Below are 55,103 nucleotides of genomic sequence, written 5' to 3'. Positions count from 1 at the left end.
GGGTGTGGGTCTCTGCCGGGGGGGCCCCCCGCCCCCCGGGGGGGCGGGGGGCGCGGGCCCCCCCCCGGGCCCCCCCCCGGGGGGCCCCCCCCTGCCGGTCGGCCGGTTTGCTGGCGGAGCGGCCCGGGAACCCGGTAGGGTCACCGAGCGTTGCGAACAGTGACCGGACGGCGACACGCTGCTGAGCGTGCGCCGGAGCACCGGCTGTGCGCCGCTCCGGATCGGGTCCCGACGGAGCGATGTGCCGGGCGAGGGGGTGCGGCTAGCATGACCGGGGTAGCGGTGGGCAGTACGCGAGTGCCCGCACCGGGCGGCAGGCAGGCGACAGGAGGGCGAGCCCCGATGCAGAAGGCGAAGATCCTCCTGGTCGACGACCGGCCGGAGAACCTGCTGGCGCTGGAGGCGATCCTCTCCGCCCTGGACCAGACGCTGGTCCGCGCCGCCTCCGGCGAGGAGGCGCTCAAGGCGCTGCTGACGGACGACTTCGCGGTGATCCTGCTGGACGTCCAGATGCCCGGGATGGACGGCTTCGAGACGGCCGCCCACATCAAGCGCCGCGAGCGCACCCGGGACATCCCGATCATCTTCCTGACCGCGATCAACCACGGTCCGCACCACACCTTCCGCGGCTACGCGGCCGGCGCGGTGGACTACATCTCCAAGCCCTTCGACCCGTGGGTGCTGCGCGCCAAGGTCTCGGTCTTCGTCGACCTGTACGTCAAGAACTGCCAGTTGAAGGAGCAGGCCGCGCTGCTGCGGCTGCAGCTGGAGGCGGGCGGCGGCGAGCCGTCCCTGGGCGGGGCGCTGCTCGGCGAGCTGTCCGCGCGGCTGGCGGCGGTCGAGGAGCAGGCGGAGGCGCTGGGCAAGCAGCTGGACGGGGCCGAGGACGCCGGGGTGGCCGCCACCGCGGCGCACCTGGAGCGCAAGCTCGCCGGACTGCGCCGGGCCCTCGACGCGATGCGCCCCGGTACGCCGTAGGTCGGCCGTCGGACGTTCACCCGTCCGGGTGGTTTGCTGCTGCACCCGGGTGAAACCGGGTCAGCGTGACGGTGTGTCTGCGACACGTCCCGGTGCCCGGGCTCGGCCGCGTGGGCGCTGGTCCCCCTCCCCGGTAGGCTGCTGACCCATGGCCACTCGTACGCCCGGAAACGCCGCACGCAAACCGAGTCCGGGACCGTCCAAGAAGGCCGCGGCCAAGGCCCCGGGCAAGCCGCCCGCCAAGAAGGCGGCCGCCCGCCGGGCCCCCGCGAAGAGGACGGCGGCCAAGTCGGCCCCGCCGCCCCCGCCGCGCCGGGGGTTCGTGATGGGCGCCCTCAACGCCCTCGCCAGCCCGATCGCCGCGATCTTCCGCGGCTTCGGCGACGGCGCCAAGAACCTCCACCCGGACCACCGCAAGGACGGCATCGGCCTGCTGCTGTTCGGCCTGGCGCTGGTGGTCGCGGCCGGTACCTGGTTCAGCTCGGAGGGCTGGCTGAACGGGGCGGCCACCGCCGTGGTGTCCGGGCTGTTCGGGCGGCTCGACGTGCTGGTGCCGTTCCTGCTGGCCGGGATCGCCATCCGGCTCTGGCGCCACCCGGAGCTGCCGGAGGCCAACGGCCGGATCGTGATCGGGCTGAGCACCCTGCTGATCGGCGTCCTCGGCCTGGTCCACATCGGCTGCGGCGCGCCCACCATGGGCAGCGGCGCCTCCCGGATAAGGGCGGCCGGCGGGATCATCGGCTGGGCCGCCTCGACCCCGATGATGGCCGCCGCCGGCGCGGTCCTGGCCGTGCCGCTGCTCCTGCTGCTGGCCTTCTTCGGCCTGCTGGTGGTCACCGCCACCCCGGTCAACCGGATCGGCGAGCGGGTGCGCGGGCTCGGGATACGGCTCGGCGTGGTCGAGCCGGGACCCGAGGACGAGCTGCGCTGGGGGCGCACGCCGGAGTACGAGCCGTCCACCGATCCGCCGGAGGACGCCGACCCCGAGGCGCTGCCCTACACCGTCGACACCGACGGTGACGGCCCCCACGACGAGGTGGCCGCCCGGCGGCGCCGCCGTCGGCGCAAGCAGTCCCCCGAGGACGACGAGGGGCAGCCGGAGGCCGTCGGCCGCATCTCCCTGGACAAGGAAGCGCCGGACCAGGAGCCGCTGGACCCGTACGCCACCCGCGACCTGGCCGCCGGCGCCGCCGCCGACCTGGACGGCGCCCTGGTCTACGGGGTGCCCGCCTCCTCCGCCGTGGCGGACATGATGCACCAGGTCAAGGACCTCACCGCGGCGCCGGAGGAGCCCGCCGTCCCGGCCGCCCGCAGCGGCGGCCCGGGGGCGCCCGCGGAGCACGGCCCGGCGCCGGTGCGGATGGAGCAGCTCCAGCTCGGCGAGGGGATCACCTACGCGCTGCCCTCGCTCGACCTGCTGGAGCGCGGCGGCCCGGCCAAGGCCCGTAGCGCCCTCAACGACGAGGTGGTGGCCCAGCTCACCGGCACCTTCGCCGAGTTCAAGGTCGACGCGAAGGTCACCGGCTTCACCCGCGGCCCGACGGTCACCCGCTACGAGGTCGAGCTCGGCCCGGCCGTCAAGGTGGAGCGGATCACCGCGCTCGCCAAGAACATCGCGTACGCGGTGGCCAGCCCGGACGTGCGGATCATCAGCCCGATCCCGGGCAAGTCCGCGGTCGGCATCGAGATTCCCAACCGGGACCGCGAGATGGTCAACCTCGGCGACCTGCTGCGCTCGCGCACGGCCGCCGAGGACACCCACCCGATGGTCGTCGGCATGGGCAAGGACGTCGAGGGCCACACCGTGATGGCCAACCTCGCCAAGATGCCGCACATCCTGGTGGCCGGCGCGACCGGTGCGGGCAAGTCCTCCTGCATCAACTGCCTGATCACCTCGATCCTCGCCCGGGCCACCCCGGACGAGGTGCGGATGGTGCTGGTCGACCCCAAGCGGGTCGAGCTGACCGCGTACGAGGGCATCCCGCACCTGATCACGCCGATCATCACCAACCCCAAGAAGGCCGCCGAGGCCCTCCAGTGGGTGGTGCGCGAGATGGACCTGCGCTACGACGACCTGGCGGCCTTCGGCTTCCGGCACGTGGACGACTTCAACGCGGCGGTGAAGGCCGGCAAGGTCACCCCGCCGCTGGGCAGCGAGCGGGAGCTGCGGCCGTACCCGTACCTGCTGGTGATCGTCGACGAGCTGGCCGACCTGATGATGGTCGCGCCGCGCGACGTCGAGGACTCGGTGGTCCGGATCACCCAGCTGGCCCGGGCGGCCGGCATCCACCTGGTGCTCGCCACCCAGCGGCCCTCGGTGGACGTGGTGACCGGCCTGATCAAGGCCAACGTGCCGTCCCGGCTGGCCTTCGCGACCTCCGCGATGGCCGACTCCCGGGTCATCCTGGACCAGCCCGGCGCGGAGAAGCTGATCGGCAAGGGCGACGCGCTGTTCCTCCCGATGGGCGCGAGCAAGCCGGTCCGCATGCAGGGCGCGTTCGTCACCGAGGCGGAGATCGCCCGGGTGGTGCAGCACTGCAAGGACCAGCTGACCGCCGTCTACCGGGACGACGTGACGGTCGGGGGCGGGCCCAGGAAGGAGATCGACGAGGAGATCGGCGACGACCTGGACCTGCTGATCCAGGCGGCCGAGCTGGTGGTCTCCACCCAGTTCGGCTCGACCTCGATGCTCCAGCGCAAGCTCCGGGTCGGCTTCGCCAAGGCGGGCCGGCTGATGGACCTGATGGAGTCGCGCGGGATCGTCGGCCCGAGCGAGGGCTCCAAGGCCCGCGACGTGCTGGTGAAGCCGGACGAGCTGGACGGCGTGCTGGTGATCCTGCGGGGCTGAGCGGGGCCGTGGGGCCGGGCGTGCCCGCGGGGCCGGGCACCCGCCCCGCAGGGCTGACGGGTCGTGCCCTCCGGGTGGATTCACTCGTTCGGAGGAGGGTAGGCGCCGTGCGGGGAACCGAATGTGCGTACGCGGCGTCACTGGCCGGAAAGCGCACTCCGGCCTCTCCGGCGCGCCCTCGCTGACGACCGTTCAGCGGGGGGTCGGCGCCCGGCCGGGGCGGGTACGCGCATTCGGGCCCGTTCCGCTTGAGAAACGATCCACCCACGCCCCTAGACTGTTCTCCAGCAGGTGGCCATCCGCTCGAAAGGCGTGCCCCGTGACCATCGGCAAGTCCTCCGACCGCGAGAACGCCCCGTCGTCCGTCGAGCCGACCGACGACGTGGTGCAGGCGGCCGATGCCCCGAGCATCGGCCGGGTGCTGTCCGCCGCCCGGATCGAGGCGGGACTCACGGTGGACCAGGTGAGTACCGCCACCCGTGTCAGGGTGCCGATCGTCCATGCCATCGAGGAGGACGACTTCGACCGCTGCGGCGGCGACTTCTACGCCCGCGGGCACATCCGCGCGATCGCCCAGGCGGTCGGCGCGGACGGCGAGGCCCTGGTCGCCCGCTACGACGCCGCGCACGGCGGCTCACCGGCCTCCAAGCGCCCCGCCGGCCAGCTGATGGACAGCGGCCCGATCAAAGTCCCCGGCCGCAGCCGGCCGAACTGGGCGGCCGCCATGGTCGCCGCGATCGTCGCGGTGGTCGCGCTGATCGGCTTCAACCTGGTCAGCGGCAAGAGCGGCCACGGCACCACGGGCTCGGCCAGCGCGCCGCTGCCCAGTGGCTCCGGCACCGGCTCGGTCGCCCCGGTCACGCCGACCGTCCAGCCGCCGGCGCCCGCGCCGAGCGCCGCCGCGATCGCCGCCGTCCCGGCCGACAAGGTCACCGTGAAGCTGGTCGCCGAGGGCACCAGCTGGGTCTCCGCGACGGACGGCAGTGGCAAGTCGCTGTTCCAGAACAACATCAGCGACGGCCAGGACCAGACCTTCACCGACCCCAAGCAGATCAAGCTGGTGCTCGGCAACGGCGGGGCCGTGCACGCGTACGTCAACGGCAAGGACCTCGGTGTCCTCGGCAAGGACGGCCAGGTGGTGCACGTCACGTACACCCCCGGCGACCCGCAGGCGGGCTGACCACAGGGCCCGTCGAGGGCCGTCGATGATCAGCTGATTCGTGGCACGCGGCCTCCGGGGCGAACGGCACCGGAGGCCGCGCGTTAATCTTGGCCCTATGCCTGAACGCCGCACTGTCGCCCTTGTCACGCTCGGATGCGCCCGCAACGAGGTGGACTCCGAGGAACTCGCCGGGCGACTGGAAGCCGACGGCTGGTTGCTCGTCGACGACGCCGCCGAGGCCGATGTCGCCGTCGTCAACACCTGCGGCTTCGTCGAGGCCGCCAAGAAGGACTCCGTCGACGCCCTGCTGGAGGCCAACGACCTCAAGGGGCACGGCCGCACCCAGGCCGTCGTCGCGGTCGGCTGCATGGCCGAGCGGTACGGCAAGGAGCTCGCCGACGCGCTGCCGGAGGCCGACGGGGTGCTCGGCTTCGACGACTACTCCGACATCTCCGACCGCCTGCAGACCATCCTCTCCGGCGGCCACCACGCCCCGCACATCCCGCGCGACCGCCGCAAGCTGCTGCCGATCAGCCCGGCCGAGCGGCAGTCCGCCGCCGAGGCCGTCGCGCTGCCCGGCCACGGCGCCGAGGCCGCCGCCGAGCCGATCACCGACCTGCCCGACGGCCTCGCCCCGGCCTCCGGCCCGCGCACCCTGCGCAAGCGGCTGGACGACAGCCCGGTCGCCTCGGTCAAGCTCGCCTCCGGCTGCGACCGGCGCTGCTCCTTCTGCGCCATCCCCGCCTTCCGCGGCTCCTTCATCTCCCGCCGCCCCTCCGACGTGCTGCAGGAGGCCCAGTGGCTGGCCGGGCAGGGCGTCCGCGAGATCGTCCTGGTCAGCGAGAACAACACCTCGTACGGCAAGGACCTCGGCGACATCCGGCTGCTGGAGACCCTGCTCGGCGAGATCTCCGCGATCGAGGGCGTCGAGCGGGTGCGGGTCTCCTACCTCCAGCCGGCCGAGATGCGCCCCGGCCTGATCGACGCGATGACCGGCACCGCCGACGTGCTGCCCTACTTCGACCTGTCCTTCCAGCACTCGGCGCCCGCCGTGCTGCGCCGGATGCGCCGCTTCGGCTCCACCGACCAGTTCCTCCAGCTGCTCGGGACCATCCGGGACAAGGCCCCGCAGGCCGGCGCCCGGTCCAACTTCATCGTCGGCTTCCCCGGTGAGACCGAGGAGGACTTCGCCGAGCTGGAGCGCTTCGTCACCGAGGCCGGGCTGGACGCGATCGGCGTCTTCGGCTACTCCGACGAGGACGGCACCGAGGCGGCGACCTACGACGGCAAGCTGCCCGAGGACGTCGTCGCCGACCGGCTGGCCCGGCTCAGCCGGCTCGCCGAGGAGATGACCGCCCAGCGGGCCGAGCAGCGGATCGGCACCGAGGTCGAGGTGCTGATCGAGTCGATCGAGGACGGCGTGGTCGAGGGCCGCTCCGCCCACCAGGCCCCGGAGACCGACGGCCTGACCACCCTGCACGGCGTCGAGGACCCGCGGATCGGGCAGTTCTGGCGGGCCACCGTGGTGGCCAGCGAGGGCGTCGACCTGATCGCCGAGGCGCTGGAACAGGTGCGCCGGCCCGCGACGTCGGGGGCCGAGGCTCCGGGAGCCGGGGAATGACCAAGGGGCCCGGGGCCCCGGCCGCGGCCCACCCGGGCAGACCGGCGGCCGCGGTTCCGCCGGCGCCGGGGGTCTGGAACATCGCCAACGTGCTCACCATGGTCCGGGTGCTGCTCGTCCCGGTCTTCGTGGCCCTGCTGTTCGCCGACGACGGGCACAACCCCAAGTGGCGCGCGGTCGCCTGGGCGGCGTTCGCGATCGCGATGATCACCGACCTCTTCGACGGCGAGATCGCCCGCCGCAAGGGCCTGGTCACCGACTTCGGCAAGATCGCCGACCCGATCGCCGACAAGGCGATCATGGGTTCGGCGCTGATCGGCCTCTCCGTCCTCGGCGACCTGCCCTGGTGGGTCACCGTGGTGATCCTGGCCCGCGAGCTCGGCATCACCCTGATGCGCTTCTGGGTGATCCGCTACGGCGTCATCCCGGCCAGCCGCGGCGGAAAGCTCAAGACGCTGACCCAGGGCACGGCGGTCGGCATGTACGTGCTGCCGCTGACCGGCTGGCTGGCCACCGGGCGGGCGGTCCTGATGGCCGCGGCGGTGCTGCTGACCGTCGCCACCGCGCTGGACTACATCGGCCAGGCGGTGCGCCTGCGCCGCGAGGGCACGGCCGCGGAGCGCGCGGACCGCTGACGGACGGAGGGGGCCGGGGTGACGGACCACGAGCTGTACGGGCTGGCCGAGCGGGCGCACGCGGCGCTGCGGGCCGAGGGCGGCACGCTGGCCGTCGCCGAGTCGCTGACCGGCGGGCTGCTGGCCGCCGCCCTGGTGGACGTCCCGGGGGCGTCCGCGACCTTCCGCGGGTCGGTCACCGCGTACGCGACCGAGGTGAAGGCCTCGGTACTCGGTGTGGACGAGGGCCTGTTGGACGTGTACGGTCCCGTGCACCCGGTGGTGGCCCGACAGATGGCCGAAGGCGTGCGCGGGTTGCTGGGGGCCACGTACGGGCTCGCGACGACCGGCGTGGCCGGTCCGGAGCCGCAGGACGGGCAGCCGGTGGGCACGGTACACCTGGCGGTCGCCGGTCCGGGGGGAACTCTGGTCAGTTCGCCCCTGCTGTCGGGCGCCCGTGCCACAATCCGTCACGGAGCGGTGACCGCCGCACTGGAGCTGCTCGTCGGCCGGCTCGCTCGATGACGGGCCCGCGGGCGGATCTCCACCGAACCGAGATCTGCCGAACCCGCGCACGGGGTATGACACAGCTGGAGGATCGTGTTACATCCAACGGCCTGGTTGGGCAGAAACCAGGTGGCGAACGAGTTGCGTGACGGTGGCGGGGCGGGCCGAGTCGGGTACCACGAGGGGCCCGCGAACCCGGGTACGACACCGGCACGAGGAGGGGGACGGCCTTGCAGCCCACAGTGAACACGACCAGGGTCCCCGCACGCGAAGCGGGCAAGGCGGTACGGTGGGGGCGTGACATCTCGATCCGCAGTCCGAGGAGGGAGGCACCGATGATCCTGCTCCGTCGCCTACTGGGCGATGTACTGCGTCGGCAGCGCCAGCGCCAGGGCCGCACACTCCGCGAGGTGTCGGCGGCCGCCAGGGTTTCGCTCGGGTACCTCTCCGAGGTCGAGCGGGGACAGAAGGAGGCCTCTTCGGAGCTGCTCTCCGCCATCTGCGACGCACTCGACGTCCGGATGTCCGAGGTCATGCGCGAGGTCAGCGACGAACTGTCGCTCGCCGAACTTGCGGCGATGGCCACCCTCTCCGAAGGTGATCTGCTGAGGCCGGTGCTCGAACCGGTTCCGCTGCCCGCCCCCGGCGCCGACCGGGCGAACATGTCGCCCAAGGCCGCCGCGATGGACGTGGTCGCTGCCTGACCCGGCCTCGCACCTCCCGGGTGCCCGTCCCACGACGGGCCCGAGGAACCCCGGGGCGAGCGGAGGAGGGCGGTCGTGCGGAGACTCGCGACGGTGTGCGCGGTGGCCCGAATACGGCTGCGGCGTCTGATGCCCTGGCCGGCCCGTTGGGTCCTGGTGGCACTCGCGGGCGGGCTCGCCTGGTGGCTGGTGGCCGTCCGGGGACAGCTCGCCGACGGCGCGGTGCTCGGCCTGCTGGCGGCCGGCGGCTGGGGACTCGGTCTGATCCCGGTCCATGCCGACCGGAACGCGACCGGACCGGCCCGGCGCCCGCAGGGGCACGAGGAGGCCGTGGGCCGGGTGGAGGCGCAGCCCCCGCCGATCGGGTGAATCGACGTGGCCGGAGGCCGCGGGGTCGTTGACTCCGCGGCCTCCGGCGCTGTTCCGGCACTCCTCAGGGGCGCAGCCGGAGCCCGCGGGGGGTGGCGTGGAAGCCGGCCTCCTCCAGGGCGCGGCCGAGCTCGGAGCCCAGGGCCGGCCCGCCGTTCGCCCGCTCGACCGTGACGCTGCCGAGCGCGCCCGCGCGGACCGCCCCCGCGAGCGCCCCGGTGGCCAGGGCCAGGGTCGCGTCGTCCTCCGGCCAGGCCAGCAGGGATTTGCCGCCCCGCTCCACGTACAGCGCGAGCTCACCGTCCACCAGGACCACCAGGGCGCCCGCCTTGCGGCCCGGGCGGTGCGCCTTGGCGTCCGCGGCCCCCGCGGCGGCGGGCGGTTCGGGCCAGGGCAGCGCGGCACCGTAGGCGTTCGCCGGATCGGCGGCGGCCAGCACCAGCAGCCGCGGCGGCTCGCCGGCCGGGGCGGCCGGCCACTCGGTGGCCCTGGCCCGCTCCAGCCGGCCGTTGACCGAGCGCAGCCGGTCGGCGGCGCCCTCCATGGCGAACTGGGCACCGCCCAGGCCCTCGACGAAGTAGCCCCGGCGGGCCCGGCCGCGCTCCTCCATCGCGGCGAGCACCCGGTACACCCCGGCGAAGCCGCCGGGCACCCGTTCGGCGGCCACCGTGCCGCGGGTCAGCAGACCGTGCCGGTCCAGCAGGCTCTGCGCCCTGGCCGTCGCCCGGACGGTCGGATCGGTGGCGAAGGCGGGCAGCAGCGACCAGCGCCCGGCCACCGTCGGCGGGCCGCTGCGCAGCGCCCCGCCCTCCCGGCCGAAGGCGCGGCCCGCGCCGCCGTACCGGCCGCGCGGGGTCGCCCGGGGGGCGCGGTGGGCGGTGGCGCCCGCCGTCCGGCCGGAGCCGAGCAGGGCGCGCAGCGGGGCCAGGGTGTCGTTGCTGACGTAACCGGCCCAGACCAGGTCCCAGAGGGCCGTCACGACCTCGGGCTCCGGGGTCTCCTCCGGGAGCTGCTGGACGAGCTGGCGGAAGAACAGGCCGTAGCCGCCCGCCAGGGCCTGGAGGAGGGCGCTGTGCAGCGGGGTGAGTGCGGGCGGGACGGGCTCCGGGCGCAGCAGGTGGGCGTTCTCGGCCAGGTGCAGGCTGAGCCAGCCGTCCTTGCCGGGCAGCGCGCCGGCGCCGCACCAGCCGATCTCGCCGGCCGCCGTCAGCTCGTCCAGCAGGCCGGGGGAGTAGTCGGCGAGCCGGGCCGGGAGGATCAGCTTCTCCAGGGCGGAGGCGGGCAGGGCGGTGCCCTGGAGCTGTTCGACCACCCGGAGCAGGCCGTCCGGGCCGCGCAGCCGGTGGCCGGCCAGGTGCTGCCACTGCGGGAGGAAGGCGGCCAGGGCGCGCGGCGGGACGGGCTCCACCTCCTGGCGCAGCGCGGCCAGTGAACGGCGGCGCAGCCGGCGCAGCACCTCGGCGTCGCACCACTCGGCGGTGGCGGTGTGCCACTCGGGGGAGATCTGGCTCTCGGCGGGCCGGAAGGAGCCCTGGACCAGGCGGCCGGCGGCGGTCAGCCGTTGCAGGGTGCCGGTGACGACGGCGGTGCCGAGGCCGTAGCGGGCGCCGGCCTCGGCGGCGGTGAACGGGCCGTGGGTGCGGGCGTGCCGGGCCAGCAGGTCGCCCAGCGGGTCCTTGACCGGCTCGGTGAAGGCCTCGGGGACGCCCACCGGCAGCGGGGTGCCCAGGGCGTCGCGCAGCCGCCCGGCGTCCTCGACCGCGGCCCAGCGCTGCTCGCCGGCGATCCGGACCTGGATCACCCGGCGGGCGGCCTCCAGCTCCAGGGGCCAGAGCGGCTCGGCGCCGCGCGCCGTCAACTCGGCCTCGGAGAGCGGGCCGAGCAGGCGCAGCGCGTCGGCGACGCCCTCGGCGTCCCTGATCCGGCGCTCGGGGGTGAGGCGTTGGAGCTCGGCCTCCAGCTCGGCGAGCACCTGCGGGTCGAGCAGCTCGCTCAGCTCGGCCTGGCCGAGCAGCTCCGACAGCAGCCGGGAGTCCAACGACAGGGCGGCGGCCCGGCGTTCGGCGAGCGGGGAGTCGCCCTCGTAGAGGAACTGGGCGACGTAGCCGAACAGCAGGGAGCGGGCGAAGGGGGAGGGCTCGGCGGTGGTGACCTCGACCAGGCGGACGGCGCGGGATTCGAGGTCCGCCATCAGCTCGACCAGCCCGGGGACGTCGAAGACGTCCTGTAGGCACTCCCGGACGGCTTCCAGGACGATCGGGAACGAGCCGTACTCGGAGGCGACTTCGAGCAGTTGGGCGGCGCGTTGGCGCTGCTGCCACAGCGGGGTGCGGCGGCCCGGGCTGCGGCGGGGGAGCAGCAGGGCGCGGCCGGCGCACTCGCGGAAGCGGGAGGCGAACAGGGCGGAGCCGCCGACCTGCTCGGTGACCAGCTGCTCGATCTCGTCGGGCTCGAACAGGGCGGCGTCGGCGCCGACCGGGGCCTCGTCGGTGGCGGCCTGGTCCGGGGGGCTGCTGAAATCGAAGTCGGGGGCGAGGAGGTCCGCGTCGGGCAGGCGGAGCACGATGCCGTCGTCGGCGTGCATGACCTGCGGGTCCAGGCCGTGCTTCTCGCGCAGCCGGGCGCCGAGGGCGAGCGCCCAGGGGGCGTGCACCTGGGCGCCGAAGGGGGAGTGGATGACGATCCGCCAGTCGCCCAGTTCGTCCCGGAAGCGCTCGACCACGATGGTGCGGTCGTCGGGGAGGTGGCCGCAGGCCTTCCGCTGCTCGGCGAGGTAGTCCAGCAGGTTGGCGGCCGCCCAGTCGTCCAGGCCGGCCCGCAGGAGGCGCGCGGTGGCGGCCTCAGGCGCGAGGGCGCCCAGCTCGCGGGTGAACGCGCCCAGGGCGCGGCCGAGTTCGAGCGGGCGGCCGAGGGTGTCGCCCTTCCAGAACGGGAGCCGGCCGGGGACGCCGGGGGCGGGGGTGACCAGCACCTTGTCGTGGGTGATCTCCTCGATCCGCCACGAGGTGGTGCCGAGGGTGAAGACGTCGCCGACCCGGGACTCGTAGACCATCTCCTCGTCGAGTTCCCCGACCCGACCGCCGCCGCCCTTCTTCTTCTCCGCCGTCGAACCGGACGCCGCCGAGCCGGCGATGAAGACGCCGAACAGGCCGCGGTCGGGGATGGTGCCGCCGGAGGTGACGGCCAGGCGTTGGGCGCCGGGGCGGCCGGTGACGGTGCCGGCGACGCGGTCCCAGACCAGGCGGGGGCGCAACTCGGCGAAGGCGTCCGAGGGGTAGCGGCCGGCCAGCATGTCCAGCACGGCGTCGAAGGCGGACTGCGGGAGGGTGGCGAAGGGCGCGGCGCGGCGGACCACCGTGAGCAGCTCGTCCACCGGCCAGGTGTCCAGGGCCGTCATCGCGACCACCTGCTGGGCCAGCACGTCCAGCGGGTTGCGGGGGATCCGCAGCGCCTCGATCCGGCCCTCCCGCATCCGCTCGGTGACCACGGCGGACTGCACCAGGTCGCCCCGGTACTTGGGGAAGAAGACGCCGGTGGAGACGGCGCCGACCTGGTGCCCGGCCCGGCCGACGCGTTGCAGGCCGGAGGCGACCGAGGGCGGGGACTCGACCTGGACGACGAGTTCCACCGCGCCCATGTCGATGCCCAGCTCCAGGCTGGAGGTGGCGACCACGGCCGGCAGCCGGCCGGCCTTCAACTCCTCCTCGACCAGGGAGCGCTGCTCCTTGGAGACCGAGCCGTGGTGGGCCCGGGCGATGACCGGGGGCACGCCCCTGGCGGCGCCCGAGCCGCCCATCAGCGCGGCCGGGGCGTGCGCCTCGGGGGCGGCGGCGCCGGTGGCGCGCTCGTACGCGATCTCGTTCAGCCGGTTGCACAGGCGCTCGGCCAGGCGGCGGGAGTTGGCGAAGACGATGGTCGAGCGGTGCGCCTCGACCAGGTCGACGATCCGCTCCTCGACGTGCGGCCAGATCGAGGCCTGGCGCTGCGGGTCGGAGTCGGCGGCGCCGCCGGTGGCCGGGGCGGCGGGCAGGTCGTCCAGGTCGGGGACCGGGACGACCACCGAGAGGGCGAACTCCTTGGTGGAGGGCGGCTGGACCACGACGGCGCCGCGCTGCGGGCTCAGGAAGCGGGCCACCTCCTCGACCGGGCGCACGGTCGCGGACAGGCCGATCCGGCGGGCCGGGCGGTCCAGCAGCTCGTCCAGCCGCTCCAGGGTGAGGGCCAGGTGGGCGCCGCGCTTGGTGCCGGCGACCGCGTGCACCTCGTCCAGGATCACCGTGTCCACCCCGCGCAGGGCCTCCCGGGAGGCCGAGGTGAGCAGCAGGAACAGCGACTCGGGGGTGGTGATCAGGATGTCCGGCGGGTGGGTGGCGAAGCGGCGGCGGTCGGCGGCCGGGGTGTCGCCGGAGCGGATCGCGACCTGGACCTCGGGCTCGGGCAGGCCCAGCCGGACGGCGGCCTGGCGCAGGCCGGTCAGCGGGGCGCGCAGGTTCCGCTCGACGTCCACCGCGAGGGCCTTGAGCGGGGAGACGTAGAGCACCCGGCAGCGGCGCTTGGGCTCGGCGGGGGGCGGGGTGCTGCTCAGGCGGTCGAGGGCGGCGAGGAAGGCGGCGAGCGTCTTGCCGGAGCCGGTGGGGGCGACCACCAGGACGTCGGTCTGCTGCTGGATGGCCTGCCAGGCCTGGGACTGGGCGGCGGTGGGGGCGGAGAAGGCGCCGGTGAACCAGGCCCGGGTGGCGGGGGCGAAGCCGGCCAGCGGGTCGGTGGGGTCGCCGGGGTCGGTGGGGTCGCCGGGGTCGCCGGGCGGGGTCGGGTGCGGGGGCGCCATGCCCCCATGGTGCCGGGTGGGACTGACACGTGGGGTGGTGGTGGGGCGTGACGGGGTGAGCGGTCGGGGGCGGGGGTGGCTGCGGGGGCGGGTGCACTTGCGGGAGCGGGAATGATGATCCGCTCATATCGTGATGAATCGGGCGCGTGATCCATCCGTGACCGAGACCGAGACCGAGACCGGAGCGAGAAGCGGAGGGCGTGGGATGGCGCAGGCGCACCGGTCCGGGGCCGTTCACGGGGGTCGGTGCCCGGGAGGCCGTCGGCGCAGGGTCTGCGGGCCCACCTGGGTGCTGCTCGCGATGCTGCTCACGGCGCTGGTGCTCGGCGGCGCCGTGCCGTACGCCTCCGGGCCCGGGCGTGCGTACCTCAGCTATCTGGTGCTGGCCCGGCAGGACGACGCGGCGGGTGCCGCCCTGGCCGGGGTGCAGAGCCGGGCGGCGGGCGGGCAGGTGGTGCAGGAGTACCCGCAGATCGGGGCGGTGCTGGCGTACGCGACCGGCGGCTTCGCGGACCGGGTGCGGGCCCGGCCCGGGATCGCGGCGGTCGGGGCCACCCGGACGGCGCCGGTGGTGGGGCCGCCGCGGGCGGTCGACGGGGCGGGGGACTTCGCGGCGGGGGACGCCGTGGCCGGGAGTGGCGGGGCCGTCGGGAGCGGGAGCGCCGGAGGCGGCGGGTGGGGTGTCCGGGGGTCGGAGGGACGGGACGGCGGGACCGCGACCCTTCCGGACCCGGGAGAGGGCGGGGCGTGGAACCTGGGCATGGTGCACGCGGAGCCGGGACGGACCGGGGACGCCGCCGGAGGCGGTGCGCCGGGGGCCGAGGCGATGCGCAAGGTGCTGGTCGCCGTCCTGGACTCGGGCGTCGACGACACCCACCCGGACCTGCGGGCCGCCGTCGACCCCAAGGCCTCGGCCTCCTGCGCCGACGGACGCCCCGACGCCCGCACCGGCGCCTGGCGGCCCGACCCCGGAGTGACGGAGAGCGGGCACGGCACCCACGTCGCCGGGATCATCGGCGCGGCCCGCGACGGGCAGGGCGTCACCGGGGTCGCCCCCGGGGTGCGGATCGCCGCCGTGCGGCTGCTCGGGCCGCTCGGGCAGTACTACGCGGAGAACATCGTCTGCGGGATGCTCTGGGCGGCCGACCACGGGGCCAAGGCCGTCAACGACAGCTACTTCGCCGACCCGTGGAAGTACAACTGCCCCGAGGACCGGGACCAGGCGGCCCTGATCGCGGCCGTCGGGCGGGCCGTCGCGTACGCCCAGCGCAAGGGGGCCGTGGTGGTGGCCTCGGCGGGCAACGACGGACAGGACCTCGGCGCCGCCCGGACCGACGGGCGCAGCCCCAACGACCGGGTCTCCGGGCCGCCCCTCACCCGCCACCTGGGCACCGAGTGCATCCGCCTTCCCGGCGAGCTGCCCGGGGTCCTGACCGTCACGGCCGTCAACCGGGACGGGCGGCCGTCCTCCTACACCAACTACGGGCGGGGCAGGGTCTCGCTGGCGGCCCCGGGGGGCGACCCGGACGGGGGGCCGCAGGGGGCGATCGTCTCGGACTGGCCGGGCGGGCAGTACGCGGCGCTGGCCGGGACCTCGATGGCGGCGGCGCACGTGACGGGGGCGGTGGCGGTGGCGGCGGCGCTGCACCCGGGGGCCGGGTCGGGGGAGTTGGCGGGCGTGGTGGTGGGGGCGGCGGCGGCCGGTGCGGCGGCCGGAGGGTGTCCGGTGGGGGCCCGGGGGTGCGGGGACCGGCAGTACGTCGGGGTGGGGGTGGTGGTCGTGCCGCGGTGAGGGCCGGTGCGCGGGGCCGTGCGTGGGGGTGGTGCGTGGGGTGGGTGGGGGCGTGGGGGGTTCGGGATACTTGGGGGCATGAGGCTGACCGAGTTCTGGCGACGGATGTACGCGCACTTCGGGGAGGGGTACGCGGAGTCGTTCGCGTCCGATCACGTGATGAGTGAGTTGGGCGGGCGGACGGTGCACCAGGCGTTGGAGGCGGGGTGGGAGGCCAAGGACGTGTGGCGGGTGGTGTGTGAGACCCAGGGGGTTTCGGCGCAGTTGCGCTGAGGGGCGGTGGGACAGACTGTCCGGGTGACTACGAGCGGAGAGCAGAAGCGCCGGGGCGAGCCGGTGCGGGGTGTCGAGGGGGAGCGGTCGTGGGGCGGGATGCCGCCCTGGTTGCCGCGCGCGATGGTGCTGTTCCTGGTGCTGGTGGGGCTGTTCCAGCTCGCGGACTGGGCGTTCCGGCAGTTGATCGACCTGTTCGTGATGCTGCTGGTGGCGTTCTTCCTGTCGCTGGCGCTGGAGCCGGCGGTGGACCGGATGGCGGCGCGGGGGGTGCGCCGGGGGGTGGGGACCTTCCTGGTGTTCGTCGCGGTCGGGGTCGCGGTGGTGGGCTTCCTGGCGGCGCTGGGCACCTTGTTGGTGGATCAGGTGGCGAAGATCGCGGGGGACCTGCCGCACCTGGTGGACAACCTGATCGGCTGGGTCAACCGGACGTTCCACCAGGAGCTGTCGCTGGGGGAGCTGCAGAAACGGCTGTTGAAGGACTCGGGGACGCTGGAGAACTACGTCCAGCAGGCCGCCGACAACGTCTGGGGGGTGTCCTCCACCCTGCTCGGGGGGCTGTTCCAGACCTTCACGGTGGGGCTGTTCACGTTCTACTTCACCGCCGAGGGGCCGCGGGTGCGCCGGACGGTCTGTTCGCTGCTGCCGCCGGCCAAGCAGGGCGAGGTGCTGCGGGCCTGGGAGATCGCGCTGGCCAAGACCGGCGGCTACCTGTACTCGCGGGCGGTGCTGGCGGTGGTGTCGGCGGCCGGGCACTGGGTGATGTTCGCGCTGATCGACCTGCCGTACTCGGCGGCGCTGGCGATCTGGGTGGGCGTCATGTCGCAGTTCGTGCCGACCATCGGGACGTACCTGGCGGGTGCGCTGCCGGTGCTGGTGGCACTCACCCTGGAGCCGGTGGACGCGCTGTGGGTGCTGGTCTTCACGGTGGTCTACCAGCAGGTCGAGAACTACGTGCTGCACCCGAGGATCACCGCCCGGACGGTGGACGTGCACCCGGCGGTGGCCTTCGGGGCGGTGATCGCGGGGGCGGCGCTGCTGGGTGCGGTGGGCGCGCTGATCGCGATCCCGGCGGCGGCGACCCTGCAGGGCTTCGTCGGGACGTACGTGCGGCGGTACGAGGTGGCCACCGACCCGCGGATCGACCGGGGGGAGCAGCGGCGGGCCCGGCGGGAGCTGCGCCGGGAGGCGGCGCGGCGGCTGCGGCGGATGGTCGGCGGCGACGGGGGATGACGGTCGGCGGGGAGTGACGCTCGGCAGGGTGGCGGTCGGCGGGGTGGCGGTCGGCGGGGCGGGTGGTCGGGAGGGATCCGGCCGCCCGCCCCGCGGCGTGTTCGGGTCAGTGCGGGGCTTGAATCGAACAGATGTTCTTTTGTACTCTCCGGCGTGGAGTTTTCCACAGGGCGAGCCGGGTGGGGCTCGTTTGTCAGTGGGACGCGCTAGCGTCGAGGACGATGAAGCGCACAGCACAGAACCCGAGGGAAAAAGCCATGGCAGGTACGGACAAGGAGAAGGCCCTCGAGGCCGCGCTCGCCCAGATCGAGCGACAGTTCGGCAAGGGCTCGGTGATGCGCCTCGGCGAGAAGGCGAACGAGCCGATCGAGGTGATCTCCACCGGGTCGACCGCCCTGGACGTCGCCCTCGGGGTCGGCGGCATCCCGCGCGGCCGGGTGGTCGAGATCTACGGCCCCGAGTCCTCCGGTAAGACCACCCTGACGCTGCACCTGGCCGCCAACGCCCAGCGGGCCGGCGGCACGGTCGCCTTCGTCGACGCGGAGCACGCGCTCGACCCCGAGTACGCCAAGAAGCTCGGCGTGGACACCGACGCCCTGCTGGTCAGCCAGCCGGACACCGGTGAGCAGGCCCTGGAGATCACCGACATGCTGATCCGCTCCGGCGCGGTCGACCTGGTGATCATCGACTCGGTCGCGGCGCTCGTCCCGCGCGCCGAGATCGAGGGCGAGATGGGTGACTCGCACGTCGGTCTGCAGGCCCGACTGATGAGCCAGGCGCTGCGCAAGATCGCAGGTGCGCTGAACCAGTCGAACACCACCGCCGTCTTCATCAACCAGCTGCGCGAGAAGATCGGCGTCATGTTCGGCTCGCCGGAGACCACGACCGGTGGCCGGGCGCTGAAGTTCTACGCCTCGGTCCGGCTGGACATCCGCCGCATCGAGACCCTCAAGGACGGCACCGAGGCGGTCGGCAACCGCACCCGCGTCAAGGTCGTCAAGAACAAGGTCGCCGCGCCGTTCAAGCAGGCCGAGTTCGACATCCTCTACGGCATCGGCATCAGCCGCGAGGGCGGCCTGATCGACATGGGCGTCGAGCACGGCTTCATCCGCAAGTCCGGCGCCTGGTACACCTACGAGGGCGACCAGCTCGGCCAGGGCAAGGAGAACGCCCGCAACTTCCTGCGGGACAACCCGCAGCTCGCCGACGAGATCGAGCGGAAGATCAAGGGCAAGCTCGGCATCGGCCCGAAGACCGAGGAGCCGGCCGAGGGCGAGCCGGAGGCCGCCGCTGCCGACGGCGCGGCCAAGCCGGTCACCGCGACCGCCGCGACCGCCGCCAAGACGGCCGCGGCGAAGAAGACGGCGGCTGCCAAGGCCTGAGCCGTTGATGCAGTACGACACGGTGGGCGGCGGCCCGGCGGGCCCCGAGGACGACGACTACGGTCCGCCGGACTGGTTCGCCGCGGTCGCCGAGGAGCCGGAGCCCGAACCGGCGCCGGAGCCCGAGCAGCGACCGTCGGCGGCCCGGTCGCGGGCGCGTGCGGCCACCGAACAGTGGACATCCGGCCCCGAGCCGGAGTTCGACCGGGCTCCGGTCCGGGCGGTGCGCGGCGCGGCGTCCGGCCCGGAGCCGGCGGAGCCCTCGGTCGAGGCGCTCGGCCTGGTCGCCGCCTCCGAGCTGCCCACCGGTCGGCGCCGGCGCCGCTCGGCGCTGGCGGCCGAGGAGCCGGATGCCGTCGGCCGGCGGCGCGAGGCCGGGGCGGCCGGTCACGGGGGTGCGGCCGCCCCGCCCGCCCGCCCGCGCCGGGCCCGGCGCGGCGAACGCTCCGACGAGGGCCTGCCGGCGGAGGAGAAGGGCACCGCCCGCGGCTCCCGCAAGCGGGCCGAGGAGCAGACCGACCCGGAGACCCGGGCCCGGGACATCTGTCTGCGGCTGCTCACCGGCACCGCCAAGAGCCGCAAGCAACTCGCCGACGCGCTGCGCAAGCGGGAGGTCCCGGAGGACGTCGCCGAGCAGGTGCTCACCCGGCTGGAAGAGGTCGGGCTGATCGACGACGCGGCCTTCGCCGCGGCCTGGGTGGAGTCCCGGCACGCCGTCCGGGGCCTGTCCCGGCGGGCGCTGGCCCAGGAGCTGCGCACCAAGGGCGTCGCCGCCGACCTGGTCGAGCAGGCCCTCGTCCAGGTCGACCACGACGACGAGACGGACGCGGCCCGGGCGCTGGTCGAGCGCAAGCTGCGGTCCACCCGCGGCTTGGACCCGCAGGTCCGCACCCGGCGGCTGGTCGGCGTGCTGGCCCGGCGCGGCTACTCCGAGGGCCTGGCCTTCCGGGTGGTGCGCGCCGCACTGGAGGAGGAAGCGGCCGCGGAGCCGTCGGGACACGCGGGGGAGTAGTGGCAGTTCGATGGCTTTCTTGGTCCGGACCAGGCCGAGTCTTGACCCTTTCGTGACCCGCACCTAGCCTCGCACGCATGAGGATCTCGGCGGGCACCGCTACCGGTGGCTCCCTGGTGCCGATCGTCGGGTCGGCCGTCGCCGTCCTGCTGGTGATCGCGGTGCTGGTCGTGCTGGTGTTCAGGCGCTCACGGGCCGCCCGGCGGCAGGCGCTGGCCGAGGCCGGCCTTCGGCAGGCCGAACTCGCCCGGCGCGAGGAGGGCTTGGCCGAGGAGCTCCGCCGGCTGCGCCAGCGCGAGGACGAACTGGCCGCGCGCTCGGCCGAGTTGGAGCACTCCCGGGGCGAGGTCGAGGCGCTCGCGGCCCGCCGGGCGGCGGCCCTGGAGCACGCCGCCGGGCTCTCCGCCGAGCAGGCGCACGCCCAACTGCTGCGCGAGGCCGAGGAGTCGGCCCGGCGGGAGGCGGCCGTCACGGTCCGGGAGATCGAGCGCGGGGCCAAGGAGGAGGGCGAGAGCCGGGCCCGGTCCATCCTGGCCGGGGCGATCCAGCGGCTGGCCTCGGAGCAGACCGCGGAGACCGCCGTCACCGTCTTCCGGCTGCCGGGCGAGGAGATGAAGGGCCGGATCATCGGCCGTGAGGGTCGCAACATCCGCGCCTTCGAGGCGGTCACCGGCGTCAACCTGATCATCGACGACACCCCGGCCTCGGTGCAGCTCTCCTGCTTCGACCCGGTCCGCCGGGAGGCCGCCCGGCTCACCCTGGAGCACCTGGTCGAGGACGGCCGGATCCAGCCGAGCCGGATCGAACAGGTCCACGAGCGCAGCCGGGCGGAGGTCGAGCAGCGCTGCGTCCGGGCCGGCGAGGACGCCCTGCTGGACGCCCGGATCGGCGGACTGCACCCCGAACTCGTCCGTACCCTGGGCTCCCTGCGCTACCGCGCCTCCTACGGGCAGAACGTGCTCGGCCACCTGCTGGAGTCCGCGCACCTGGCCGGGATGATGGCCGCCGAACTGGGGGTGGACCCGGAGCAGGTGCGCCGGGCGGCGCTGCTGCACGACATCGGCAAGGCGCTCACCCACGAGGTCGAGGGCAGCCATGCGGCGGTCGGCGCGGACTTCGCCCGGCGGCACGGGGAGCCCCCCGAGGTGGTGCACGCGATCGCCGCCCACCACGGCGAGGTGGAGCCCCGTACGGTGACCGCCGTGCTGACCCAGGCCGCGGACGCCTGCTCGGGCGGGCGGCCGGGGGCGCGCAAGGAGTCGCTGGAGCTGTACGTGCGGCGGCTGGCCCGGTTGGAGGAGATCGCCCGTTCGCACGCCGGGGTGGCCGAGGTGTACGCGATGCAGGCCGGGCGCGAGGTGCGGGTGATGGTCCGGCCGGACACGGTGGACGACCTCGGGGCGGAGCTGATCGCCCGGGAGGTGGCCCGGCAGGTCTCGGCGGAGCTGACCTACCCGGGCCAGATCCGGGTGACGGTGGTGCGGGAGAGCCGGGCCACGGCGGTGGCGGGTTAGGCCTTAGCTCTGGCTCGCCGAGTCGACCTGCTGGGGTTCGGGTTCCGGCGCGGTCCCGGGCTCGGGCTCCGGCCCGGGCGGGCCGGCGATCGGGGCCGGGCCGCCGCGGGCGTGGTCGGCGAGGGCCAGCAGGTCCTCGGCGGCGGCGCCCTGGGTGACGCCGACCAGGTGCCCGTCCGGCCGGATCAGCAGGACGGTGTGCGGCCCGGCGCCCGGGTACTCCTCGGTGACCAGCACCTCGGCGGGCACCGGCAGCGCGGCGCAGACCTCGGCGAGCCGGGGCATCAGGCCGGCGCCCAGCCAGTGCTCGGCCGACCAGACCGCGGTGCCGGGGGCGACCAGCAGCAGCAGGAAGGTGGCGCCCAGCCGGGCGTGCAGGTGGTCCGGGGTGCCGTCGGCGGCGAGCACCGGGAGGTCCGGGACGAGTACGCCGGGGGCGGTGGCGGGCAGCAGTTCGCTGAGCGAGGTGGTGCCGCGGGCGCCGCGCTGGACCGGGACCCGGCCGGGGACGCCGGAGGGCGCCGCCGGGTAGGCGGGCGCGCCGCCGAAGCGGCCGCTGCCCAGCTGGCCGTCGGCGAGCATCGGGGCGTGCTTGCGGAAGCCGCCGACCAGCAGCGAGCGGCGGGTCTGCTGCCAGCCGCGCAGCGGGCGCAGCAGCGGCATCGACTGGTCGACGGCGCGCAGCCGGGCGCCGACCGCGCCGCGCCGCTCGGCCTCGTAGCCGTCCAGCAGCGAGCCGCCGGGCTGGGGGCCGCCGGAGTGGAGGTGCCAGGCGAGGGCGAGCCGCCAGGCGAGGTTGTCGGCGTCGCGCAGCCCGTCGGCGAGGTTCTGCATGCCGAGGGCGCCGTGCAGGTGGGCGGCGTCGCCGGCGAGGAAGCAGCGGCCGTTGCGGAAGCGGGCGGCGAGGCGCTGCTGGGCGGTGTGGTCGGCGGCCGCGAGCAGCTCGTAGCGGGGGAGTTCGCCGCACCAGCCGGTGAGGGTGGCGGTGACCCGGGTGAGCAGGGTGTCGCCGGTGACGACGCCGGGCCAGGTGGCGTGCGGGTCGACCTGTTCGGTGGGGGCGGGTCGGCCGGGGGGCAGGCGCCAGTCGATCCGCCAGACGCCGTCGGGCAGCGGGCGGGCGGTGGCCTCGCGGTCGCCGCGCCACGGGGGTTCGCGGTGCAGCCGGGCGCCGTCGAAGGGCAGGTCGACCCGGACGGTGGCGATGGCGTTGCGGTCGACCGCGGGGCGGCCGGGGAAGCGGATCTTCAACAGCTTGCGGACGGCGGATCGGGCGCCGTCGCAGCCGACCAGGTGGCTGCCGCGCCACCAGGTGCTGGAGCCGTCCTGGGTGCCGTGGGTGCGGACGCTGACCCCGTCGCGGTCCTGTTCGAGTTCGACCACCCGGTTCAGCGGGACCAGCCGGACCAGCGGGGTGCCGGTCAGGGCGTCCCGCAGTCCCCGCTGGAGGCGGTGCTGGGGGAGGTGGAAGGCGGGCGAGTCGGTGAGGTCGATCTTCAGCACCTCCTGACGGCGGCGCCAGACCTCGAAGGTGTCCCACAGGGCCGAGTCGGAGACGGCCCGGGAGTAGCCGATCCGGGTCAGGAAGGCGGTGGTGTCGGCGCCGAGGACGACGCTGCGGGGGCCCTCCGGGCAGAGCCCGGAGCCCTCGTCCAGGACGACGGTCGGCACCTCGTGCCGGGCCAGTGCGAGGGCCAGGGCCAGACCGACCGGTCCGGCCCCGACCACGATCACCGGATCCATGCGGGGACCTCCGGGGACGAACCGGCCCATGGGCCGGCGTCAGTTACCGCTGCCGCATATGCCGCGTGGATGCTCCCGGGAGGTGTCACGAAGAGCAATGCAACAGTTCGCCTGGGTGTCCGTCAAGCAGCAGATGAAGTGCGCCGGTTCGCGCCGCGACGGCCACGTGCTTCGATCCACCGCGCGAGCGCGGTCAACAGGAGGCACAGGACGATGTAGATCGGGGCGATCACCAGGACCACGGGGATGTAGGGGAAGCCCGCGGCGTTCAACGGCTGGCTGGCGATCTTCTTGCCCATGAACAGCAGCTCGTTGTACGTGATGATGTAGCCCAGCGAGGTGTCCTTGAGGGTGACGACCAGCTGGCCGATCATCGTCGGCAGCATCGAGCGGACGGCCTGCGGCACCAGGATGCCGGACATCACCTGGGTCTTGCGCATCCCGAGGGCGTACGCCGCCTCGCCCTGGCCGCGCGGCACGGCGTTGACGCCGCTGCGGATGATCTCCGCCTGGACCGCGCCGTTGTACAGGGTGAGGCCGAGCACCAGGGCCCACATCGGGTCCTTGGCGAAGAACGCGTAGTAGAGGGCGACGATCAGGATCAGCAGTGGCATCGCCCGGAAGAACTGGACGACCGAGGTGCAGGTCCAGCGGACCGGCTTGTGGTCGGACAGCTGTCCGGCGGCCAGCAGCGCGCCCAGGGTGAGCGAGAGGGCGGCCGCCAGGCCGAAGGCCTTGAGGGTGGACAGCAGGCCGTCCACGATCATCTGCTGGACGAAGGTGTACTGGAACGGGTCCCACAGGTCGGCGTCGAACTGGCCGTTGTCGGCGAGCGCGGAGACGACGTACCAGAGGAGGCCCGCGATGCCGATCGCCCCGAGGACGCCGAACAGGCGGTAGCGGGCCCGGGCCCGGGGGCCGGGGGTGTCGTAGAGGACGCTCGCCGACGCCTGGCGCTGGAAAACACTCATGCGCCCACCTCGCTGCGCTCGGCAGGGGCATTCGCCCACACGCGCCTCTCGATGATTCGCTCGCTGCGCTCGCTCATCGGGCCACCGCCAGTCGGGATTCCAGGAAACGGAAGAACGAGGCGACCGTCGCGCTGATCAGCAGGTAGGCGCAGGCCACCCAGAAGAAGATCGCGAAGATCGAGTAGCCGCGTTCGGAGAAGGTCTGCTGGGCGCTGTACAGCTCGCCGACGCTGAACGCGCCGGCGATCGCCGAGTTCCTCGGCAGCGCGATGAACACGCTGCTCATCGGGGCCAGCACCGTCCGGGTGGCCTGCGGCAGCACGACCAGGGTGAGGGTCTGGAAGAAGTTCATGCCGAGGCTGCGGGCGGCCTCCGCCTGGCCGAGCGGCACGGTGTTGATGCCGGAGCGGATCACCTCGCAGACGAACGAGGCGGTGTACCCGCCGAGCGCCAGCACCGCGAAGGCGAGGTGGCTGAAATGCACGCCCAGCGGTGGCAGGCCGAAGGTGACGGCGAAGAACAGCAGGGTCAGCGGGGTGTTGCGGAACAGCGTCACCCAGGTCGTGCCGAAGGCGCGCAGGACCGGCACCGGGGAGACCCGGAAGGCCGCCAGCAGGGTGCCCAGCAGCAGGGCGAGCAGGGCGCTGAGCGCGCTCAGCTCGATCGTCTGCAGGAAGCCGTCGCGGAACAACGCGAAGTTGTCCTGCTCGAACAGGAACCCCATCCGGCGGCCCTCCTCTCACAGATGGTCAGGGGCGGACAGTGTGCGGATCAGTAACGGTCGAGGGTCGGGACCGCCGGGGCGGCCGAGCCGGACGCGCCGAGGGTGGCGTCGTAGGCCTTCTTCCAGTCGCCGTTGTCCTCGTGGGCCTTGAGGGCGTCGCTGATCGCGTCCCGCAGCGCCTTGTCGTCCTTGTTGAGGCCGACGCCGTAGTTCTCCTTGGTGAAGGGCTTGCCGACGACCCTGAGCTTGGGGGCGTACTTGGAGGCGTAGCCGTTGAGGATCGCGTCGTCGGTGGTGACCGCGTCGACCTCGCCGGAGAGCAGCTTCTCGACGCAGGCCGAGTAGGTGTCGAACTGGGTGATCTTCGGGTTGTACTGCTGGATGTTCTTGATCGAGGTCGAGCCGGTGGCGGTGCAGACGTTCTTGCCGCTGATGCTCTCCGGGCCGGTGATCGAGGTGTTGTCCTTCTTCACCAGGAAGTCCTGGCCGGCGATGTAGTACGGGCCGGCGAAGGAGACCGTCTTCTTGCGCTCGTCGTTGATGCTGTAGGTGCCGACGTAGAAGTCGATCTGGCCCTTGGCGATGGCCGGCTCGCGCTGCGAGGAGACCAGGGTCTGCCACTTGATCTGCTGCGGGGTGAAGCCGAGGTCGGCGGCGACCATCTTGGCGATCTCGATGTCGAAGCCGCTGCGGTCGCCGCTGGCGACGTCCTCCCAGCCGAGGTTCGGCTGGTCGGCCTTGGCGCCGATGATCAGCTGGCCGCGCTTCTTGGCCTCGGCCAGCACCGTGGAGTCGATCTTGACGTCGGTCTTGACCGTGTAGGTCGGCAGCGCCGGGGCGTTGCTGGCGCTCGCCGCGTTGTTGGAGGCGGCGGGGGTGCCGTCCTTGCCGCAGGCGGCGGTGGCGGTGAGCGCGACGGCACAGAGCGCCACGGCGAGGGTGCGGGAAGTCCTCATGAGGGTTGGTCTCCTGGGGCTGGGCCACGGTGTCGACCGGGCTCTGGCGTCTGGAAGTCGGTACACGTGCGGGGTCGGCCGGCGTCCTTGCCGGCGGCGGCCCCGGTGGTCTGGGAGGCGGTCCTGAACGGTCCCGGCCGGTCTCGGCCGGCCCCGGGCGTCAGTGGTGGAGGATCTTGGAGAGGAAGTCCTTGGCGCGGTCGGAGCGCGGCGCGGTGAAGAAGGCGTCCGGGGTGTTCTGCTCGACGATCTTCCCGTCGGCCATGAACAGCACCCGGTTGGCGGCGGAGCGGGCGAAGCCCATCTCGTGGGTGACCACGACCATGGTCATGCCGTCGGCGGCCAGCTGGCGCATGACCTCCAGCACCTCGTTGACCATCTCCGGGTCGAGCGCCGAGGTCGGCTCGTCGAAGAGCATCACCTTCGGCTTCATCGCCAGCGCCCGGGCGATCGCCACGCGCTGCTGCTGGCCGCCGGAGAGCTGGGCCGGGAACTTGTCCGCCTGGGCCCCGACGCCGACCCGGTCGAGCAGCTCGCGGGCGGTCTTCTCGGCGTGCCCGCGGAGCACCTTGCGCACCTTGACCTGCGCCAGGACGACGTTCTCCAGCACGGTCTTGTGCGCGAACAGGTTGAAGCTCTGGAAGACCATGCCGACCTCGGCGCGCAGTCGCGCCAGCTCCCGGCCCTCGGCGGGCAGCGGGCGGCCGGACAGGGTGATCTCCCCGGAGTCGATGGTCTCCAGCCGGTTGATCGTCCGGCAGAGCGTGGACTTGCCCGACCCGGAGGGGCCGATCAGCACCACGACCTCGCCCTGGCGGATCTCCAGGTCGATGTCCTGGAGCACGTGCAGCGCGCCGTAGTGCTTGTTGACCTTGTTCAGCACGACCAGCGGGGCGGCTGCGGGGGTGGAGTCCTCGACCGGGCTCTCGGACATCGCGCCTGCTCCCTACTGTGTCGAACTGGGGTGAACCCTGCCTGCCCGGGAAGTTCCAACTCCCTTGGGCGGCAATGGTGATAAGAAATCCGGGAGCCGCGACCGGCGGAGCCGCAGCCCCCGGTGGGGCGACCATAGGAGCGGTGACGGTGCCCCGTCAGCCGATCTGAGCGGAACTTGAGGATCACGAAACGGCCACGCGATCCGTACGTACTGTTCGCGAGTGCGTCGACGGGGCATGTCACAGCGGGGATCCGTGCCGGTGCTCGCCGTCCCCCGCGAGCCCGGTCCGCGGGCGAACCTGGCGCCGGGCCGCCCGCTGGCCCATACTGCGCAGGACCGGTCCCGGACCGATCGGTCCGGTGATCACAAGGGGGAAGGAGGAGAACAGGATGCGACTGCTGCTCGTCGAGGACGACGAACGCGTGGCCGCGGCACTGGTCGCGGTGCTCGGCCGGCACGGCTTCCAGGTGCGGCACGCCCGCAGCGGGCACGAGGCGCTGGACGCCCTGGTGCCGGACGGCAACGACCCGTACCGCGTCGTGCTGCTCGACCTCGGGCTGCCCGACCGCGACGGCTTCGAGGTGTGCAGCCGGATCCGGGCCGGCAGCGGAGTCCCGGTGATCATGGTGACCGCCCGCGCCGACATCCGCTCCCGGATCCACGGTCTCAACCTGGGCGCCGACGACTACGTCACCAAGCCGTACGACATGGGCGAACTGCTCGCCCGCATCCACGCCGTCGCCCGCCGCGGCGCCCAGCCGTCCTCGGTCGCGGTGCCCGCGCCCGACGCCGTGCCGCAGCAGCGCGGCCCGCTGGAGTCCCGCGGCATCCGGATCGACCGCGAGCGCCGCCGGGTCAGCGTGGACGGCCGCGACGTGCCGCTCACCCGCAAGGAGTTCGACCTGCTGGCGCTGCTCGCCCAGAGCCCCGGCGTGGTCTACCGGCGCGAGCAGATCTTCAGCGAGGTCTGGCGCAGCGGCTGGGAGGGCAACGGCCGCACCCTGGAGGTGCACATCGGCTCGCTGCGCAACAAGCTGGCGCTGCCCGGCCTGGTCGAGGCCGTGCGCGGCGTCGGCTACCGGCTGATCCCCGACTCCCCGGCCTCCCCCGCGTCCGACCGGACCCCGCCCGCCCCCGCGGAGCACTGACCGCACGTGCGCACCCGCCTGCTCGGCATCCTGATCGCCCTCATGCTCTGCGTCCTGGCCGCCCTGGGGCTGCCGCTCGCGGCGGCGTTCGCGGCGGCCGAGCAGAGCAGGGTGGTGGTCGACCGGCTCGACGACGCCGCCCGCTTCGCCCAGGACCTGCCCACCTCCGGCGCCACCCTGGACTCCGCCCGCAAGGGCGACCCGGAGCCCGCCCCCGGCGACCTCAGCCGGCGGCACGCGATCGCCACCGAGGTCCAGCGCTACTACGACCTGTACGGCGTCCGCCTCGGCATCTTCCAGCGCGACGGCACGTCGATAGCGGTCGCCCCCCGGGACTGGGGGGTGCCCGCGGTCGGCTGGGGCGCCCAGGCCTTCCAGGAGGCGTTGGACGGGCGGCGCAGCCACAATCCGCCGCAGGTCTGGCCGTGGACCGAGGACCGGACGATCACCGTCGCCGCCCCCGTGGTGCGCGACGGCGACGTGGTCGCGGTGGTGCTGAGCGAGTCGCCGACCGGGGCGCTGCGGGCCCGGGTGCTGCACAAGTGGCTGGTGCTGGCCGGCGGTGAGGCGGCCGCGATGGCCGTCGCCGTGCTGCTGGCCGTCCGGCTCACCGAGTGGGTGCTGCGCCCCGTCCGCACCCTCGACCGGGCCACCCACGACATCGCCACCGGCCGGATGGCCGCCCGGGTCGCCCCCGGCGGCGGGCCGCCCGAACTCCAGCGGCTGGCGCGCTCGTTCAACGAGATGGCGGACCACGTGGTGCACGCCATGGACCAGCAGAAGGCCTTCGTCGCGGACGCCTCGCACCAGCTGCGCAACCCGCTCTCGGCCCTGCTGCTGCGGGTCGAGGTGCTCGGCCTGGAGCTGCCCGAGGGGCACGAGGAGGAGCTCAGCGGCGTCCGGGAGGAGGGCACCCGGCTGGCCCGGGTGCTGGACGACCTGCTCGGGCTGGCCACCGCCGAGCACGCCCGCCCCGAACCCGAGCAGACCGACCTCGCCCGGCTGACCCTCGCCCGGGTGGACGGCTGGCGGCCGGTCGCCGAGCAGCGCGGGATCGAGCTGCGCTGGGACGGCCCGGCGCTGGCGATCGGGATGGCCGACCCGATCGGCTTCGGCTCCGCGCTGGACGCCGTCCTGGACAACGCGCTCAAGTTCGGCCCGGCCGGCAGCCAGGTGCTGTTGCGGGTCTCGGTGTTCCGGGACGAGGTCGCGGTGACCGTCAGCGACGCCGGGCCCGGGCTGACCGAGGACGAGCTCGCCCGGGCCGGGGACCGGTTCTGGCGCAGCGCGCGGCACCAGAACGTGGACGGCTCCGGACTGGGCCTGTCCATCGCCCGCACCCTGCTGGCGGCGGGCGGCGGCTCGCTCGGCTTCGCCCCGGTCCGGCCGACCGGGCTCGCGGTGACGCTGTCGGTGCCGCGTCCGGGACACCGGCCGTAGCACCCCGGGCCGCCACGGCCTGCCACGGCTCCTACGGCTCCTACGGCTCCTGCGGCGCCTACGGCCTCTAGGGCTTCACCGAGCGGTAGTAGCGCGCGGCGCCCGTGTGCAGCGGGAGCGGGTCGGTGTAGACGGCGGTGCGCAGGTCGACCAGCTGGGCGGCGTGCACCTGGGCGCCGATCTGGTCCCGGCTGTCGATCACCGCCCGGGTCATCCCCTCCACCAGCCCCGGGTCCACGTCGTCCCGGGTGACCAGCAGGTTGGGCACGGCCATGGTGGCGACGGCGTCCTTGGGCTCGGCGTTCGGGTAGGTGCCCTTGGGCATGGTGGCCGCCCGGTAGGCGTCCACGCCGTCGCCCTCGGCCTTGTGCAGCGCCTCGGACAGGTCGCCCAGCGGGACGACCCGGATCCGCATGTGGTCGGAGAGGTCGGTGAGCGCGCTGGTCGGCAGGCCGCCGGACCAGAAGAAGGCGTCGATCTTGTGGTCGCGCAGCTCGTCCGAGCCGTCGCTGACGCCCCCGGGGACGGGGGTGATGTCGTGGTCCGGGTCCAGGCCGGCCGCGGTCAGCAGCCGCCTGGTGACCAGGTTCACCCCGGACTGCGGCAGGCCGACGCCCACCCGCAGGCCCTTGAGGTCGGCGGTGCGGTGCACCGGGGAGTCGGCCGGGACGATCAGCTGCAGGTAGTCGTCGTACAGCCGGGCGATCGCCCGGAGCCGCTCCTTGCCCTGGCCCTGGTAGGCGGCGACCGCGTCGGCGGTGGCGATCGCGAAGGTGTCCTTGCCGTCGATCACCCGGCGGAGGTTGTCCACCGAGCCCTCGGAACTGTCCAGGGCCAGCCGCACCCCCGGCATGGTCTGCGAGACGTGGCTCTGCAGCAGCTGCCCGTACCGGTCGTAGACGCCGCGCGGGACGCCGGTCGCGAAGCGGGTCTCCCCGCGCGGGTAGCCGGGCGAGCGGCCCGCGGACAGCCACCAGCCGCCGAACCCGGCCACCAGCAGCACCAGGACCAGCACGGTCCGCCACAGCGGGCTGCGGGCCGCGCGGCGGACGGCGGCGCCGAGTCGTGACGGATCGGTGGGGGTCATGCAGGGATAGTGCCAGGCGCCCGGGCCGAACGGGAGGGGAACGACCGGTGGAAAGCTCGGGGAGCCGTTCCGCGAAGATCCGGGGAAAGGCGGTCCGCGGCTGCCCGTACCCTGGTCTGGTGAGCGGTGAGAGCGGATTGAAGAGCTACAAGGTCGTCACGCACGGCTGCCAGATGAACGTCCACGACTCCGAGCGGCTGTCCGGCCTGCTGGAGGACGCGGGGTACGTCAAGGCCGGTGCCGAGGGCGACCCGGACCTGGTCGTGTTCAACACCTGCGCGGTGCGCGAGAACGCCGACAACAAGCTGTACGGCAACCTCGGGCAGCTCGCGCCGGTCAAGGGCCGCCACCAGGGCATGCAGATCGCCGTCGGCGGCTGCCTGGCCCAGAAGGACCGCGAGTCCATCGTCAAGCGCGCCCCCTGGGTCGACGTGGTGTTCGGCACCCACAACATCGGGCACCTGCCGGCGCTGCTGGAGCGGGCCGCGGTCGAGCGCAAGGCCCAGGTCGAGATCCTGGAGTCGCTGGAGACCTTCCCCTCCACGCTGCCCACCCGCCGCGAGTCGGCGTACGCGGCCTGGGTCGCGATCTCGGTCGGCTGCAACAACACCTGCACCTTCTGCATCGTCCCGGCGCTGCGCGGCAAGGAGGAGGACCGCCGCCCCGGCGACGTCCTCGCCGAGATCGAGGCGCTGGTCGACGAGGGCGTCATCGAGGTGACCCTGCTCGGCCAGAACGTCAACGCCTACGGCTCCGACCTGGGCGACCGCGAGGCCTTCTCCAAGCTGCTGCGCGCCGCCGGGCAGATCGAGGGCCTGGAGCGGATCCGCTTCACCTCGCCGCACCCGCGCGACTTCACCGACGACGTGATCGCCGCGATGGCCGAGACCCCGAGCGTGATGCACCAGCTGCACATGCCGCTGCAGTCCGGCTCGGACCGGATCCTCAAGGCGATGCGCCGCTCGTACCGGCAGGACCGTTTCCTCGGGATCATCCGCAAGGTCCGCGAGGCGATGCCGGACGCGGCGATCTCCACCGACATCATCGTCGGCTTCCCCGGCGAGACCGAGGAGGACTTCGAGGAGACGATGCACGTCGTCCGCGAGGCCCGCTTCACCAACGCCTTCACCTTCCAGTACTCCAAGCGCCCCGGCACCCCCGCCGCGGAGATGGCCGACCAGGTGCCCAAGGAGGTCGTCCAGGCCCGCTACGACCGGCTGATCGCGCTCCAGGAGGAGATCTCCTGGGACGAGAACAAGAAGCAGGTCGGCCGCACCCTGGAGATCCTGGTCGCCGAGGGCGAGGGCAAGAAGGACGACAGGACCCAGCGCCTGTCCGGCCGCGCCCCCGACAACCGGCTGGTCCACTTCACCAGGCCGGACGAGCCGGTGCGCCCCGGCGACGTGGTGACCGTCGAGATCACCTACGCCGCCCCGCACCACCTGCTGGCCGAGGGCCCGACCCTCGGGGTGCGCCGCACCCGGGCCGGCGACGCCTGGGAGAAGCGCCAGGCCAGGCCGGCCGACAAGCCGGCGGGCGTCATGCTCGGCCTGCCGAAGATCGGCGCCCCGGCCGAGCTGCCGCTGGCCGCCCCCGCAGGCGGCGCCTGCTGCGGCGACTGACCCGTGTGACGGGAGGCCGAACGGCCCGGCCGGAGCGAGCGTGCGAGTCACCGCTCGGAGCTCCGGTCGGGCCGTTCGGCTTTCCGGCTAAGGTGATCCGCATGCTGGTAGCCGCCGCCGTGTGCCCCTGTCCGCCGCTGCTCGTCCCCGAGGTCGCCGCCGGGGCCGCGCCCGAGCTGGACGGGCTGCGCGCCGCCTGTGACGAGGCGCTGGCGGCGCTGGTCGCGGCCGGGCCGGAGCTGGTCGTGGTGGTGGGAGCCGGGCCGGAGGCCGAGGTGTGGACCGAGGGCGGGGCCGGGTCCTTCCACCGCTACGGGGTGCCGCTGGTCGCCAAGCTGCCCGGCGGGCGGGTCGAGGGGCCGGAGCTGGCGCCCTCGCTGACCGTCGGGGCCTGGCTGCTGGAGCGCGCCGGGGTGACCGTGCCGACGCACGCCTGCGCGGTGCCCGCGGACGCCCCCGTCGACCGGATGCTCGGCCTCGGCCAGGGCCTGGCCGGGCTGGCCGACAAGGTCGCCCTGCTGGTGCTCGGCGACGGCAGCGCCTGCCGCTCGCTGAAGGCCCCCGGCTACCTGGACGAGCGGGCCGAGGGCTTCGACGCCGGGTTGGCCGCCGCCCTGGGCTCGGCCGACCTGCCCGCCCTGGCGGCCCTGGACCCGGCGCTGGCAGCCGAGCTCAAGGCCGAGGGCCGGGCGCCCTGGCAGGTGCTGGCCGGTGCCGCCGAGGGCGCCGGCCTCACCGCGCGGCTGGGCTACCAGGACGCGCCGTACGGGGTCGGGTACTTCGTGGCGTCCTGGGCGTAGGGCCCGTCTCCGAGCCCCGGCCGGTCAGGACTGCGGGGGCTGTCCCCCGTCGCCCGGCTTCGGCTTGTGGGCGAAGTCGCCCACCGCGCCCTTGGCCTTGTCGGTGCCGTGCTCGATCTTGTCGCTGTACTTGCCCTTGGTCGCCTTGTCGATCGCGCCGCCGGCCTTGTCGACCATCTGGTCGATCTGGTCGCTGTGCTTGCCCGCGAGCTCGCTGGCCTTCTCCTTGAGCTCCTCGGCCTTGCCCTTGAGGTTGTCCATCAGGCCCATGGTGATCTCCTTCGTTCCCTGTCTCCTGCACAACGCACGTGACCGGTCAAGAGTTCGCAAAGCCGGGCCGGGGTGCGGGGCAGGCCGGAGGCAGTCCGGGGAACAGTCACATCCTCGCGCAGTCGGCGGCGGGCGGCAGCCCGGCCCCGGGTGCCGCGACGGTTTGGGAGACTGGAGCGGTGAGCAGCTCCCGTGTGATCAGCATCGTCGGCGCGACCGCCGCCGGAAAGTCCGACCTGGCCGTCGCCATCGCCCGCAGCCTCGGCGGCGAGGTGATCAACACCGACTCGATGCAGCTGTACCGGGGCATGGACATCGGCACGGCGAAGCTGACCGTGGCGGAGCGCGGGGGAGTGCCGCACCACCTGCTGGACGTCTGGGACGTCACCGAGGCCGCCAGCGTCGCCGAGTACCAGCGGCTGGCCCGGGCCGAGATCGACCGGCTGCTCGCCGCCGGGCGCACCCCCGTCCTGGTCGGCGGCTCCGGGCTGTACGTCCGGGCCGCGATCGACGAGATGGAGTTCCCCGGCACCGACCCGCAGGTCCGCGCCCGGCTGGAGGCCGAACTGGAGCAGGACGGCCCGTACGCGCTGCACCGGCGGCTGGCCGGGCTGGACCCGGCGGCCGCCGAGGCGATCCTGACCGGCAACGGGCGCCGGATCGTCCGTGCCCTGGAGGTCATCGAGATCACCGGGCAGCCGTTCACCGCCAACCTGCCGAGCAACACCGCGGTCTACGAGGCCGTGCAGATCGGCGTCGCGGTGACGCGCCCCGAGCTGGACGAGCGGATCACCCTGCGGGTCGACCGGATGTGGGAGGCCGGGCTGCTGGACGAGGTGCGCGCGCTGGAGCGGGTCGGGCTGCGGGAGGGCCGGACCGCCTCCCGGGCGCTCGGCTACCAGCAGGTGCTCGACCACTTCGCCGGGGAGTGCACCGAGGACGAGGCGCGGGCCGAGACGGTCCGGGCCACCAAGCGCTTCGCCCGCCGGCAGGAGTCCTGGTTCCGTCGGGACGACCGCATCCACTGGCTCTCCCGCCCGGCCGGGACCGACCCGGTCGAGCTGCTGGAACGCTCCCTGGAACTGATCGAACGTCAGGGAGTTCCGGCCGCGTAGTCGGGCCCCGGGGTCTGTTCCGGCCAATTCGGCGGTGCAGCTGCGCGCGCAGGCGACCGTGCAGGACGAACCGGGGGTCACGGCCCGATCACGTGATGGCCACGGATCACCCGAGGACCCCGGTCAGGCCCCGAACGTCCCCTCTGGACATGCCATCATCGATGCCGTAAGGGTCGGTCCGCGCGGGCCGACCGTGCCCGGCCGCGAGTCCGCTCGTGTCGAACTGTCAGGGGAGGCCGCGTGTCGACGGGTACCGGCCCCGAATCCGGCCAGAGCGGGAGTGTCACCGCACCGGCCGAGGAGTTCGACGAGTCGACCAGGGGCGACCTCCCCGTGCTGACCGGCCTGGAGGCGCCGACCTCGTACGCGGCCGCGGTGCCCGCACTGGACACCCGCACCCCGCCGGACGCCGCCGTGCACGAGCGGGAGATCCGGCCGCTGCGCCGGCTCCGCTGGTGGCAGACCCTGCCGATCGCCCTGCTCGGCACCCTCGGCTCGCTGATGTTCGCCTTCCCGCTCGCCTTCGGCTCGGCCGGGGCGCGGGCCACCATGGTCGGGATGCTCGGGCTGCTGTTCACCGCCGCCTCGTTCGGCTGGGGCGCGATGGCCGCCCGGCACGCCGGCTACAAGTGGCCGGGGCTGCCGCGCCGGGGCTCCGCCCAGCGGGCCGGCTGGAAGGCCATCGCGGTCTACACCCTGATCGCCCTGGCCGCCTGCGCGCTCGCGGTGTGGCGGGTCGCCTACCTGCGCTGAGCCGGGCCCCGGCCTGCCCCGCCGCCGCCCTCAGTACCATCGGTGGGGTGAGCGCATCCTCTTCTCCGCAGGCCGGTCTCCCCTTCTTCAAGGGCCACGGCACCCAGAACGACTTCGTGATCGTGCCGGACCCGGACGGCGTGCTGGAGATCGGCCCGGAGGCCGTCGCCGCGCTGTGCGACCGCCGGGTCGGCATCGGCGGCGACGGGCTGCTGCGCGTGGTGCGCGCGGCCGCCGACCCGGCCGCCGCGGACCAGGCCGACCGGGCCGAGTGGTTCATGGACTACCGCAACTCCGACGGCAGCATCGCCGAGATGTGCGGCAACGGCCTGCGGGTGTTCACCCGCTTCCTGGTCGAGGCCGGCCTGGCGAAGCCCGGCGGGCTGGCGATCGCCACCCGCTCCGGGGTGCTCACCGCGACGGTCGCCGAGGACGCCGCGGACGGCACGCCCGGCGAGGTCACCGTCGACATGGGCCGGGCGAGGCTGCCCGGGCCGGACGGCATCGAGGTCGCGGTCGGCGAGCGGCGCTGGCCCGCCCTGAACGTCAACATGGGCAACCCGCACGCGGTGGCCTTCGTGGAGAGCCTGGACCACGTCGGGGACCTCTTCACCGCCCCGCTCACCAGCCCCGCGGGCGCCTACCCGGAGGGCGTCAACGTCGAGTTCGTGGTGGACCGCGGCCCGCGGCACGTGGCGATGCGGGTGCACGAGCGCGGCTCGGGCGAGACCCGCTCCTGCGGCACCGGTGCCTGCGCCGTCGCGGTGGCGGCCATCCGCCGGGACGGCGCGGACCCGGCGGTCACCGGTGAGGCGGTCTCCTACACGGTGGACGTGCTGGGCGGCCGGCTGGTCATCACCGAGCACCCGGACGGCCGGGTGGAGATGACCGGTCCGGCGGTGATCGTGGCGGAGGGGCGGATCGACCCGCGCTGGTGGGAGTCGATCGGCCGGGCCTCGTAGCGATGGCCCGGTTTGCCCACTTCGTACGGTGACGAATCCCCCCGATCGGGTGATACCGGTCGCGGACGGGAATCACGGCGTCGCGGAACGTGCTCTGCTCGGTAGCATGGACCACCGGGTCACCCCACGGGGAGGGGCCGCACCCGGCGACGTTGCCGGAGGTGCCGATGACCATCGAAGCCGGGCAGTCCCTCACGGGGCAGCCGACGACCGCACGGCAGGCCGGGGCCAGGAGGCCCCTGGGGGAGCTCGGCCGGGCCGCGCTCGGCCGGGCCGGGCGGGCCGCCCTGCTGGCCACCGGCCGGCCGCCCGTGCCGGACGCCCTGGAGCCACTGGTCCAAGTGCACCGGCGGCACCACCCGCAGGCGGACCTCGCCCTGCTGGCCCGGGCCTACCGGCTGGCCGAGGCCAGCCACCGCGGCCAGAAGCGCAAGAGCGGTGAGCCGTACATCACCCATCCGCTGGCCGTCACCATGATCCTGGCCCAACTCGGCGCCGGGACGACCACCTTGGTCGCCTCGCTGCTCCACGACACCGTCGAGGACACCGAGTTGACGCTGGAGCAGGTGGGCGCCGGGTTCGGGCCCGAAGTCGCCTACCTGGTCGACGGGGTGACCAAACTGGAGAAGGTCGACTTCGGCGCCGCCGCCGAGGCCGAGACCTTCCGCAAGATGCTGGTCGCCACCGGGGACGACGTCCGGGTGATGGTGATCAAGCTCGCCGACCGGCTGCACAACATGCGCACCATCCGGCACATGAAGCCGGCCAGCCAGGTGCGGATCGCCAAGGTCACCCGGGACGTGCTGATCCCGCTGGCCGAGCGGCTCGGCATCCAGGTGCTCAAGGCGGAGCTGGAGGACATCGTCTTCGCCACCCTGCACCCGGAGGAGCACGCCCGCACCCGGGGCCTGATGGCCGGTCACGAGTCCGAGCCGGACGCCCTGCTGGAGCCCTTCGCCCGCCGGCTGGCCCGCCAGCTCGCCGAGACCGGGGTCGCCGCCGAGGTGACGGTACGGCCCCGGCACTGCGTCTCGCTGCACCGGGTGCTGATCAAGCGGGCCGCCGCGCCCGGGCGGGACGGCCGCCCGCAGGAGCCGCAGCCGGCCGACTTCGGGCGGCTGCTGGTGGTGGTCGAGGAGAACGCCGACTGCTACGCGGTGCTCGGCGAGCTGCACACCTGCTGGACGCCGCTGCCCGGGGAGTTCAAGGACTTCGTCGCCGCCCCCAAGTTCAACCTCTACCAGTCGCTGCACACCGCCGTCGCGCTGGACGGCGGCGCGGTGGTCGAGGTGCTGGTGCGGACCAGGCGGATGCACGAGGTGGCCGAGACCGGGGTGGTCGCGCTCGGCGACCCGACCCCGGCCGGTCCGGCCCAGGACACCGACGAACTGGACCGCACCGACCCGGCCCGGCCCGGCTGGCTCAGCCGGCTGCTGGAGTGGCAGCAGGAGACCCCCGACCCGGACGCCTTCTGGTCCGCGCTCACCGCCGACCTGGCCGGGGACCGCGAGATCACCGTGGTGACGGAGAGCGGTGAAACGCTTCAGCTGAGGGCCGGGGCCAGCTGCGTGGACGCCGCCTACCTGCTCGGCGAGGAGACCGGCCACCGATGTATCGGCGCCCGGGTCAACGGCCGGCTCACCGCGCTGTCCACCCCGTTGCAGGACGGGGACGTCCTGGCGGTGCTCACCGAGAGCCTCCCGCCCGGCGGCGGGGCCCAGCCGTCCGGGCCGTCCCCGGAGTGGCTGGCGCACGCCCGCACCCCCGCCGCCCGGCTGGCCATCGAGCGCTGGCTGGCCGACCACCCGGCCCGGCTGCCGGTGGTGCGCACCGGCCCGGCCGGCGGCCAGCCCGCCCCGCCCGCGCACCGGGCCGGCGAGCGCCGCGCCGCCCCCGTCGTGGTGGCCGGCCGGCCCGGGGCGCAGGTGCGGCTGGCCCGCTGCTGCACGCCCGTGCCCCCGGACGCGGTGGCCGGCTACCCGATCCGCGGCGGCGCGGTGGCCGTGCACCGCACCGCCTGCCCCGCCGGGCAGCGGCTGCGCGCCGACGGGCGGGCCGAACTGGAGGTCCGCTGGCAGCCCGGGGACGCCCCGGCGGCCGGCCACCGGGTGACCCTGCGGGCCGAGGCGCTGAACCGGCCCCGGCTGCTCGCCGACCTCACCGCGGCGATCTCCGCCGAGGGCGTCGGCATCGTCTCCGCCGAGGTCGAACCGCCGCAGGAGCTGCGGGTCCGGCACACCTACACCGTCGAGCTGCCCGAGCCGGGCGCGCTGCCCGCCCTGATGCGGGCGATGCTCAAGGTTTCCGGGGTGTACGACGTCAGCCGCCCGCACGCCCCCGAGGGGACGCAGACCCGCCACTCCGGTGGAAATGGGGGTGACCGGCCCGCACCGGGCGTGCGACCATCGTGGGGAATTCACGGCCGGTCCACGGCGTTCTCAGGGCACAGGAGCCCCGGTGGGATCCAAGGGACCACGCCGAAGCCATCCAGCGACCAAAGGACAGAATGACCTCCACGTTCGAAGCCCGCGACCACGCCGACGCCCCGCGCCGCCTCGACGGTCTGCGAGCGGAAGCCCTCATGGACGAGGACCTCGCGGCCATCGACGAGGACCTCGGCCACAACTACGACGGCGACCAGTACGACCGCAGTGAGCGCGCCGCCCTGCGCCGTGTCGCCGGCCTCTCCACCGAACTCGAAGACGTCACCGAGGTCGAGTACCGCCAGCTCCGCCTGGAGCGCGTGGTGCTCGTCGGCGTCTGGACCGACGGCACCCTGGAGGAGGCGGAGAACTCGATGGCCGAGCTCGCCGCGCTCGCCGAGACCGCCGGTTCCGAGGTGCTGGACGGTGTCATCCAGCGCCGCGACAAGCCCGACGCGGCCACCTACATCGGCTCCGGCAAGGCGAAGGAGCTGCGCGACATCGTCGCCTCCACCGGCGCCGACACCGTGGTCTGCGACGGTGAGCTCACCCCCGGCCAGCTGATCCAGCTGGAGGACGTGGTCAAGGTCAAGGTCGTCGACCGGACGGCCCTGATCCTGGACATCTTCGCCCAGCACGCCAAGTCCCGGGAGGGCAAGGCGCAGGTCTCGCTCGCGCAGATGCAGTACATGCTGCCGCGCCTGCGCGGCTGGGGTCAGTCGCTGTCCCGGCAGATGGGTGGCGGTGGCTCCGGCTCCTCGGGGGGCGGCATGGCCACCCGTGGTCCCGGTGAGACCAAGATCGAGACCGACCGGCGCCGGATCCGCGAGAAGATGGCGAAGCTCCGCAAGGAGATCGCCGACATGAAGAAGGGCCGCGACACCAAGCGCCAGGAGCGCAAGCGCCACCAGGTGCCGTCCGTGGCCATCGCCGGCTACACCAACGCCGGCAAGTCCTCCCTGCTCAACCGGCTCACCGGCGCGGGCGTGCTGGTGGAGAACTCGCTGTTCGCCACCCTGGACCCGACCGTGCGCCGGGCCGAGACCCCGAGCGGCCGGCTCTACACCCTGGCGGACACCGTCGGCTTCGTCCGGCACCTGCCGCACCACCTGGTCGAGGCCTTCCGCTCGACCATGGAGGAGGTCGCCGACGCGGACCTCATCCTGCACGTGGTCGACGGCTCGCACCCCGAGCCGGAGACGCAGCTGGCCGCCGTCCGCGAGGTCATCGTCTCGGTCGACGCGCAGAACGTGCCGGAGATCGTGGTGATCAACAAGGCGGACGCCGCCGACCCGCACGTGCTGCAGCGCCTGCTGCGCCGCGAGCCGCACGCCATCGTGGTGTCGGCCCGCAGCGGGGCCGGCATCGAGGAGCTGCTCAGGCTCATCGACGACGAGCTGCCGCGACCGGCCGTCGAGGTGCGGGCCCTGGTGCCCTACACCCAGGGCGCCCTGGTCTCCCGGGTGCACAAGGAGGGCGAGCTGATCGCCACCGAGCACACCGCCGACGGCACGCTGGTGCACGCCAAGGTGCCGGCCGAGCTGGCCGCCGAGCTGGAGTACTTCGCGGTGGCCCTGCGGGGCTGATCCGCTCGTTCCCGCTCGTCCCCGCTCGTCGGGGTGGCCCCCGGACGTACCGCGTCCGGGGGCTACTTCACGTTCTTGGCGAAGTAGTCGAAGGCCTGCTTGGCCTGGTCCTGGAGGGACGGCCCGGCCCGGTAGCCCGCCGGGCCGCGGCTGCCGAGCGAGCTGACGCTGACCAGGTTGGGCCGGCCGTCCCTGGTGATGAACCAGCCGCCGCCGCCCGCGCCGCCGGTCATGGAGCAGCCGATCGCGTACATCGGCGGGCGGGACCGGTCGAAGGACAGTCGGCCCGGCGGGGCGGGGGAGTCGCAGCGCTCCAGCTCCATGCCGTCGAAGGGCCGCTCCACCGGGTAGCCGAAGACCACCGCCGAGGTGATCTGCTCGCGCGGGGCGTTGAACCAGACCGGGACGGAACCGCCGACCGCCTCCTCCAGGGACGGGCCGGCCGCGGACTCGCCGCGCACCCGGACGATCCCGTAGTCGTACTGGTCGTGGGCGCCGACCCCGCTCTCCTGGAGCCAGGTCGGCGACACCATGGCGCGCACCGCCGTCCACCGGCCGTACGGGGCGGCCTGCTGCTCGTCGTACGGCTTGCCGCGGGCCGCCCGGCCGTCCCGGTTGAAGGCGGGGACGAAGACCAGGTTCTTCACCCAGCCGCCGCCCCTGCCGTCGTGCAGGCAGTGCGCGGCGGTGAGGACCAGGTTGCTGCGGCCCGGGTTGAGCGGGTCGGCGACCACCGTGCCGGAGCAGGCCGCGTCGCCCTGCGGCGTGGTCATCAGCAGCCTGCCGACCACGGCGGAGTCCGGGCCGTACGGGTGCGGCTGCGGCCGGGCCTGGACGACGGCCGGCGGGGCGTCCCGGTCGACGCCGGGGGGTGCGGCGGCGGTCGGGGCGTACTCGGGGGTGGGCCGGGCCCTGGCGGCCTCCGTCCGGGCCGCCGTCCAGTAGCCCGGGGGCACCTGGTTGGCGAAGCCGCTGTCGGCGACGTAGCGGGCCCAGTCCTCCAGCTTCCAGCCGCTCAGGTCGCCCAGGCTGGTGGGCGCGGCCTTGGGCAGTGCCGCGGGCGGGGTGGCGGGGGCGGCGGGGCCGTCCGGCGCGCAGGCGGTCGCGGTGAGCGTCAGGGCGGCGAGCAGCGCGGCGCCGGCCGCGGCGGCCCGCCGCCCCCCGGTGCGGGGGGTGCGGCGGGTGGTACGGGTGGTGCCGGTGGAGTCTTCGGTGCCGGTGGTGCCAGTGGTGCCGGTGGTGCTGATGGTGCGCAAGCTGAGGAGTCCCCCGTGGTGGTGCCGGTCACTGCTTCCTGGAGATCCAGTCCAGGGCCTGCTTGGCGACCGTCTCCAGGTACGGGCCGCTCAGCGAGGTGTGCTCCTGGGTGCCGATCGAGGTGTTGCTGACCAGGGCGGTCCGCCCGTCCGGCATGGTGGCGAACCAGCCGCCGCCGCTGGCGCCCTGGGTCATGTTGCAGCCGATGGTCAGCATGGACGGGCGCTTGGGGTCGAAGGACAGCCGGACGGGCTTGCCGCCGTCGCACTTGTACAGCTCCTGGCCGTCGAACGGCTTGACCAGCGGGTAGCCGGTGGCCGAGACCTTGAGCTGGTCGCGGGGCGCGTCGAACCACACCGGGACGGCCGAACCGACCGTCTCCTCCAGGGACTTGCCGGTGTCGTTCTGGTTGTGCACGCGCATCACGGCGAAGTCGTACTGGTTGGCGGCATCACCGGTCTGCCCGCCCTCGACCATCCACTGGGGGGAGGTGACGATCTGATCGGCCCACCAGGTGCCCAGCGGGGCGAGGTCGGACAGCGGGGCCTTCTTGCCGCCGCTGGAGGCACCCGAGTTGTTGTAGGCGGGGACGAAGACCAGGTTCTTGTAGAAGTCGCCGCCCTTGCCCTCGTGCACGCAGTGGGCCGCCGTCCAGACCAGATTGCTCCTGCCCGGGTGCTGGGGGTCGGCGATCACCGTCGCCGAGCAGTTGCCCCGGCCGCCCTGGGCGGAGAAGAACACCTTCCCGGAGGGCTGCTTGAGGTACGGGCGGGGCACCTGGACGGCCTTGACCACCGGCGGCTCCGGGTCGGTCACGCCGTCGGCGGCGGCCGGCTTGGCGGTCGGCGGCGCCGGGTCGGCGGGCTTGGCGTCGCCCATCTTGTCCGGGTTCCAGAAGTCCTTCACCACCGGGTTGTTGAAGACGTGCTTGGACGCCCACGTGTCCCAGTCGTCGTACTTCCACTTCTTGAGGTCGTCCCAGGTCTTCGGGAGGCCCTCCAGCAGGCTGGTCGGCAGGCCGGACGGCAGGGTGATCCCGCCGATGACGCCGCCGGGGGCGGTGGAGCCGCTCGCGTCCGTGCTGGGCGGCGGTGCGGCGACGGTCCTGTCGGCGCCCGCCGGGCCGTCCGGTCCGCAGGCGCTGACGGCCAGCAGCGTTCCGGCGACCAGCGCGGCGGCCAGGGCTGACCGGTGGATCGGTGGCATCGGTGCGCTTCCCCCTGTACTCGGTCGGACGGTGTCGGGTCGGTCCTCGGTGCGGCGGCCCGCCGCCCTGGAGTCTTCCATCGCCGCGGAGGACGGCGGCGGCCGCCCCCCGGGTTCCGCGACCGCCCGGAGGTCACCGATCCGTGACGCGGAACCGGCCCCGTCGTTGGCACAGCAGGGCCGCCCCGCCCGGTGACGCACTATCCCCGATCTTCACCCGGACGAGTGAGCCGTCCTTGTGATCACCCGTCAGGGATAGGTAACCCTTACCTGACGCGACGGTGCGAGCGCCCGCCGACCCTCTCCACCACCCGCGCGCGTCCGCACCCCCACGCGCACCAAGGAGCAGCCTTGAGCACCGCCCTCACCGGAGCCCCGCCCGTACCGCCGCCGACCGCGCAGCGGGCCGCCTCCGGCCCCGACCCGCTGCTGCACCCCGATCCGCTGCTGCACCCCGACCCCGCCGTCGCCGCCGAACAGGCGGCCCTGGAAGCCCTGTTGCGCTGCTGGGCCCGGGAGACCGGGGCCCGCCCCGGGGCGGACGGCCGACTGCGGATCGACGTCCTCGGCGGGGCCGCCCGGCTCACCGCCGCCGTCCGGCACTGGTCGCCCGGCGGCTGGCACCGCTTCGGCCCGGCCACCCTCTCGGCCGGGGACGGCGCCCCGGCGGGAGACGGCTCCGCGGCCCCGGTGGACGCCGTCACCGCCGCCGCCCTGCTCGCCGCCGCGGCCGCCGAACGGCCCGACCCCGCCCGGGTCGCCGACCTCGCCGCCCGGGTCGCCGACTCGGTGGTGCGCACCGCCGAGATCCTCGCCCACCGCCGCACCGCCGCCGAACCCGGCGGACCGGAACGCTCCGCCTTCCTCGCCGCCGAACAGGCCCTGCTGCTCGGCCACCCCCTGCACCCCACCCCGAAGAGCCGCGACGGCCTCGGACCGGCCCAGAGCGCCGCCTACTCGCCCGAACTCCACGGCTCCTTCCAGGTCCACTGGTACGCCGTCGACCGCGGCCTGCTCGCGGCCGGATCCGCCGTCGCCGAGAGCGCCGACCGGATCACCGCCGCCCTCCTCGGCGGCCACGCGACCCTGCCGCCCGGCACCGCCGCCCTGCCGCTGCACCCCTGGCAGGCCCGCGAACTCGCCCACCGCCCGACCGTCGCCGCGCTGCTCGCCGACGGGCTGCTGCACGACCTCGGCCCGGCCGGCGAACCCTGGTACCCCACCTCCTCGGTGCGCACCGTCTACCGGCCCGGCACCCCGTGGATGCTCAAGCTCTCGCTCGGCCTGCGGATCACCAACTCCCGCCGGGAGAACCTGCGCAAGGAACTCCACCGCGGCCTGGAGGTGCACCGGCTGCTGGAGAGCGGCCTCGCCGCCGAGTGGCGGGCCGCCCACCCCGGCTTCGACATCGTCCGCGACCCCGCCTGGATCGGCGTCGACCACCCCGACCTCGGCGACCCCGGCGGGCTGGACACCGTGCTGCGCGCCCAGCCCTTCGGGCCGGCCGAACGCGCCCTCTGCGTCGCCGGGTTCGTCGCCGAACAGCCGCGCGGCGCCGGCGCCACCGTGCCGTCCGCCCTCGGCGACACCCTGCGCGCGCTCGCCGCCCGCACCGGCCGCCCGCTGCGCACCGTGGCCGCCGAATGGTTCCTGCGCTACCTGGACGCCGTCGTGCTGCCCGTGCTCTGGCTGGACGGCCGCGGCGGCATCGCCCTGGAGGCCCACCAGCAGAACAGCATCGTCCTGCTCGACGCCGAGGGCTGGCCCAGCGGCGGCCGCTACCGCGACAACCAGGGCTACTACTACCGGGAGAGCGCCGCCGAGCGGCTCACCGCCCGGCTGCCCGGACTCGGCGAGCAGAGCGACACCTTCCTGCCGGACGACGTCATCGACCACCACTTCGCCTACTACCTCGGCATCAACCACGTGCTCGGCCTGATCGGCGCCTTCGGCTCCCAGGGCCTCGCCGAGGAGACGGTGCTGCTGGCCGGGCTGCGCCGGTTCCTGGCCGGCCCGCGGGCCGCCGCCACCGGCTCCGCCCTGCCCGCCCTGCTGCTGGACGCGCCCACCCTGCCCTGCAAGGCCAACCTGCTCACCCGGATCAACGGCCTCGACGAACTGGTCGGCCCGGTCGCCACCCAGTCCGTGTACGTGGACATCCCCAACCCGGTGGCGGGCGCCTGATGCCCGACGAGCTGCCCGGGTGGGGCGAAGTCCCCACCCCGGCCGGCCGGTTCCGGCTCGGCCCGGTCCGGCTGCCCGACCACCTGGAGCTGCTCACCGGATGGATGAACGACCCCGAGGTCGACGCCTTCTGGGAGCTCGCCGGGCCGCCCGCCGTCACCGAACGGCACGTCCGGGCCCAACTGGACGGCGACGGACGCAGCCTGCCCTGCCTCGGACTGCTCGACGGCACCCCGATGAGCTACTGGGAGGTCTACCGCGCCGACCTCGACCCGCTCGCCGGGCACTACCCCGCCCGCCCGCACGACACCGGCGTGCACCTGCTGCTCGGCCCGGCCACCAGCCGCGGCCGCGGCCTCGGCGCCCAGCTGCTGGCCGCCGTCGCCGCCCTCGTGCTGCGCCACCGGCCCGACTGCCAACGGGTGGTGGCCGAACCGGACGTCCGCAACCGGCGCTCGGTCCGGGCCTTCGAACGGGCCGGATTCCGGGCCGCCGCCGAACTCGACCTGCCCGACAAGCGCGCCGCGCTGATGGTGCGCGACCGCGAAGCGCCACTCCCCGCCTAGGACACCCCTGTGGACACCTCGACACCCCACGAACCCCCCTACGACCTGCTCGGCGTCGGCATCGGCCCGTTCAACCTCTCGCTCGCCGCCCTCGCCGAGCCGGTACCCGGGCTGCGCACGCTCTTCTGCGACCAGCGCCCCGAATTCCGCTGGCACCACGGCATGCTGGTGGACGGCGCCCGGATGCAGGTGCCCTTCCTGGCCGACCTCGTCTCACTCGTCGACCCGACCAACCCGTGGTCCTTCCTCAACTACCTGCGCGCCCAGGACCGGCTGTTCCCGTTCTACTTCGCCGAACGCTTCCAGCTGCCCCGCCGCGAGTACGACCACTACTGCCGCTGGGCCGCCGACCGGCTGCCCAACTGCCGCTTCGGCGCCGAGGTCACCGCCCTGCACCGGGACGGCCCGCTGTTCCGGGTCGAGCTGACCGACACCGCGACCGGCCGGCGCAGCGCCGTACGGGCCCGCAACCTCGCGCTCGGCGTCGGCACCCGGCCGGTGCTCCCCGAGGCCTTCGCCGCCCTGGCCGACCGCCCGCGGGCCTTCCACTCCGCCGAGTACCTGGACCGCCGGGCCGAGCTCGCGGACGCCCGGGACATCACCGTGGTCGGCAGCGGACAGTCCGGCGCCGAGGTCTTCCTCGACCTGCTCCGCCGCCACCAGGACGACGGCGTCCGGCTGCGCTGGCTCACCCGCACCCGGGCGCTCGCCCCCATGGAGTACTCCAAGCTCGGCCTGGAACACTTCACCCCCGACTACACCCGCTACTTCCACGGCCTGCCCGGCCCGGTCCGGGACGCCCTGGTCACCGCCCAGTGGCAGCTGCACAAGGCCGCCAGCGCGGAGACCCTCGCCGAGATCCACGACCACCTCTACGAGCGCACCATCGGCCGCCCGATCGACACCGCCCCGGTCGAGATCACCCCCGGCACCGCCGTCACCGCGGCCCGGCCCGGGCCCTGCGGCGGACTCGAACTGGACTGCCGGCACACCGACTCCGGCGCCGAGCACGTGCTGCGCACCGACGCCGTGGTGCTCGCCACCGGCTACCGCGCCGCCCGCCCGGCCGCGCTCGAACCGCTCGCCCACCTGATCGACTGGGACGAGACCGGGCGCTACCGGGTCGACCTCGACCACCGGGTCGCCACCCGGCCCGAGCTCACCGGCGGCCTCTACGTCCAGAACGCCGAACTCCACACCCACGGGGTCGGCGCCCCCGACCTCGGCCTCGGCGCCCACCGGGCCGCCGTCATCCTCAACGCCGTCACCGGCCGGACCGTCCACCGGCTGCCCGACCGCACCGCCTGGACCGGCTTCGCGCCGCCCGGGGCGCCGACCGCGGCGCCGGCCGCGGCCGGGCCCGTAGGCGCCCCGATCGAGCAGACCCCCGTCGTCCCCCACCCCCAGGAGCTGACCCGTGCCGCAACCGTCGGCCGCTGAACCGCCGCTCTACCTGCCCCCGCACCTCACCGCCGGGCACTGGCAGCGGGCCGGCCGCGCCCTGCTGGCCAAGATGCTCGGCGAGTTCGCCTACGAGGACCTGCTCAAGCCCGTCCCGGGCCCCCTCGACGGCGAGTACCTGCTGAAGCTCCCCGAGGCCGAGTACCGCTTCGCCGCCCGGCGCGGCGCCTACGACAGCTGGCAGGTCGACCCCGGGTCGATCCGCTGCTCCCGCCCGGACGGCCTGGACCCGCTGCGCTTCCTCCCGTACGCCCGGGACGCGCTCGGGATGCGCGGCGACACCACCGCCCACCTGGTCCGCGAGCTGTCCGCCACGCTGACCGCCGACGCCCGCCAGCTCGCCACCGCGCTCACCGCCGCCGAGCTCGCCGACCTCGACCACCCCGCCCTGGAGGGCCGGCAGGGCGGCCACCCGTGGATCGTCCCCAACAAGGGCCGGATCGGCTTCTCCGGCACCGACGCCGCCCGCTGGGCCCCGGAGGCCCGCAGCCCCCGGCCGCTGCCCTGGATCGCCGTCCACCGCCGGCTCGCCGAGTACCGCGGCGTGCCCGGCCTGGAACGCCCCGAGCAGCTGTACGCCCGCGAACTGGACGACGAGGCCGCACTGCGCGCCCCGCTCGGCGCCGACGCCGACGACTACCTGCTGCTGCCCGTCCACCCCTGGCAGTGGGACGAGACGGTCCTGCCGCTGTTCGCGCCCTGGATCGCCTCCGGCGAGATCGTCCCGCTGGCCTCGGACGGCGACCCACGGCTGCCCCAGCAGTCCATCCGCTCCTTCTTCAACACCGCCCACCCCGAGCGCTGCACCGTCAAGCTGCCGCTGTCCATCCTCAACACCCTGGTCTGGCGCGGGCTGCCGGTCGAACGCACCCTCGCCGCGCCCGCCGTCACCGCCTGGCTGCACGGGCTGCGCGACGCCGACCCGTACCTGCGGGACGAGTGCCGGGTGATCCTGCTCGGCGAGATCGCCTCCGTCACCGTCGACCACCCGCTCTACCGGGAGATGCCCGACTCGCCGTACCAGTACAAGGAACTGCTCGGCGCGATCTGGCGCGAACCGCTCGGCCCCTTCCTGGCCGGCGACGAGCGCGCCCGCACCCTCGCCGCCCTGCTGCAGAGCGGCTCCGACGGGCGCGCCCTCGCCGTCGAACTGATCGCCCGCTCCGGCCTCACCCCCGCCGGGTGGACCGCCCGGCTGTTCGCCGCGCTGCTGCCGCCGCTGCTGCACTTCCTCTACCGCTACGGACTGGTCTTCTCCCCGCACGGCGAGAACGCCGTCGTGGTCTTCGACGACCGCGGCACCCCGACCCGGCTCGCGGTCAAGGACTTCGTCGACGACGTCAACCTCAGCGACCAGGACCTCCCCGAGCTGCGCGCGCTGCCCCCCGAGGTCGCCGAGGTGCTGCTGCGGGAGAACCCCCAGGGGCTGTGCCAGTTCATCCACTCCGGGCTGTTCATCGGCGTCTTCCGCTACCTCGCCCCGCTGCTGGAGGCGCAGGCCGGCCTCGCCGAGACCGACTTCTGGGCCCTGCTGCGCGCGGAGATCCACCGCTACCAGGCCCGCTTCCCCGAGCTGCGCGAGCGCTTCGACCTGTTCGACCTGTTCCGGCCCCGGATCGACCGGCTCTGCCTCAACCGCAACCGGCTGCTCATGGACGGCTACCAGGACCGCCCGCACCGCCCGCACGCCGTCCGGCACGGCACCGTGCCGAACGCCCTGGTCGGCGTGGAGGTGCGGCCGCCCGGCCCCCGCCCCGGACAACGGGACCGGATTGTCACCCCCGCCCCGTAGGGTGGAAGGGTCATGACGAACGACTCCGAATCCCACGACTCTGAATCCCAGCGGGCGACGGACCTCGGCGACGCGGCCGAGGAAGCCGTCGCCGTCCCGCGCTCGCGGATTCCCGAGCTCCTGCACGCCGCGGTCGAGGCCGTCGGCGGTGTGGAGCGCCCCGGCCAGATGCGGATGGCCGAGGCCGTCGCCGACGCCGTCGACCACTCCGAGCACCTGCTCGTCCAGGCCGGCACCGGCACCGGCAAGTCCCTCGCCTACCTGGTGCCGGCCCTCGCCCACGGCGACCGGGTGGTGGTCGCCACCGCCACCCTGGCCCTGCAACGCCAGCTGGTGGAACGGGACTTGCCGCGCACGGTCGAGGCGCTGCACCCGGTGCTGCGCCGCCGCCCGCTGTACGCGATGCTCAAGGGCCGCTCCAACTACCTGTGCCTGCACCGGGCCAACGAGGGCACCCCGAGCGAGGAGGGCGAGGGCCTGTTCGACCCGGTCGACGCGCTCGGCGGCCCCACCGGCAAGCTCGGCCAGGACGTGCTCCGGCTGCGCGACTGGGCCGACGAGACCGAGACCGGCGACCGGGACGACATGAGCCCCGGCGTCTCGGACAAGGCCTGGGCGCAGCTCTCCGTCACCTCCAAGGAGTGCCTGGGCGCGACCCGCTGCGCGTACGGGCAGGAGTGCTTCGCGGAGAAGGCCCGGGAGCGGGCCAAGCTCGCGGACGTCGTGGTCACCAACCACGCGATGCTCGCGATCGACGCGATCGAGGGCGCGCCGGTGCTGCCCGAGCACGGGCTGCTGATCGTCGACGAGGCGCACGAGCTGGTCAACCGGGTCACCGGCGCGGCCACCGCCGAGCTGACCGTCGGCGCCGTCAACCGGGCGGTCAAGCGGGCCGCCCGACTGGCCAACGAGAAGGCCGTGGACGCGCTGCAGGCCGCCGCCGAGAACTACCACGGCCTGATGGAGACCGCCCAGCCCGGCCGGGTCGAGGAACTGCCCGAGTACCTGGCCTACGCCGTCACCGCGATCCGGGACGCCTCCCGGCAGGTGATCACCTCGCTCGGCGAGACCCGGGACAAGGGCCTCAGCGACGAGGATGCCGTCCGCAAGCAGGCGATGGCCTCGGCCGAGACCCTGCACGAGACGGCCGACCGGCTGCTGGAGGGCTCCGAGTACGACGTGGTCTGGATCGAGCGCAGCGACCGCTACGGGCTGGGCACCGCCTCGCTGCGGGTCGCGCCGCTGAGCGTGTCCGGGCTGCTGCGCGAGGGCCTGTACAAGGAGCGCTCGGTCGTCCTGACCTCGGCGACCCTCAAGCTCGGCGGGGACTTCAACGGCGTGGCCGGCTCGCTCGGCCTGCCCAAGGAGACCCGACTGCCGGACCAGCGCACGCCGGGTGACAACCCGGAGGCCGGCTCCGGCTTCGGCGAGGACGCCGTCCCGCACTGGCGGGGCATCGACGTCGGCTCGCCGTTCAAGTACCCCAAGCAGGGCATCCTGTACGTGGCCAAGCACCTCGCGGACCCCGGGCGGGACCCCGAACGGCCCGACATGCTGGACGAGTTGGCCGAGCTGGTCGAAGCGGCCGGCGGGCGCACCCTGGGCCTGTTCTCCTCGATGCGCGGCGCCCAGGCCGCCGCCGAGGCGATGCGGGAGCGGCTCGACCACCGGATCCTGCTCCAGGGGGAGGACACCCTCGGCGAGTTGATCCGCGAGTTCGCCTCGGACGCCACCACCTGCCTGTTCGGCACCCTCTCGCTCTGGCAGGGCGTGGACGTGCCCGGCTCGGCCTGCCAGCTGGTCGTGATGGACCGGATCCCCTTCCCCCGGCCGGACGACCCGCTGATGAGCGCCCGCCAGAAGGACGTCGAACAGCACGGCGGGAACGGCTTCATGGCGGTCGCGGCGACCCACGCGGCGCTGCTGATGGCGCAGGGCGCGGGCCGGCTGGTGCGCGCGGCGGAGGACCGGGGCGTGGTCGCGGTGCTCGACCCGCGGGTGGAGACCAAGCGGTACGGGGGCTTCTTCCGGTCCTCGATGCCGGAGTTCTGGTACACCACGGACCGCAACCAGGTGCGGCGCTCGCTGGCGGCGATCGACGCCTCGGCGGCGCCGGTGCGGCCGGTGGTGAAGCGGGGCTGAGCGGCCCCGGCACGTGGTGCAGGACGGACGGAGGGGCTCCCCGCTGACGCGGTGGAGCCCCTTCCCGTCGTCGTGCCGGCCGCTCGAGGTGGCGGCCGGGTGCCGCCGTCAGAGGCGGCGCAGGACCGCGACCACCTTGCCCAGGATGGTGGCGTTGTCGCCGTTGATCGGCTCGTAGGCCGGGTTGTGCGGCATCAGCCAGATCCGGCCGTCCTCGCGCTTGAGCCGCTTGACGGTGGCCTCGCCGTCGATCATGGCGGCCACGATGTCGCCGTTCTCGGCGACCGGCTGGCGGCGCACCGTGACCCAGTCGCCGTCGCAGATGGCCGCCTCGATCATCGAGTCGCCGCGCACGGTGAGGGCGAACAGCTCGCCCTCACCGACCAGCTGGCGCGGCAGCGGGAAGACGTCCTCGACCGTCTGCTCGGCCAGGATCGGACCACCGGCCGCGATCCGGCCGACCAGCGGCACGTACGAGGTGGAGGGCCGCCCGGCCGTCTCGGCGGTGTTGGGGCGGGCCACCTCGACGCCGCGGACCTCGTAGGCGCGCGGGCGGTGCGGGTCGCGGCGCAGGAAGCCCTTGCGCTCCAGGGCCATCAGCTGGTGGGCGACCGAGGAGGTGCTGGACAGGCCGACGGCCTGGCCGATCTCGCGCATGGACGGCGGGTAGCCGCGGCGCTGGACGGAGTCGCGGATGACCTCGATCACCCGGCGCTGGCGCTCGGTGAGGCCGGCCTCGTCGGTGCGGATGCCGGGGGGGCGGCCGGGCATCGAGCGGGCCGGGGAGGGATGGGTGTCGTCCATGGTGGGGGAGTGCTCGATCGGCTGGTCGGGAACGCGGCCCGTGGTGGAAACGGCCGGGCCGGAGAGGCGGTGGTCTTCGCTACGGTCCATGCTGATGTCCACGCTCTGCTGATTCGTGGTGCGCTGCCCCACCTTGAACTGGGAGTGTTCCTGCACCGGGATGGTGTTGGTTTCGACGGTGTTCACGGCGGCCCCTCTCGACGGCTGTCCTCTCCCCTTTTCCAGCCCAACGCGCCTCCTATCGAAAGGTTGCGCCAAACACACGTTCGAGTGAATTATTCGGGAGTTGACTGACTCGATCAAGGCTTTGTTGTACATCGAGTAAATGTTCGACCGGATGTCGACTCCGGAAGTCTAATCGGCGCCGACACGCCAGGGGTGTCACCTCCCCCCGAGACCTAGATGTAGTGGCTAGAGTCCTCTCCGTGCCCAGTACTAGTGGTCGCGCCGCATGATCAGCTTGCCGAAGGCGGGGGCGCATCGCATAGACTCAACCGGTCCGCACGTCCTGCCAGGGAGGGATCCCCAGGTGCACTGCCCCTTCTGCCGGCACTCCGACAGCCGCGTCGTCGACAGTCGGACCACCGAGGACGGCAGCTGCATTCGCCGTCGTCGGCAGTGCCCGGACTGCGGTCGCCGTTTCACCACCGTGGAGACGGCCGCGCTGATGGTCATCAAGCGCAGTGGCGTCACCGAGCCGTTCTCCCGGCAGAAGGTCATCACCGGAGTCCGCAAGGCCTGCCAGGGCCGCCCGGTCACCGAGGACGCCCTCGCCCAGCTCGGCCAGCGGGTCGAGGAGTGCGTGCGGGCCAGCGGCAGCGCCGAGCTGACCACCCACGACGTCGGGCTGGCCATACTCGGCCCGCTGCGGGACCTCGACGTGGTCGCCTACCTGCGCTTCGCCAGCGTGTACCAGGCGTACGACGGACTCGAGGACTTCGAGGCCGCCATCGCGGAGATCCGCGCCGAGCGGCCCGCCCCCGAGGCGGACGGCACCTGCGTGCCCGTTCCCGCCGCCGCGCCCTAGGAGGCGCGCCGGGCCCCTGCGGGCCCGCCCAGGAGCCACCACCATGCGGCCCCCGTGGGCCGGTAGCACCACACCGGCCCCGCGTGGGCCCACGCGTGCCCGAAAACGGGGCACAGAACACTACAAACCGTGCGTAAGCGGACGGGGTCCCGTCTGCCCGCACACCGGAAGAACGAACCAGCGGTGCCCGGATTTTTCGGGGCACTTCGGGCGTTTGCCCAGGAGGAGGAGCGAGAAGTGACAGACACCACGAGCGGTTCCGCACGCGGGTCGAAGTCCGAGAAGGCCGTGACCAAGGGTGCCAAGGCCCCGAAGGGCGGTCTCCGGATGGAGCGCATCCACACCACCCCTGGCGTGCACCCGTACGACGAGGTCAGCTGGGAGCGGCGCGACGTCGTCATGACCAACTGGCGTGACGGCTCCATCAACTTCGAGCAGCGCGGCGTCGAGTTCCCCGACTTCTGGTCGGTCAACGCCGTCAACATCGTCACGTCCAAGTACTTCCGCGGCGCCGTCGGCACCCCCCAGCGCGAGTGGAGCCTCAAGCAGATCATCGACCGCGTGGTGCTCACCTACCGCGCGGCCGGCGAGAAGCACGGCTACTTCGCCACCAAGGACGACGCCGAGACCTTCGAGCACGAGCTGACCCACGCCCTCCTCCACCAGGTGTTCAGCTTCAACTCGCCGGTCTGGTTCAACGTCGGCACCAAGCAGCCCCAGCAGGTCAGCGCCTGCTTCATCCTGTCCGTCGACGACTCCATGGAGTCGATCCTCGACTGGTACAAGGAAGAGGGCATGATCTTCAAGGGCGGCTCCGGCGCCGGCCTCAACCTCTCCCGGATCCGCTCCTCCAAGGAGCTGCTCTCCTCCGGCGGCAACGCCTCCGGCCCGGTCTCCTTCATGCGCGGCGCCGACGCCTCCGCCGGCACCATCAAGTCCGGCGGCGCCACCCGGCGCGCGGCCAAGATGGTCGTGCTGGACGTCGACCACCCGGACGTCGAGGCCTTCATCGAGACCAAGGTGAAGGAGGAGGAGAAGATCCGCGCCCTGCGCGACGCGGGCTTCGACATGGACCTCGGCGGCGACGACATCACGTCCGTCCAGTACCAGAACGCCAACAACTCGGTCCGCGTCAACGACGAATTCATGACCGCCGTCGAGAACGGCACCGAATTCGGCCTGCGCGCCCGGATGACCGGCGAGGTCATCGAGACCGTCGACGCCAAGAAGCTGTTCCGCAAGATGGCCGAGGCCGCCTGGGCCTGCGCCGACCCCGGCATCCAGTACGACTCCACCATCAACCAGTGGCACACCTGCCCCGAGTCCGGACGCATCAACGCCTCCAACCCGTGCTCGGAGTACATGCACCTGGACAACTCCAGCTGCAACCTGGCCTCGCTGAACCTGATGAAGTTCCTGCGCGACGACGACTCGTTCGACGCGGAGCGGTTCGCCAAGGTCGTCGAGCTGGTCATCACCGCGATGGACATCTCCATCTGCTTCGCCGACTTCCCCACCGAGAAGATCGGCGAGACCACCCGCGCCTACCGCCAGCTCGGCATCGGCTACGCCAACCTCGGCGCCCTGCTGATGGCCACCGGCCACGCCTACGACAGCGACGGCGGCCGCGCCCTGGCCGGCGCCATCACCTCGCTGATGACCGGCACCGCCTACCGCCGCGGCGCCGAACTCGCCGGCGTCGTCGGCCCGTACGACGGCTACGCCCGCAACGCCACCGCGCACCAGCGGGTCATGAAGCAGCACGCCGACGCCTCCCTGGACGCCGTCTCCTTCGACGACCTGGATGCCCCGGTCTGGCTCCGGGCCAACAAGTCCTGGCAGGACGTGCTGCGCATCGGCGCGCAGAACGGCTTCCGCAACGCCCAGGCCTCGGTCCTCGCCCCGACCGGCACCATCGGCCTGATGATGGACTGCGACACCACCGGCGTCGAGCCCGACCTCGCCCTGGTCAAGTTCAAGAAGCTCGTCGGCGGCGGCTCGATGCAGATCGTCAACGGCACCGTCCCGCGCGCCCTCAAGCGCCTCGGCTACCAGGACGAGCAGATCGAGGCGGTCGTCGCCCACATCGCCGAGCACGGCAACGTGGTGGACGCGCCGGGCCTCAAGGCCGAGCACTACGAGGTGTTCGACTGCGCGATGGGCGAGCGCTCCATCTCCCCGATGGGCCACGTGCGGATGATGTCGGCGATCCAGCCGTGGATCTCCGGCGCCATCTCCAAGACCGTGAACATGCCCGCCACGGCGACCGTCGAGGACGTCGAGGAGATCTACTTCGAGGCGTGGAAGATGGGCGTCAAGGCGCTCGCCATCTACCGCGAAAACTCGAAGGTCGGCCAGCCGCTCTCGGCCAAGAAGAAGGACTCCGAGACCGAGGCCAAGGCCGAGGAGGCCCCCGCCCCCGCCGCCGTGGTCGAGAAGGTCGTCGAGTACCGCCCCGTCCGCAAGCGCCTGCCCAAGGGCCGCCCGGGCATCACCACCTCCTTCACGGTCGGTGGCGCCGAGGGCTACATGACCGCCAACTCCTACCCGGACGACGGCCTCGGCGAGGTCTTCCTGAAGATGTCCAAGCAGGGCTCGACCCTCGCGGGCATGATGGATGCCTTCTCCATCGCCGTCTCGGTCGGCCTCCAGTACGGCGTGCCGCTGGAGACCTACGTCTCGAAGTTCACCAACATGCGCTTCGAGCCGGCCGGCCTGACCGACGACCCGGACGTGCGGATGGCCCAGTCGATCGTCGACTACATCTTCCGCCGCCTGGCGCTGGACTTCCTGCCGTTCGAGACCCGCTCGGCGCTGGGGATCCACTCCGTCGAGGAGCGCACCCGCCACCTGGAGACCGGCTCCTACGAGCCGCTGGAGGCCGAGGAGCTCGACACCGAGTCCCTCGCCCAGTCCGCCCCGGTCGCCGCGGCCAAGCCGGCCCCGACCCCCGCCCCGGCCGTCGAGGCGCCCAAGGCGGCCCCGAAGCAGGCCCACAACTCCACGGAGCTGATGGAGATCCAGCTCGGCCTCAACGCCGACGCGCCGCTCTGCTTCTCCTGCGGCACCAAGATGCGCCGCGCCGGCAGCTGCTACCTCTGCGAGGGCTGCGGCTCCACCAGCGGCTGCAGCTGACCGCAGCGCTGACCCCGCGCGGGTGAGCCACCGCTGAGGCGGGGGGGGGGCTTACCCGGCCCGCCCCCCCCCATAGCGATGTGCCCGGGGGCCCAGGTCACGGAGGGGGGGGGGGGGCGGGGAAAAGGGGTGAGAGTATAAACAAATGAAGCAGC

The 55,103-nt window shown here is 73.8% G+C and carries 41 protein-coding genes; 30 read left to right on the top strand and 11 right to left on the bottom strand.

Annotated elements, in window-relative coordinates:
• The first annotated feature begins 342 nt into the window (after positions 1–342).
• From ACFV8H_RS23925 to ACFV8H_RS23890, 8 genes are all read left to right on the top strand, one after another.
• On the top strand, positions 343–978 hold the full coding sequence (locus tag ACFV8H_RS23925; protein ID WP_375889428.1) for a response regulator: 636 nt from the start codon (positions 343–345) through the stop codon (positions 976–978).
• A gap of 148 nt (positions 979–1,126) precedes the next feature.
• Positions 1,127–3,826 (top strand): DNA translocase FtsK, encoded by a 2,700-nt coding sequence (locus tag ACFV8H_RS23920; protein WP_380403361.1) that lies wholly within the window; start codon positions 1,127–1,129, stop codon positions 3,824–3,826.
• Between the two features lie 319 nt (positions 3,827–4,145).
• Positions 4,146–5,006: a helix-turn-helix domain-containing protein gene (locus tag ACFV8H_RS23915; protein ID WP_380403358.1), complete on the top strand. Its 861-nt coding sequence runs from the start codon at positions 4,146–4,148 to the stop codon at positions 5,004–5,006.
• 97 nt (positions 5,007–5,103) lie between these two features.
• Entirely contained in the window at positions 5,104–6,609 is a 1,506-nt protein-coding gene (rimO, locus tag ACFV8H_RS23910; RefSeq protein WP_375889420.1) for a 30S ribosomal protein S12 methylthiotransferase RimO, read from the top strand.
• The gene (gene pgsA / locus ACFV8H_RS23905) at positions 6,606–7,244 is read left to right on the top strand and encodes a CDP-diacylglycerol--glycerol-3-phosphate 3-phosphatidyltransferase (protein WP_380403355.1); all 639 of its coding nucleotides are present in this window, start codon (positions 6,606–6,608) and stop codon (positions 7,242–7,244) included. The genes rimO and pgsA overlap by 4 nt, the downstream gene beginning before the upstream one ends.
• 18 nt (positions 7,245–7,262) lie before the next feature.
• Positions 7,263–7,748: a CinA family protein gene (locus tag ACFV8H_RS23900; RefSeq protein WP_375889416.1), complete on the top strand. Its 486-nt coding sequence runs from the start codon at positions 7,263–7,265 to the stop codon at positions 7,746–7,748.
• 317 nt (positions 7,749–8,065) lie between these two features.
• A complete protein-coding gene (locus ACFV8H_RS23895) occupies positions 8,066–8,434 on the top strand; it encodes a helix-turn-helix domain-containing protein (protein WP_030290911.1) in 369 nt (122 codons plus the stop codon).
• A 75-nt stretch (positions 8,435–8,509) separates the two neighbouring features.
• On the top strand, positions 8,510–8,803 hold the full coding sequence (locus ACFV8H_RS23890) for a hypothetical protein (RefSeq protein WP_380403352.1): 294 nt from the start codon (positions 8,510–8,512) through the stop codon (positions 8,801–8,803).
• Positions 8,804–8,867: 64 nt separating this feature from the next.
• On the opposite strand, the gene ACFV8H_RS23885 is transcribed toward ACFV8H_RS23890, so the two are convergent.
• Positions 8,868–13,631 carry an ATP-dependent helicase gene (locus tag ACFV8H_RS23885; RefSeq protein WP_380403350.1) on the bottom strand — a complete coding sequence of 1,588 codons (4,764 nt, stop codon included), beginning with the start codon at positions 13,629–13,631 and terminating at the stop codon, positions 8,868–8,870.
• A 301-nt stretch (positions 13,632–13,932) separates the two neighbouring features.
• On the opposite strand from ACFV8H_RS23885, the gene ACFV8H_RS23880 reads away from it, so the two are divergent.
• The 6 genes from ACFV8H_RS23880 to rny all read left to right on the top strand — a co-directional run bounded on the left by ACFV8H_RS23880 (position 13,933) and on the right by rny (position 20,837).
• Positions 13,933–15,423 carry a S8 family serine peptidase gene (locus tag ACFV8H_RS23880; RefSeq protein ID WP_380403347.1) on the top strand — a complete coding sequence of 497 codons (1,491 nt, stop codon included), beginning with the start codon at positions 13,933–13,935 and terminating at the stop codon, positions 15,421–15,423.
• Positions 15,424–15,501: 78 nt separating this feature from the next.
• Complete coding sequence (locus tag ACFV8H_RS23875; RefSeq protein WP_375889406.1) at positions 15,502–15,696, top strand: DUF3046 domain-containing protein; 195 nt, start codon at positions 15,502–15,504, stop codon at positions 15,694–15,696.
• A 24-nt stretch (positions 15,697–15,720) separates the two neighbouring features.
• Complete coding sequence (locus tag ACFV8H_RS23870; RefSeq protein WP_380403344.1) at positions 15,721–16,929, top strand: AI-2E family transporter; 1,209 nt, start codon at positions 15,721–15,723, stop codon at positions 16,927–16,929.
• A 257-nt stretch (positions 16,930–17,186) separates the two neighbouring features.
• The gene (gene recA, locus ACFV8H_RS23865) at positions 17,187–18,311 is read left to right on the top strand and encodes a recombinase RecA (protein ID WP_375889400.1); all 1,125 of its coding nucleotides are present in this window, start codon (positions 17,187–17,189) and stop codon (positions 18,309–18,311) included.
• A 7-nt stretch (positions 18,312–18,318) separates the two neighbouring features.
• Positions 18,319–19,323: a regulatory protein RecX gene (locus tag ACFV8H_RS23860; RefSeq protein WP_380403341.1), complete on the top strand. Its 1,005-nt coding sequence runs from the start codon at positions 18,319–18,321 to the stop codon at positions 19,321–19,323.
• A gap of 77 nt (positions 19,324–19,400) precedes the next feature.
• Positions 19,401–20,837, top strand: coding sequence for a ribonuclease Y (gene rny, locus ACFV8H_RS23855; RefSeq protein WP_380403338.1), 1,437 nt, complete (start codon positions 19,401–19,403; stop codon positions 20,835–20,837).
• 3 nt (positions 20,838–20,840) lie between these two features.
• Here the strand turns inward: rny and ACFV8H_RS23850 are convergent, their stop codons facing one another.
• The 5 genes from ACFV8H_RS23850 to ACFV8H_RS23830 form a co-directional block, all read right to left on the bottom strand.
• Entirely contained in the window at positions 20,841–22,580 is a 1,740-nt protein-coding gene (locus tag ACFV8H_RS23850; protein ID WP_380403336.1) for an FAD-dependent monooxygenase, read from the bottom strand.
• A 122-nt stretch (positions 22,581–22,702) separates the two neighbouring features.
• Entirely contained in the window at positions 22,703–23,551 is an 849-nt protein-coding gene (locus ACFV8H_RS23845; RefSeq protein ID WP_375889392.1) for an amino acid ABC transporter permease, read from the bottom strand.
• Between the two features lie 73 nt (positions 23,552–23,624).
• A complete protein-coding gene (locus ACFV8H_RS23840) occupies positions 23,625–24,275 on the bottom strand; it encodes an amino acid ABC transporter permease (RefSeq protein ID WP_380403333.1) in 651 nt (216 codons plus the stop codon).
• A 47-nt stretch (positions 24,276–24,322) separates the two neighbouring features.
• The gene (locus ACFV8H_RS23835; RefSeq protein WP_380403331.1) at positions 24,323–25,231 is read right to left on the bottom strand and encodes a glutamate ABC transporter substrate-binding protein; all 909 of its coding nucleotides are present in this window, start codon (positions 25,229–25,231) and stop codon (positions 24,323–24,325) included.
• Between the two features lie 160 nt (positions 25,232–25,391).
• A complete protein-coding gene (locus ACFV8H_RS23830) occupies positions 25,392–26,165 on the bottom strand; it encodes an amino acid ABC transporter ATP-binding protein (protein WP_360237471.1) in 774 nt (257 codons plus the stop codon).
• Positions 26,166–26,557: 392 nt separating this feature from the next.
• Between ACFV8H_RS23830 and ACFV8H_RS23825 the strand changes: the two genes are divergently transcribed.
• Positions 26,558–27,316: a response regulator transcription factor gene (locus tag ACFV8H_RS23825; RefSeq protein ID WP_380403328.1), complete on the top strand. Its 759-nt coding sequence runs from the start codon at positions 26,558–26,560 to the stop codon at positions 27,314–27,316.
• A 6-nt stretch (positions 27,317–27,322) separates the two neighbouring features.
• Positions 27,323–28,756, top strand: coding sequence for a sensor histidine kinase (locus ACFV8H_RS23820; protein WP_380403326.1), 1,434 nt, complete (start codon positions 27,323–27,325; stop codon positions 28,754–28,756).
• 67 nt (positions 28,757–28,823) lie between these two features.
• On the opposite strand, the gene ACFV8H_RS23815 is transcribed toward ACFV8H_RS23820, so the two are convergent.
• A complete protein-coding gene (locus ACFV8H_RS23815; RefSeq protein WP_380403324.1) occupies positions 28,824–29,843 on the bottom strand; it encodes a TAXI family TRAP transporter solute-binding subunit in 1,020 nt (339 codons plus the stop codon).
• A gap of 119 nt (positions 29,844–29,962) precedes the next feature.
• Between ACFV8H_RS23815 and miaB the strand changes: the two genes are divergently transcribed.
• Together miaB and ACFV8H_RS23805 are read left to right on the top strand one after the other, a co-directional pair.
• On the top strand, positions 29,963–31,465 hold the full coding sequence (gene miaB / locus ACFV8H_RS23810) for a tRNA (N6-isopentenyl adenosine(37)-C2)-methylthiotransferase MiaB (RefSeq protein ID WP_380403321.1): 1,503 nt from the start codon (positions 29,963–29,965) through the stop codon (positions 31,463–31,465).
• Positions 31,466–31,566: 101 nt separating this feature from the next.
• A complete protein-coding gene (locus ACFV8H_RS23805; protein ID WP_375889376.1) occupies positions 31,567–32,265 on the top strand; it encodes a hypothetical protein in 699 nt (232 codons plus the stop codon).
• A gap of 24 nt (positions 32,266–32,289) precedes the next feature.
• On the opposite strand, the gene ACFV8H_RS23800 is transcribed toward ACFV8H_RS23805, so the two are convergent.
• Positions 32,290–32,535 (bottom strand): antitoxin, encoded by a 246-nt coding sequence (locus ACFV8H_RS23800; protein WP_380403318.1) that lies wholly within the window; start codon positions 32,533–32,535, stop codon positions 32,290–32,292.
• 179 nt (positions 32,536–32,714) lie between these two features.
• Here ACFV8H_RS23800 and miaA point away from each other — a divergent pair, with 179 nt between their 5' ends.
• The 5 genes from miaA (at position 32,715) to hflX (ending at position 39,374) form a co-directional block, all read left to right on the top strand.
• On the top strand, positions 32,715–33,650 hold the full coding sequence (miaA, locus tag ACFV8H_RS23795) for a tRNA (adenosine(37)-N6)-dimethylallyltransferase MiaA (protein WP_380403315.1): 936 nt from the start codon (positions 32,715–32,717) through the stop codon (positions 33,648–33,650).
• Between the two features lie 240 nt (positions 33,651–33,890).
• Positions 33,891–34,403 (top strand): hypothetical protein, encoded by a 513-nt coding sequence (locus ACFV8H_RS23790; RefSeq protein WP_375889370.1) that lies wholly within the window; start codon positions 33,891–33,893, stop codon positions 34,401–34,403.
• A gap of 47 nt (positions 34,404–34,450) precedes the next feature.
• Positions 34,451–35,365, top strand: coding sequence for a diaminopimelate epimerase (dapF, locus tag ACFV8H_RS23785; protein ID WP_380403312.1), 915 nt, complete (start codon positions 34,451–34,453; stop codon positions 35,363–35,365).
• 167 nt (positions 35,366–35,532) lie between these two features.
• Positions 35,533–37,875: a RelA/SpoT family protein gene (locus ACFV8H_RS23780; RefSeq protein ID WP_380403309.1), complete on the top strand. Its 2,343-nt coding sequence runs from the start codon at positions 35,533–35,535 to the stop codon at positions 37,873–37,875.
• Complete coding sequence (hflX, locus tag ACFV8H_RS23775; protein WP_380403306.1) at positions 37,872–39,374, top strand: GTPase HflX; 1,503 nt, start codon at positions 37,872–37,874, stop codon at positions 39,372–39,374. The genes ACFV8H_RS23780 and hflX overlap by 4 nt, the downstream gene beginning before the upstream one ends.
• 62 nt (positions 39,375–39,436) lie before the next feature.
• Here the strand turns inward: hflX and ACFV8H_RS23770 are convergent, their stop codons facing one another.
• Positions 39,437–40,630, bottom strand: a complete 1,194-nt coding sequence (locus ACFV8H_RS23770) for a trypsin-like serine peptidase (RefSeq protein ID WP_380403303.1) — start codon at positions 40,628–40,630, stop codon at positions 39,437–39,439.
• Between the two features lie 28 nt (positions 40,631–40,658).
• Positions 40,659–41,837 (bottom strand): trypsin-like serine peptidase, encoded by a 1,179-nt coding sequence (locus tag ACFV8H_RS23765; protein ID WP_380403301.1) that lies wholly within the window; start codon positions 41,835–41,837, stop codon positions 40,659–40,661.
• A gap of 351 nt (positions 41,838–42,188) precedes the next feature.
• Between ACFV8H_RS23765 and ACFV8H_RS23760 the strand changes: the two genes are divergently transcribed.
• Genes ACFV8H_RS23760 through ACFV8H_RS23740 form a run of 5 tightly spaced genes read left to right on the top strand, consistent with a single transcriptional unit; the run spans position 42,189 to position 49,982 of the window.
• Positions 42,189–44,021, top strand: coding sequence for an IucA/IucC family protein (locus ACFV8H_RS23760; RefSeq protein WP_380403299.1), 1,833 nt, complete (start codon positions 42,189–42,191; stop codon positions 44,019–44,021).
• Positions 43,913–44,587 (top strand): GNAT family N-acetyltransferase, encoded by a 675-nt coding sequence (locus tag ACFV8H_RS23755; protein ID WP_380403371.1) that lies wholly within the window; start codon positions 43,913–43,915, stop codon positions 44,585–44,587. Before ACFV8H_RS23760 ends, ACFV8H_RS23755 begins: the two co-directional genes overlap by 109 nt.
• A gap of 9 nt (positions 44,588–44,596) precedes the next feature.
• A complete protein-coding gene (locus tag ACFV8H_RS23750; protein WP_380403297.1) occupies positions 44,597–46,027 on the top strand; it encodes a lysine N(6)-hydroxylase/L-ornithine N(5)-oxygenase family protein in 1,431 nt (476 codons plus the stop codon).
• Positions 46,005–47,840 carry an IucA/IucC family protein gene (locus tag ACFV8H_RS23745; protein ID WP_380403294.1) on the top strand — a complete coding sequence of 612 codons (1,836 nt, stop codon included), beginning with the start codon at positions 46,005–46,007 and terminating at the stop codon, positions 47,838–47,840. Before ACFV8H_RS23750 ends, ACFV8H_RS23745 begins: the two co-directional genes overlap by 23 nt.
• Before the next feature lie 12 nt (positions 47,841–47,852).
• On the top strand, positions 47,853–49,982 hold the full coding sequence (locus ACFV8H_RS23740; protein WP_380403291.1) for an ATP-dependent DNA helicase: 2,130 nt from the start codon (positions 47,853–47,855) through the stop codon (positions 49,980–49,982).
• A gap of 108 nt (positions 49,983–50,090) precedes the next feature.
• Here the strand turns inward: ACFV8H_RS23740 and lexA are convergent, their stop codons facing one another.
• Complete coding sequence (lexA, locus tag ACFV8H_RS23735) at positions 50,091–50,786, bottom strand: transcriptional repressor LexA (protein WP_350507843.1); 696 nt, start codon at positions 50,784–50,786, stop codon at positions 50,091–50,093.
• Between the two features lie 529 nt (positions 50,787–51,315).
• Here lexA and nrdR point away from each other — a divergent pair.
• Both nrdR and ACFV8H_RS23725 read left to right on the top strand, forming a co-directional pair.
• On the top strand, positions 51,316–51,813 hold the full coding sequence (gene nrdR, locus ACFV8H_RS23730; RefSeq protein ID WP_360237507.1) for a transcriptional regulator NrdR: 498 nt from the start codon (positions 51,316–51,318) through the stop codon (positions 51,811–51,813).
• A 237-nt stretch (positions 51,814–52,050) separates the two neighbouring features.
• The gene (locus ACFV8H_RS23725) at positions 52,051–54,948 is read left to right on the top strand and encodes a vitamin B12-dependent ribonucleotide reductase (protein WP_380403288.1); all 2,898 of its coding nucleotides are present in this window, start codon (positions 52,051–52,053) and stop codon (positions 54,946–54,948) included.
• The last annotated feature ends 155 nt before the right edge of the window (positions 54,949–55,103 follow it).

This window comes from Kitasatospora sp. NPDC059827 (genome assembly GCF_042731675.1).
In the GTDB taxonomy this organism is placed as follows: Bacteria; Actinomycetota; Actinomycetes; order Streptomycetales; family Streptomycetaceae; genus Kitasatospora.
Note: the sequence above shows the minus strand (reverse complement) of the source record. Positions and strands in the feature narration are given on the sequence as shown.

Bases quoted from the DNA above. Each gene is read 5' to 3' on its own strand.
- ACFV8H_RS23925 (WP_375889428.1), top strand. From the start codon at position 343: ATGCAGAAGGCGAAGATCCTCCTGGTCGACGACCGGCCGGAGAACCTG.
- ACFV8H_RS23920 (WP_380403361.1), top strand. From the start codon at position 1,127: ATGGCCACTCGTACGCCCGGAAACGCCGCACGCAAACCGAGTCCGGGA.
- rimO (WP_375889420.1), top strand. From the start codon at position 5,104: ATGCCTGAACGCCGCACTGTCGCCCTTGTCACGCTCGGATGCGCCCGC.
- pgsA (WP_380403355.1), top strand. From the start codon at position 6,606: ATGACCAAGGGGCCCGGGGCCCCGGCCGCGGCCCACCCGGGCAGACCG.
- ACFV8H_RS23895 (WP_030290911.1), top strand. From the start codon at position 8,066: ATGATCCTGCTCCGTCGCCTACTGGGCGATGTACTGCGTCGGCAGCGC.
- ACFV8H_RS23885 (WP_380403350.1), bottom strand. From the start codon at position 13,631: ATGGCGCCCCCGCACCCGACCCCGCCCGGCGACCCCGGCGACCCCACC.
- ACFV8H_RS23880 (WP_380403347.1), top strand. From the start codon at position 13,933: ATGCTGCTCACGGCGCTGGTGCTCGGCGGCGCCGTGCCGTACGCCTCC.
- ACFV8H_RS23875 (WP_375889406.1), top strand. From the start codon at position 15,502: ATGAGGCTGACCGAGTTCTGGCGACGGATGTACGCGCACTTCGGGGAG.
- recA (WP_375889400.1), top strand. From the start codon at position 17,187: ATGGCAGGTACGGACAAGGAGAAGGCCCTCGAGGCCGCGCTCGCCCAG.
- ACFV8H_RS23860 (WP_380403341.1), top strand. From the start codon at position 18,319: ATGCAGTACGACACGGTGGGCGGCGGCCCGGCGGGCCCCGAGGACGAC.
- rny (WP_380403338.1), top strand. From the start codon at position 19,401: ATGAGGATCTCGGCGGGCACCGCTACCGGTGGCTCCCTGGTGCCGATC.
- ACFV8H_RS23850 (WP_380403336.1), bottom strand. From the start codon at position 22,580: ATGGATCCGGTGATCGTGGTCGGGGCCGGACCGGTCGGTCTGGCCCTG.
- ACFV8H_RS23845 (WP_375889392.1), bottom strand. From the start codon at position 23,551: ATGAGTGTTTTCCAGCGCCAGGCGTCGGCGAGCGTCCTCTACGACACC.
- ACFV8H_RS23840 (WP_380403333.1), bottom strand. From the start codon at position 24,275: ATGGGGTTCCTGTTCGAGCAGGACAACTTCGCGTTGTTCCGCGACGGC.
- ACFV8H_RS23835 (WP_380403331.1), bottom strand. From the start codon at position 25,231: ATGAGGACTTCCCGCACCCTCGCCGTGGCGCTCTGTGCCGTCGCGCTC.
- ACFV8H_RS23830 (WP_360237471.1), bottom strand. From the start codon at position 26,165: ATGTCCGAGAGCCCGGTCGAGGACTCCACCCCCGCAGCCGCCCCGCTG.
- ACFV8H_RS23825 (WP_380403328.1), top strand. From the start codon at position 26,558: ATGCGACTGCTGCTCGTCGAGGACGACGAACGCGTGGCCGCGGCACTG.
- ACFV8H_RS23815 (WP_380403324.1), bottom strand. From the start codon at position 29,843: ATGACCCCCACCGATCCGTCACGACTCGGCGCCGCCGTCCGCCGCGCG.
- ACFV8H_RS23805 (WP_375889376.1), top strand. From the start codon at position 31,567: ATGCTGGTAGCCGCCGCCGTGTGCCCCTGTCCGCCGCTGCTCGTCCCC.
- ACFV8H_RS23800 (WP_380403318.1), bottom strand. From the start codon at position 32,535: ATGGGCCTGATGGACAACCTCAAGGGCAAGGCCGAGGAGCTCAAGGAG.
- ACFV8H_RS23780 (WP_380403309.1), top strand. From the start codon at position 35,533: ATGACCATCGAAGCCGGGCAGTCCCTCACGGGGCAGCCGACGACCGCA.
- hflX (WP_380403306.1), top strand. From the start codon at position 37,872: ATGACCTCCACGTTCGAAGCCCGCGACCACGCCGACGCCCCGCGCCGC.
- ACFV8H_RS23765 (WP_380403301.1), bottom strand. From the start codon at position 41,837: ATGCCACCGATCCACCGGTCAGCCCTGGCCGCCGCGCTGGTCGCCGGA.
- ACFV8H_RS23740 (WP_380403291.1), top strand. From the start codon at position 47,853: ATGACGAACGACTCCGAATCCCACGACTCTGAATCCCAGCGGGCGACG.
- lexA (WP_350507843.1), bottom strand. From the start codon at position 50,786: ATGGACGACACCCATCCCTCCCCGGCCCGCTCGATGCCCGGCCGCCCC.